The following is a 57,671-nucleotide window of genomic DNA, read 5'->3' on the forward strand; positions in this document are numbered from 1 at the left end:
GGTTGCGTTCCACCCAGGGTCGAGACGACGGAGTAGAGCCGATACGGTTTCGTTCGAGCTCCCACCGACTCGCGAAGCTACGTCGGTTCCACTTCGTCGGTGCAATCAAACCCTCCACGTTGGAGTAGTGGGAAACTCACTACTTCGTTGCACAGCCGTTCAGTATCATCGCACACGAGTCTACTCTAAACGCTTAAACCGGATACACATCCTGATACCGCACCATAGCGACACGCTATGTCTGTTAACGCCTCGAGTTACGGGTCCAGTGTACTCTGTGGCCGCGATAACCACCTAACTGACCCACATGAGCGTTGTTCGTCAATAATAGACACCTCCAGCCAGTATCCTGTTGTCAGTATGGGCGGATCTCGACAGCGCCAATCACCGTAATGGGAACTTGTTTAAAAACAATATCAATAACTGACGCTTATACGATTGTAGTATTACAACACTATGGCTGTAAACTTTCGTGATGGTAAATATATGGATTCCTGAATATCACCGTGCTACAGGCGCCAACGTGCGTTCGGTGATAGTGAACAACACTTTGCTATGTGTTACTCAACATCACTGAGACCACGGTACGGACTATCTATCTAGTAGTTGGGACCGTTGATGAGTTCAGTCCACAATCTAACTCAAGGTTCGTACCCGCTACACCGGCTGTAAAGATGGAGCGCGAAGTACGTCTCAGAGCGGAATATCGGGTAATATAACGACTCTACACAGAGCTGAGCGACCCACTTCGAACCTTACACTTCGATCGATGATCGGAACTCTTCGCGACCGCTGACGCCAATGTCAACCCGAAATAGACTACCAGCACCTTCACCTTCTACTTCGCGGCCTTCGATGCAGGCGGTTGTCACGTACGCATCGGTGTACGAATCACCTGCGAACGTAACTGACGAGACTTTCTTGGGTTCGAACATCACCGATTCTTCGCGTGTCCCATCGGGGGCAAACCGGACAATGGAGTTTCCGTTCCAGAACGCAGACCAGATGTGCCCCTCGGCATCTACGGTGAGTCCATCGGGCATTCCATCGAACTCGGTGGCGTCGATAACTACTTCGGGGTCACTGAGTTCACCTGTCGTACGGTCGTAATCGTACCGATACACGTACCCCGGCGACGAAGGGTCGTCCCCACCGGAGTCAGTGAAGTACATTCCGGATAGGTCGGGAGTGAACCCCATCCCGTTGGGTAACGCACACGCTTCGCGGACGAGTTCGAACGACCCGTCGTGGTCCAGTCGGTACAGTTGTCCGGGCAATCCTCTATCGGTGTCAGGCATCACACCGCAGAACACACGTCCTTCGGGATCTGCGATGACGTCGTTGAACCGCTCATCGAACTGATCGGGATTCTGCTCGGTTATCGTAGTCACGTGACCGTTCGACGGGTTGAGTCGATTGACCGACCCATACTCCTGAAACAACAGCAGAGACCCATCGTCTTGGATGGTGAAACCACCAATTGGTTGCTGGTCGTCTTCGTAGACGAGTTCGTGGGAATCTGTTTCTGGATCGTACGAGTACAGTCGTCCGTTTGGGATGTCGGTAAAGTACACTACCTCGTCCTCAGGGTGCCAGAGCGGTCCTTCGCCAGTCTCACACTCGAGGTCAACGACTCGTTGCGGAGTAATCGGCATGGAACGACTATCTCACGCTATCGATTTAAGCGTAAGTGTCCCGCTGAACGAACCTGTGGTCAGTCTCCATTCTCTGGGTTTAGTAAGTATAGTATGAGTTTGATTTCAAATATTTCAGAGAATTCCTAACGAACGTAGTCAGTAGTGAGCCATACGGACATCGGGCCAGAGTCACGATTATCCCACACGTAGTATGGTACTGCGGTCATGTAGACACGCTGGTCTGGCACCTCGTCGACAGGAAGATAGAGGTTGGTCCCCCAATCTGCAACTTTGGTGGCCGAGACTTCGCCTTCGATGGTCGTCACCCCGTCGAGCATATCGGGGTGATGAATCGCTTGGAGGGAGTCTGTCTCAGAGATGACGAGTTCTTGTGGCGAAACAGGGTTGTCTACGTCCTCTGCACAGTAGACGAGCGGTCCTCGACTGAGTGCGACCTTCCCAGCGTTGTTCCGCACTTCAGGGTGAGCGACCTGCTTTTCGACTTTCATCGGGAAACGGATATCCACCGAATCTCCATCCTGCCACGTTCGCTCGATTCGAGCGAACCCATCTTCGCTGTCCACTGCAACGTCTTCACCAGCAATACGAACTGTGGCGTTGGTGGCCCACTCGGGAATTCGCAAGGCGAGTTCGAACGTCGTCGGTTCGTCAACCGAAAATTCTACTCGAGCAGTGCCTTCCCACGGGAAGTCAGCCTGTTGGTTTAGTTCGACGGTGGCGTCGCCGACAGTCACCTGTGCACTGCTGCCGATGTACTGGTTGATGTAGAGAGTGTCTTTCGACTGTCCGTAGATATACTGACCGAGCGAAGCGAGTAACCGAGATGCATTTGGTGGACAACAGGCGACGTAGAACCACTCTTTACGGTGGTGGTCACCGTCGCTCTCGAGTGGGTTCACGTAGAAGAAGTGCGTCCCATCGTTGGAGATACCAGAGAGAAAGCCGTTGTACAGGGTTCGCTCGATAAGCGCTGGGTGCCGTGCGTCCTCGGTCAACTCGAACATCGCCTGGTTCCAGAAGATGCTTCCGACCGCTGCACACGTTTCCGCATAGGCCGTCCGGTTGGGCAAGTCGAAATCGTCGGTGAATCCCTCGTGCTCGTGTTCCGATCCGATACCACCGGTAATGTACATCCGACGCCCGGTCATGTTGTCCCAGAGTCGCTCCAGTGCCACACTGAGTTCGTCGTCTTCGTCGTCTGATTCAGTCAAGAGCATCGCAGCGCCTGCAAACAAGTACATTGCACGGACAGCGTGACCCTCCACGGTTTCCTGTTCGCGAAGCGGGAGGTGGTCTTGGGCATAGCTACCGTCGTATTCGCCATCTTCATTCAGGAAATGATTCCGTGAGATTTCTGCGGCATCGATATCGTGATGGTTGAAGTTGGCCCCACCGATCTCTTCTATCCTGTCGAGTTCGTCGGCGAGTGGTGACGGATCTCGGCCCCGGGCGTCGATGAAAAATCGAGCGAGGTCGAGGTACCGTTCAGTTCCGGTTTCACGGTACAATTTGACGAGTGCGAGTTCGATCTCTTCGTGGCCAGGAACGCCCTCGTCGTCTCCGGGGCCGAATCGGTCGTCGATATGGTCCGCAAATTTCGTTGCGACGTCGAGTAAGTCCGTTTCATCGGTTGCCTGGTGGTGAGCAACCGCGGCTTCGATTAAATGACCTGCACAGTAGAGTTCGTGCATCAGATTGCGGTTCGTCCACCGCATCTCCGGTGCTTCCAGCATGAAGTACGTGTGAAGATACCCGTCCTCAGCTTGTGCCCCTGCGACGAGCGACACGACTTCGTCGACGCGTGTCTTTAGCGACTGATCGCTCTCGGTCGCGAGGACGTAGCTCGCGCTTTCGAGCCACTTGTACGCGTCCGAATCCATGAACATCGGCCCCGTGAATCCGCCCCCTTCACCTTCAGAGACGAGTCGGAAATTGTCGAGACAACCGCTGGCTTCCAGTTGCTCGTACTGGTACTGAATCGTAACGTCACGATTAGTTTCGACCCGTGTATTCCAGAACTTGTCATCGATCTCGACTTGGTCTAACAATACCGGTGTAATATCTGTAGGGGACTCTAAAGACATACACAATATCATGTGTTAGCATTTCTATTAATACCACGGGTGGGGTGTTAGCATATCTCATACTAATACGGATAATGTGATACTACAGCGCTGTCCAAACCCGCGGTGTCGCGAGCAGATCGACACACAGCCCTCACCCCCCGTCTCGAGTCGGTGTGTTATCGGTTGCGTTTAGGCAAAAATACGACCTGTTACCTCTCTCTGGTGGCGAGTCAGTCGCTGTTTACGGGCTAAAAGAAGACGGCCCGTGGAGATGCCCGCGGTTGCTACGCCTATGTGGCGCACTATCTTGAGAAAGAAGCAGAAAACACACCCGTAAATCCGAGCTCAGAGTCAGACGCTCCGCCGAAGATTTCGAAGAGAGTACGCGTCTCACCATTGACCGCCATCGGTTGGTAGTTCCAGCACTCGAGTAATCATACTGTAGTGACACGTCAGTGTCTTCTAAAGGCGACTGTGTTGACCTGGGACCGCCAACGTAATCACATCTGGTTACTATTTTCTGTCACCCGAAATATACAGGAGTAGATTTATTACAGATATTGTGTAACTCGAATTCGTATGTCAGACGTAAGCATCGTCGATGTAGAGACTTACATCGTCGCAAACCCTTGGAAACCTTGGGTTTTCGTCCGTTTGGAGACTGACGCGGGTATCACAGGCCTCGCTGAAGCCACAACCCACGACAAACCTCGCACGGTTGCCGCCGCGATAGACGAGATGTCGAAGTATTTCATCGGGAAAGATCCATTCGACACGGAGGCAATCTGGCTCGAGATGTACCGTGACGAGTGGTTCTCGAAGAATATCGTCAACACGACCGTCTGTTCTGCAATCGACATGGCCTGTTGGGACATCAAAGGGAAGATTCTCGACAAGCCAGTTTACGAGTTACTCGGTGGAAGCGTCCACGGTAATCGGCTCCGTGCGTACGCAAACGGATGGTACACTGACACCGACAACGAACCCGAAGGCTTCGCCCGGGCCGCCGAGCAAGTTGTCGAAGATGGATACGATGCGATGAAGTTCGACCCCTTCGGCATCGCCTGGCAGCGCATGTCGAAGAAAGAACTCAATCATGCGGTAGACATCGTCGGAGCAGTCCGTGAAGCCGTCGGCCCTGACGTCGACTTGCTTATCGAAGGCCACGGCCGCTTCACTGCCGGTCAAGCAGTCGACGTCGCCAACAAACTCGACCAATTCGAACCGACCTGGTTCGAGGAGCCGTGCCCCCCGGACTCGATCAACAGTCTGGCAGAGGTCGCTGATAAATCGCCGATTCCGATTGCGACCGGTGAGCGTCACATGAGTAAGCACGACTTCTTCGAACTGGTTACTCGTACCGACGTGGACATCATCCAGCCAGACATCATGAACACAGGCGGCCCGACGGAAGCGAAGAAGATTGCCGCAATCGCCGAGGCAGACCACGTGAGTTTCGCACCACACAACCCACAAGGTCCTGTTGCAACTGCCATCAATGCTCACGTCGACACCACCATCCCGAACTTCTTCATCCAGGAAGTCTTCCAGACGTACGACGTCGATTGGGTCGATGACTTGCTGAAAGACCCCGTCGAAATCGTGAACGGCGAAGTCGTCATTCCGGATGGACCTGGCTACGGTATCGAACTCGACGATGCGGTCGTCGAAGAACACGCCTACACCGAAGAGAAAGTCCACACCATCAATCTCTTCGAGAAGGACTGGGAAAAGCGCGAAGTCGACCGGCGCTAGGCCCTCCTCTGACTCACACAACGGTATTTTTTCGAACAGTGTTTTCTTGCTCTGACGAACGACGCTGACTCCTTCAGTCAGCTGCGTGCGGAGGGACGTAGCCACAGTTTGCGCAGCGGATCGACCGGTTCGATTCAAGTGCCCGTTGCTCACAACGGGGGCAGTTAAATGTCATCAGCTGATGTATATTTTCGACACATAATAAAGATTGATACGACAATTGTCGAGTAGGGGCAGCCGACTACGACTCACTGTGTGCCACGAACACGAGTCAAATGAGAAACTGGAAGCCCACATCATGTGGATGTCGTTGGAAGCGTAGATGAGAAACGTCGTCTGGTCTTCTAATTTGAGATGCCGAAGGCGTTGAAACGTAGGAGGAATACTTATTTCGGCACAGTACAATGCCATTTGCAACCAATGCTCCCACTAACGGACTACGAGCGACAAGACTGGAAGACTGCGGCCGAAGGAACGGTGCGGTTCGCACTCATCGGCCTCGGATGGTGGACGACTGATCTTGCAATGCCGGCGATTGAAGCGGCTGAACACTGTGAGACCACCGTACTCGTGAGCAGTTCGTCGGAGAAAGCCGGCCGAATCGCCGACAACCACGACGTCCCCAATGCGATCACGTACGATGAGTACCACGAAGGTGCCGCAAGCGACGAGTACGACGCGGTTTACGTTTGCACTCCGAACGCGTTCCACCTCGATTACGCAGAGACTGCTGCCGAATTCGGTAAAGCCGTCCTCTGTGAGAAACCGATGGAAGCGACCGTTCAGCGTGCCGAGAGACTGGTAGACGCGTGCGAAGAGAACGACGTTCCTCTGATGGTCGCCTATCGCATGCACACGGACCCCGCAGTCAGGCGCGCACGCGAACTCATCAGGGATGGGTTCATCGGTGAACCGGTCTCTGTCTATGGAAACAACTCTCAACCCATCTTGGAGATGATTCCAGACCCGAACCAGTGGCGACTGAACCCCGACCTGACTGGATATGGCTCGTCGGTGATGGACCTCGGAATCTATTCGATTAACACCACGCGGTTCTTGCTGGATGCTGACCCTGTCGCGGTTCACGCACGGATGACGTCGTCTCACGAAGCGTTCAGTGACGTCCCGGACGAACGGTCGTCGGCAATGTTCAGGTTCGAAGACGACGTGCACATGACAACGACGTCGAGCCAGAACGCACAGGATGACACACACCTGAAAATCACGGGCACTGATGGGCAGATAGAACTCACACCCGCGTTCCACGGGACGTGTACGCTCCACCTTTCGCGCGGCGAACTCAACGTCACCGTCGAACACGATGGCATCGATGCGCAACGAGAGATGCGTGAGGAGTTCGAGTACTTCGCAAATAGGGTCCTCTCTGGTGAAGAGATATACGCTGACGGAGACCACGGGCTCACAGACATGCGGATACTCGCCGCGATGTACGAATCTGCCGAGCGTGACGAACTCGTCGAGTTGTAGCTAAACGACCACAGACGGGGTGAACACCCCAGAGTAATCCAGTTCGGTTGTTCAGTCGATACGTTCGGTGATATCGTCGTTGATCTCTGTTAGCCGTTCGGTGAAGAGAGCAACTTCCACACCGATATCGACGTACTGCACACCTGCATCGATCCATTTGCTCGCGGTGTTGACGTCATCAGCGAATGCACCAACGACCGTGTCTTGCTCGACTGCTTTGTCGCAGACTCTCCGCATCAGCTCTTCGACCCGCTCGTGAGTCACTTGCCCCGGAATCCCGAGGGATTGAGAGATGTCGTACGGGCCGAGGAAAATCACGTCGATTCCGTCGACTTCGAGAATTTCGTCGATGTTCTCGACGCCACGTTCACCTTCCACTTGAATGACGAGGAGTGTCTCGTCGTTCTGGTCCTCGGTGTACGTTGGGCTCCCAACGTAGTCTCCCGCGCGAACGTACTGCGAGAGTCCACGGCTACCGAGTGGGTCGAATCGAGCAGATTCGACTGCTGCCTCGGCGTCTTCTCGCGTTTCGACTTGCGGGACCTGGACGCCTGCGGAACCGATGTCGAGTGCACGTTGAATCTCTGACTCGGAGTTTTCTCGAACGCGAACGATTGGGGCGACTCCTGCATTTTGTGCCGCGGCACAGAGTGAAAGCGTCGTTTCCGCAGATAGTGGTCCGTGCTCTTGGTCGTAGATGACGAAGTCCATCCCGGCGACGCCAATCATCTCAGAGACCATCGCAGAATTCAGGATTTGCATGGTTCCAATCGCGGGTTCACCGTCGAGTAATCGCTCTCGTAAGGAATCTTGTGACATGGTCTAACGCACTAAGTGATAGTATATAATAATTCGGTCCAGTGAGACGAGAACAGCGGCCGCAAAACGGCGCTCGACCACAGGTCAGCGACGGAGAATAGCGGGGAGCGTCAGTTCGGTCTCGCCGTCGACCCCGGTTACTGACAGCGTTGGGAACTCGCCTGTGTCTGTGAGGACGTCGATGTCGTCTTCTGTCACCAGTATCGTCTCTTCGACCTTGGCTCCGTCGACAGTTGGGTTCCACCCAAACGCCATCGGGAGGGAGACAGATGCCTCGTTCGTGGGTGTGGCCGTCCACTCGCGCGATTTGTATCCGAGCGCACCGCCCTGGTGATGGCGCATCCACTCGTCGTCGTGGCCGAGTTCGTCGTACGCCGTCTGGATCGATTCGAACACGTCAGTTGCGGTTCCACCGGCCTCCCCAACTTCCTGGGTTGCGTTCACAGTCGTGGCTGCGACCCGCGCGACCGTCTCGTATCGCTCGTCCAACCAAGACGGTGCGTCATCAAATGCGACTGTTCGCGTTGCCGCAACGTTGAGTCCGTGGCTGACACCGACTACGGTCAAGATGGCGTACGAGCCGACAGCAACGTCCGTCGGTGTGAAGTGTCGATATCGTTGGACTCGGTCTGCACCACCGACCAACACGACTGGCGACTCGATGCCCCGTTCGTGCAGTCCGTGGTGCAGTCTCGCGGCCAGTTCGCGTTCGGTATCTCCTGGCGAGACGTCGCGAGCGACAGTCTCGAGGACAGTTGCAGTTTCACGACTCACCTCGCGGTAGCGCTCGACGTCACCTGCAGTCAACGGTTGCGTCAGTGCTGAACAGTCAACCTGGTCGAACCCAGGCCAGCTCACGTCAGTCGCTGCCGGGTGAGACGCCACTTCCTCGAGTGCCTCTCTGAGACTCTGTTCGTACCACTGATACTCGACGACTTCGACGTCGTCTGCGAGTTCCTCGTCGACGAGCCGTTCGCCTTCGATGTTAGTCGTGAGCACGGTTATCGTCTCGCCGTCGTAGCCAGCAGCGGCGATTCCTGACTCACCTTCACGCGCAACGAGATTGCTGCCGCCAGTTAACCACGAGAACAGTTGCGGTGTTGCGAACCAGGCAGATTCGAGGCTGTTTTCAGAGAGATACTCGTCGAGTCGGTGTAGTTTGGCCGTTTCGGTCATAGTAATGGTGTCGGGTATCCTAACCGATACCATGCCAGCTAAATAAACCTCTTCGTCAAAATCCTCACCCACACATCGAAGGTGGGTTCGAGTGGGGCCACTTCCACTCAGAACGCTACGTCCCCAGATTACGACGTGAGTTGGTTGATGAGGCGGTCACACACTGTCGTCGCAATGGGGTGGTCACCGTACGCATCGGTGACACGGAGTGTACAGACGGCAACTGGATTCTCACCCACCCGGGTGAGAGCAATCGCACCGGTGTTCTCCAGCCATCCCTCGGTGTACCCAATCGAGACCTGGTCTTCAGCCCGTGTCTCGGAGACGTACCCGTACGGGTACACGTCCTCGAACGCCCACCCCGGAACAATGTCGAGTTCCGGCAGGAGGTCCTGATAGATGAAGCTCGCACAGAGGTTCCAGCTATCGTTCTTGGCGAGCTCCGTGTACTCGAACTGCTCGGTCTCAGTGAGGTCGCCATTCCGGTCGGGAATTACGAGCGCTGCCCCCTCAACAGAGTCCGGGTCTGTGACTAACGAGACGTCTGCACTCGCACTGGTCTCGACCGTTTCGTAGCCGCGTTCGGACAGTGCGTCCCTCAGGTGGCTGTCTTCGGCGTAAACCGTGGCCTGAGGCCCTTGCTCGTCTCGCGGGGCGAGATAGACGGACTCGGAAGTGAACCATCGGTCGTCACCAACTGACGCATCGACTTCGACTTCGGTGACCTCGTCAACAGCCGGGGGCGTAAGGCGCACAGCGTCAGAGAGTCGCGTCGAACCAAAGCTCTCAACGCTCACGGAGATGTCGTTCGTGTATCCAACAGCAGGGCTCGTAACAGAGACCGTGGTGTCGATGGGGTCCGCAGTGTCGTTGACGACGACGAGGTCTGCAGTCACCTCGTCTCCACTCCATGCCACGTGAGCATCGAAATCCAGGTGTAGCATGACTGGGCCGTTGACCTGTGCGTATTCGTCGTAGAAGTTCTTCCCCTCACGGAGGTAGTTCAAGATGCCGTTGAACTCCCACTCGATGTCGGTGAATTCGGTGATGACATACCCTGACACCCCACTGTGAATTCGCATGTCCGCAATGATGGTCTTTATCGACTGGAACTCCCGCGTCTGCCACGCGTTCGCGAGGTCGTCGATCGAATCGAACACGGTCGACAGATTGCTGTCTTCGAACCGCTCTTGACAGCCACTCGGTCGAATCATCCCCTCGAGAAAGTCATGTGAGAACCAGTGGGGTTCACCATCGTAGTGTTCGAGTATTCGAGAGACTTCTGGGAGCCCCCACGTGCCGAACTCTGAGACGAGCAATGGTGCCTCAGACGGGTCAGTTCGTGGGTCGCCGTAGTTCCCCGCTGGCGATTCCACGATTTCATCGAGACGGTCTCGCCAGGCGTCGACACGGTCTGGGACGACGAAGTATTCGTGGTAATCATTGAGGTCGGTCGCGACGTGTGCCCACCCGGAATTATCACAGATGGGCCGCGTTGGGTCCCACTCCTGTGTTTCGTAGTAGAGCGATTCGAGATAGTCCTGTTTCTCAACGTCGGTCCAGAGCGGTTCTTCGTCGTCTGCCCATCCGATTCCCCACTCTTCGTTGTATATCGACCAGATGACGACGCTCGGGCTGTTGAAGTCTCGCTCGATGAGTTCCTGTAGTTGCGTCCGGAACCGACGTTTCGAATCCTCGGTGTATCGCTTTGGGTTGGCAGGTTCCTCCCAGACCAGCATTCCAAGTCGGTCAGCGAGCTCGATGAACTTCGGGTGCGCCGGTTTGATGTGTTTCCGCAGGAGGTTGAACCCGAGTTCTTTGGCCGCACGAATCTCTTGTTCGAAGGTTTCGAGGTCTGCTGGACGATAGTACGTGTCGGGATAGTAGGCCTGGTCGAGCGCACCGCGAATCGGGAGCGGTTCGCCGTTGAGGTACAGGTCCGTGCCATCATGAGACACAGTTCGGAGGCCGAAGTAACTCTCGTATCGGTCGAGAACGGCTCCATCAGTTTCGAGTGTGACTTCGTAGTCGTACAGGTTCGGATTCTCAGGCGTCCAGTAGTCTGCATCAGGAATCGCGACAGTCGCTGTCAATTCGCTCCCGGTCGTTCCATCTGCTTTCTCCTCGGCAACGATGGACCCGTCGCTGATGACGGATACGGTCACCTCGACGTCTTCGGTTTCGTCTTCGCTCGCGACAGAGACGTCGAACGTCGCCGTCTCGTCCGTGGTCGACGGAGTGACCTTGACGGAGTCGACACGCGTGTTCGGGACTGTAACGACGTCGATGGGTTGCCACGGGCCGCTGACTCGAGTGTACCATCGTTCACCTTGCTTCCCGTGAGGGATTTCAGAAAGGTCCGTTGGGTCGTACACTCGGAGTACGATGGTGTTATCCCCAGCACTCACTGCGTTCGTTGCATCGACGGTAAACGGGAGATACCCGCCTTCGTGCTCACCGACGTGGTCGCCGTTGACCCACACGTCCGTCTTGTAATCGACTGCGCCAAAGGACAACAACACCTGCTCGTTTGTGTTGGGCTCTTGGAGTTCGAACCCTCGTCGATACCAAGCGGCACCGGTGTACGTTTCGAGGTCGTCGTGTTCCTGCCACGAGTGTGGGACTGAGACTGAACGAGTATCTTCCCAGGCACAACGAGGCTCGTACCAGGCTTCGTCGACGCCATTGTCCGCTGGGTCTGTTGTAAACGCCCAGTCGCTGGTCAGTGAAATCACCGGCTCACGGCCTCTAATAGTGCTAGTCATAAACTAACACTCTCAAAACAGGTTCTTTACTGTTACCCTTCTGCTCAGATAATTGTGCAGCGGATTAATATGAAATGTCGGTCATAGCTGTGTCGTCGAGGCGTACAGTTCGCGCTGGCTACATCACAGTCACGCTCAGGTTGATACCTTCTGCAACACCTCGGGTGCTGCGAGGATGTTGACTCCATCGTCACGTCTGAACAGATGGATATCGTCCTCATCGAATTTGAGCGAGACCGTCTCGCCCTCTGTCGGTTTCTCGTTACCGGCGACGCGAACACGGCATTCGTTATCTCCAATCTCGAGGTACAGGTAGTTGTCAGACCCGACCGGTTCGAGAATGTCGAGATACGCCTGTACCGTGTTCTGGCCGGACGAATCGACCAGTTTGATGTCTTCGGGGCGGATGCCGAGTACGAGTTTGTCTCCGTCGTCGACGTGCTCGCGAACCTGCTTTCTCCGTTCGTCGGAGAGAGAATACGTGAACGACGAGCCAGTGAGCGTCGACCCGTCGATTTGGACGTCGAACATGTTCATCGCCGGACTGCCGACGAAGTCAGCGACAAACAGGTTCGTGGGTTCGTTGTAAATCTCGTCTGGAGTTCCGACTTGTTGGACGTCTCCCTCGTTCATCACGACGATTCGGTCACTCATCGTCATCGCCTCCTCCTGGTCGTGGGTGACGTAGATTGTCGTCGTTTGCAACTCTTCCTGGAGCCGTTGAATCTCGGTGCGCATATGCATCTTCAGCTTCGCGTCGAGATTCGACAGTGGCTCGTCCATCAGGAACACGTCGGGTTCGCGGACGATTGCGCGCCCGGTCGCGACGCGTTGTTGTTGGCCACCAGAAAGGTTCCCCGGTTTCTTGTCGAGTTGGTCTTCGATACCCATCATGGTGGCAGCATCGTTGACGCGCTTCTCGATTTCGTCGTCCGAGAGGTCCGTGGTGAGCTTGAGCCCGTACGACATGTTCTTTCGGGCAGTCATGTGGGGATACAGCGCGTAGTTCTGGAACACCATCGCAACACCACGGTCTTGCGGCTGGATGTTATTGACGACTCGATCGCCAATCCGGATCGTTCCATCTGTGATATCCTCCAGCCCAGCAATCATCCGCAGGAGTGTTGATTTCCCTGAGCCAGAAGGCCCGACGATAGTGACAAACTCACCATCGTGAATTTCTAAACTAATCTCATCCACTGCGAGGAGTCCGCCCTCCCCACCATAGATCTTCGTGACATCCTCAATGGTAACGTTACCCATACATAAAGGATTATTCATCAACATTAAATAAGCATTTCCCTGTTACAGGATAGTATTCGCATCAAATGCGGGCTAATAAAACAAAATCTGTAGCTATGCGTTCACGAAGGCCCCCTCGGTTCGGTTCTTCGAAACTCGAGATTCGGGGTGTATTCACCCGAGAGACGGACGCCATTAATGTAAGTGGATTGAACATATTGTGTCATCAGCGTGCCGAACCAGACTACAGAAGATTGAGACATTGTGTTTTGGCAGATGGTACCTCCTTGATCAATGTATCCGTGTCAAATTGTGACCCGCGACGATCACAGATACTCGTCTGGGTTGCTGGTCACCGCGCGTGACGCGTTCAACATATAGAATATGGGTCTGTTCCGTAGGAAAGTTTATTAACAATCTTTCTTAATAGGTTTGGTGTATGTCGGATGATAGCAAATTGCGAAAGAGGAATACACGTTCCCTTCGAACATCAACTCCGTCTCGACGGAGGTTCCTGCAAGCTGCAGGCGTAACTGGGACCGCCGGACTGGCCGGCTGTCTCGGTAGCCTCGGAGGCGGCGGCGGTGGCGGTGGGGGGAGCGGGAACCACACGATCAAGTTCTGGACACTCTTCGGTGGTGGCGACGGTGTCGTCATGAAGTCGATGGTCGACAAGTTCAACGAAGAGAAACCCCTCGGTGACGGAGTGACGATCGACCGTCAACGTCTCGAGTGGGACACGTACTACGACAAGCTGTTCACCTCGATGACAGGCGGACAGCCCCCGGACCTGGCAATCTCGCACATGGCGTATCTGAACCGATTCGGAGACGTCATCACGCCGTACAACGAGTACGTGGACGTGGACGCGATGAACAACGAGTTCCTCGACTCCCACATGAACGCGGTCACAATCGACGGTGAAGTCCGTTCGATGCCACTGGACTTCCACCCCATTGGCATCTATTACAACAAGGATGTCTTCGCCGATGCTGGTCTCGACCCAGAGAGCCCACCGAGCAACTGGGACGAGTTCAAAGCTGCCGGCGATGCGATCGTCAGCAACACCGACGCGTACGCGTTCGCCTCAACACCGTATATGGATGGCGTCGGGAACTTCCGAACGTGGAGTTCCTTCGTCAAACAGGCAGGCGGAAGTCTCTTCACGGACGACCTGTCACAGGCGAACTTCAACAACGAGGCTGGTCAACAAGTCACCGAGATGTGGTCCAAGATGACGAGTGACTGGGGATGGGCTGCTGCGACGTCCGAAGAGAACTGGGGCAACAAAACGTTCCAGAACGGTAATCTCGGGATGGTCGCGAACGGCACCTGGTACGTCAACGTCATGGCCGAACTCGAAGATTTCAACTGGGGATTCTTCAAGCCGTACGTTGGACCCGGGGACCAAAAGGCGACTTGGGCAGACGGTCACTCGCTCATCATGCCCCAGAACCCCAACCGTAACGATGAGAAGACGGAGGTTACGGCCCAGGTCGCAAATTGGCTGGCCTCCGAGAATCCCGAATGGGGGGCTGAAGCCGGTCACCTCCCGGCCTGTAACCGCTACTACGACGAAGGGCTGCTCGAAGAGTCACCGTACTGGGACAAGACGCTCAAAAAGTACCTCGAGATGGCAGAGAGCCAGGCGTACTTCCCACACCCGCAGGTCAACGGTGACCCCAACAGTGCAAGCTGGTGGAGCTGGCTGGTCGACGTCTGGGCACAGAACTCAGAGCCGCAGGCGGCGATCCAGTCTGGCATCGAACGCATCAATAGCGACCTGTCAGAGTAACCCATGTCGTTAGCAGATAGAATCCCGTCAGTACGAAAAGGGCCCGCCCAGCAAACGATTGCTGGGATCGAGCGGGAGTCTCTCGAGGGGGTCCTGTGGGCACTTCCGTACCTGGCGGTGTTCTCTGTGTTCCTCCTGTGGCCCCTCATCAAAGGGCTCTACATGAGTTTCCACGATTGGGATCCACTGACTCCAGCCAATTCAACGTGGATTGGCATGGAGAACTACGTCCAGCTGTTCGGAGACCCGTTCTTCTGGAACAGTCTCGGTAATACCATCTTCTTCGTGGCTCTGACGGTGCCGGCCATCGTGGTTGTTGGATTAGCGCTGGCGTTAGGTGTGAACCGTGCTAGGTTCGGTAAGGGAACACTCCGCACCATCTACTTCAGCCCGTACATCCTGACCGTCTCAGTGGTCGCTATCGTCTGGCTGGAAGTGCTCGCCGGCGACTTCGGCCCACTCAACTACTATCTCGGGGCGATAATCGACGATCCCCCGAACTATCTGGGCTCTCAATTCTGGGCGATGCCTGCGCTCTCGATGACCACTGTCTGGTGGGGAATCGGGTTCAACTTCATCATCTTCTTGGCAGCACGCCAAAACGTTCCAGAGCGGCTCTACGAAGCCGCTCGACTCGACGGCGCGACCAGTTGGCGAGCGTTTCGCGACATCACGCTTCCGCAGATGCGCAACGCGCTGCTGTTCGTCGTCATCATTCAGTTCATCCTGCAGTTCCAGGTGTTCGCGCAACCGTACGTCATGACTTCTGGTGGTCCATCGAGGGCGACAGAAACGCTGGTCATGTATCTCTACGAGAGCGCGTTCAACCAGCGTGCATACGGGTACGCAGCAGCCATGGGGTACGTGTTGTTCATCGTCCTCATCGGTGTTTCAATGGTGAACTACTACGTCCTCGGAGGTGATGTCAATGAGTGAAGAAAGCGCATCCAACTCGTCACTGTTCGACCGCGCGACAGGTTCCATGTCGATCGAGGAACTCGCGTCACACAGCTACCTGTTTGTGGCGGCATTCCTGTTCGTCCTTCCTTACCTGTACATGGTCGTCGTATCGTTCCAACCACGGAGTTTGGCTATCCAGCCAAAACCGTACTGGATTCCGCCAGAGGTTACGTTCGAACACTATCAGTTCCTCCTCACGGAGTCTCTGATTGTTGAGTGGACGATCAACACGTTTGTCATCGCAGGAATCACGACGCTGCTCGTGCTCGTGGTAGACTCGATGATTGCCTTCTCGCTCGCCAGACTCGACTGGCCGGGACAGGCGGCCGTGTTGAGCATCATCGTGGCGAGTTTCATGGTTCCTTACTACCTGAACATCGTCCCACTGTTCACGCTCGTTGCGAACCTCGGGTTGGTGAACAGCCTCTGGGGCGTCATCTTGCCGGCGACAGCCGGTCCGATTGGCGTCTTCATGCTGTACCAGTTCTTCAAGGACATCCCTGGAGAGTACGAAGAAGCTGCACGGCTCGATGGCTTCTCGAACTTCCAAGTCTACAGGCACATCATCCTGCCGCTCTCGCGGCCAATTCTGACCGCACTCGGCCTGTTCATATTCGTGTGGAACTGGAACCAGTTCCTGTGGCCACTCATCGTGCTACAGGACAACGCAGCGTTCACGTTGCCCATCGGGCTCGTCTCGCTCCTCGACGGAACGATCTATCGGCCAGGCCGAATCATGGCCGCTGCCGTGCTCGCATCGATCCCACTCTTCGTGATATTCCTCTGGCTGCAGCAGCACTTGGTGCGTGCAGTCGAGTTACAGGGGGTCACGGAATAATGAGCCACACCTCCCCAACTCTGTCCATCCACCGTTCGCTTCGAGCAGCGGTCAGGTTCGTGTACGAACACAGTTTCCCCCTCGTTGGGCTCAGTCTCGTCTGGGTCCTTGCTTCGCTCCCGATTATCACCGCGGGGCCAGCAACGTTGGGCGCGTACGCGGCAATCTGCTCACTGCGTGAGAAGGGATGGATCGACGTTGGGGAGGTGTTCAGTATCGTCCGGAGGCAGGCGATTCATGCGGTACTCATCACGACTGCAGTCTCGATAATCGCCGTGATGGGGCTACTATACACCCATCAGTACCTCATGACAGGGTCGACCCTCGCTGCTGTCCTGGGTGTGCTCGCACTCTACGTGACTGCACACCTGTCACTCGTTGTCCCAACTGCACTACTTGGGCTTTCGCGAGGCCACCCTGCGAGCGACGCGCTCGAAACCGGTTACCGGTGGACTATCCAGCATCCGATTACAGCAGTGATGATGGGTTCGGCGAGTCTCCTGTTACTGGTCACTTCCGCGTTGTTGACGGTTGCTGTCGTTCTCGTCTTCCCGGCGGTGCTGTTCAGCTTCCACGTACTCCTTCTCGACGACACGTTCGACCCTGTGGGCGACCTCAAGATGAGCCCTCAGTGATTTTTTAAGGACACCACGGCGTTATTCCGGCTGAACTCCGGGTACTGACAACCGAAGAGATGGCTCATAGTTGCTATTCATCCAGAATCATTCGGTTCTCAACAGCGGCTAGTGAGCAGTTGATACTAGACTGAATTTCGTTCGAGAACCTGTACACTCCCGGCGTGGTGTACCTCTTCCGTCCGAAAATACGCTTCCGAACGCGACTCAGACGAACGATGGACCAGCGATGTGTTCGTCTTCGGCGTCGCGCCAGGAATGAGTAGGTTCCCAACCGAGAACTGTTCGAGCTTTCTCGGTCGAGAACGCCGATTCCTCTCCGGACAGCTCACACGTTTCTGGAAGCGAACCGAATCCCGCTTCGATTGCATCAGCAGTTGGGACACCGAGGAAGTTGTCGGGTCCGAACGCGTTGAACACTTCGTGGCCTGTGAAATCACTCTCCAGGGCGGCGGTTACGACTCCGACGATATCTCGGATGTCGATGTAAGACCAGAAGTTTCCGAATCGAGATGCGGTCTCGAAGCTAAACTGCTCTCGGAACGGCGTTACTACGTAATCACCGGGATACTGAATCCAGGAAGGCCGAATCGATGCGACCGGGACGTTGTATTTGTTCGAAACTCGTTCAGCGGCCGCTTCGCCGGACAGTTTCGACGTTTCGTAGCCGTTCCACGGGGCAACTGGATGTTCCTCGTCGAGTGGGAGATACTCGGGGAGTTTCGGTTCGGGCCAGTGTGTCCCGTAGACAGTTTCGCTCGATGCCCAAACGACTTTGGCCCCCGCACGCCCCGCCGCTTCGAGCGTATGGAACGTCCCCATCGTGTTGTTCTCGTAGACGTGGCCTCCCGCATGGTCTTCTTCGTGTGGAATATTCCCGAAGTGAACGACTGCGGTCGGGTCGGCATCCAGGATTGTCTCAAACACCTGTCCCTGTTCGGTGAGGTCCACCGCCCGAAAGTCCACTCCTTCGACGTCCTGGTCTTCTGGGAGTGTCAAATCGACTGCCACGACATCGGCGTCGTGCCTGAGGTGGTCGACTATCCAACTGCCAGAACCACCAAGCGCACCGGTGACTACAATTGTTTCTTTCATGAAAGGACCTTCACCGAACCACCTTAAAAAAGTCGTGCTTGCGGTGACGGAGTCTCCCGGTTCTACGTTCGCTTGAGAAATTGCCTGCAGTGGCAATTCAGAGCGAACCGCGGGGTCTGCTAGACCTGCTACGGTGCGCGTAGCCAGACGTTCATCTTGCCCGGGTCTCGGTTGTCCCACGCGTAATATGGAATCAGCTCCAACTTCGCTGCCTCACGCGAGGTCTCCTCATCCGGGCGGTAAAGCGCACTGTCCCACCCATCAGACGTAGAAACCTCAGAGTCGACTGTGAGTGTCGTCACACCACTCAGGAGGTCCTTCTGGTGTGATGCTTTGATATCGGTCTCGGTCGACACAGCATACCGGTGCAGTTGGTTCTCCGCGTCGATGGACTCGGCGCAGTAGACTAACGGTCCGCGGGTGACTGCAACCCGCCCTGCGTCACTCTCGACTGCAGGGTGTGCGCGAAGCTGCTGAATTTGCTGCTCCAGTTCGACCGAGACGCTGTCACCTGCACTGACTGCGACGTCGACGTACTTCTCACCGTTGTGGTCAATCGACGCACCGTCCTTCGAGATCGTGACGTTGTCGGCCCATTCGGGGATACGCACGTGGAGCGAAACACCGTCGTTCGGTGCTTCGGTGACATCGATGTTCACCTTCCCCGCCCACGGCAACGAGCTGGTTTGTTCGAGTGCTACGGACTCCTCGCCGACCGAGGTCTCTACGCTGCTGCCGATGTACTGGTTGACATACACCCCGTCATCACTTTTCGTGTAAACGTACTGCCCCAACGAGGCAAACAGACGGGCAGCGTTCGGTGGACAACATGCACAGGTAAACCAACCCTTCCGGTGATGGTCTCCCGAACTTGCGAGCGGATTTTCGTAGAAGAAGTGGGTCCCGTTCATCCCAACTCCCGCGAGGAAGCCGTTGTAGAGGGTTCGTTCGACGAGGTCGTGGTACTTTGCTTCGCCGAAAAGCTCGAACAGCCGTTGATTCCAGAAAATGTTTCCGACCGCTGCACACGTCTCGGTGTACGCAGTTTCGTTCGGTAAGTCGTAATCCTCGGTGAAGCCCTCGTGGGCTGCTTCAGAGCCAATGCCACCAGTCACGTACATTCGTCTGGTCGTCATGTTCTCCCAGAGCGCCTCGAGTGCTTCGCGGAGGTCTTGGTCCTCGGTCTCTTTGACAAGGTCTGTGACTGCCGCATAGAGATACATCGCCCGAACGGAGTGGCCTTCGACTGTCTCTTGGTCCACGACAGGAACGTGTGCCTGCGCGTAACTCCCGTCGTACTCTCCGGTATCGTCTAAAAACAGGTCCTTGCCAGCGTCGAGCAGTGACCCCTCCCACGAATCGGAATCGAAGGCTGCACCTCCAAGTTCGTCCATGTGGTCGAACTCCCACGCGAGGCGGTCATCCCGGCCACGCTTCTCGATGAAGTACTCCGCCAGGTCGAGGTACCGCTGTTCATCAGTAGTGTGGTACAGACGAATCAGCGCAAGTTCGATTTCCTCGTGCCCCGGGACGCCATCGACTTCCGCGGGGAACACGTCGTCGACGTGGTCTGCTGCCTTACGGACGACCGCGAGTAGCCGGTCGTCTCCAGTTGCTTCGTGGTGAGCGACCCCCGCCTCGATGAGATGGCCCAGACAGTATAACTCGTGCATGAGATGGAGATTCGTCCACTTCATATCGGGTTCGACGAGTTGGAAGTACGTATTCAGATAGCCCGAGTCAGCTTGCGCTTCCTCGATGAGACCGACCACTTCATCGACCTTGGAACGAAGTTCAGTGTCGTCGTCGCTGGCGAGGACATAACTAGCCGCTTCGAGCCACTTGTACGCGTCACTATCTTGGAACCACATCCCCTGGAACCCACCATTCTCGCCGTCTCCCACTCGACGGAAGTTTTCCAGTGACCCCGATTCCTGTAACTGGTCGTACTGATATTCGATTGTGACGTCCCGGTTCCGAGAGATCCACGGCGACCAGAACTCATCGTCGATTTCTACATCGGCGACGCCGACTCTCTCGGTTCTCTCTAATGTAGACATGCTATAACGAGATGGCGAGTGTGCGATAAATAAGTACGGGTGGCAGTGGCTCGTCACGGCAGCGTGCTGCCCCCCACACGGGCGATGTGCCCGCTCTCGATGTCGTCACCTGCACGGAATCTATTAAGTAGTCTGTGTGGTTGATGAGAGTACATGCCACCCCACACCTCGAGACATACACGGCAGCTGCCGCTCTCAGACGTGCAGATAGATGACGATTTTTGGAATCCTCGACTCGAAACCAACCGAGAAGTGACACTCGCTCACCAGTACGAACAGTTGGATCAGAGTGGGTGTCTCGAAAACTTCCGTCGAGTCGCGGCGGGAAAACGCAACGGGTTCGACGGACCGATGTTCATCGATTCGGACGCCTACAAATGGCTCGAAGCAGCCAGCTACGTACTCTCGGGGGACGGTGAGAACGACGAACTCCGAAATCGAGTGACTGACGTTATCGACCTCATCGCGGAGACGCAAGCCGAAGACGGGTACCTCCACACGTACTTCATGTTGGAAGAACCGAATGGTCGATGGGAAAACCTGAACAGAATGCATGAATTGTACTGTGCAGGCCACCTCATCGAAGCCGCGGTCGCGCATCATCGTGCCTTGGGTGATGACAGTCTCCTCGATGTTGCGGTCTCGTTCGCAGACCAGATCGACCGGCAATTCGGTCCAGCTGAACAAGATGGAGTTCCAGGTCACGAGGAAATCGAACTCGCACTCGTCAAACTCTATCGAGCGACTGGAACGAGGCGATATCTTCGACTCGCGTCGTACTTTATCGATGCTCGTGGAAATGCACCCTCCCGGTTAGAGCGAGAACTGGAACAGATCGACGCAATCGCAGGTTCGACCTTCATCCATCACGGCCAGTTATCCGCAGACCGGTCGCGAGAACAGTTCCTCACCGACGAGGGCGAGTACGATGGACGATACGCACAGGACCACCTTCCTGTTCGGCAGCAAGACACCGTAGAAGGACACGCTGTTCGGGCGATGTATCTCTTTACGGGCGTAACATCCCTTCTCTTGGAGGAATACGACGAGGAGTTGTGGGACGCGATGAACCGACTGTGGGAGAACATGACGACCAGACGGATGTACGTGACCGGCGGGATAGGGTCGACAGCCACGCATGAGGGGTTCACCGAGGATTACGACTTACCGAACGAAACCGCGTACGCCGAGACGTGCGCGGCTGTTGGGAGCATCTTCTGGAACCGACGGCTATTCGAACTTACTGGTGATGCACAGTATCACGACCTCGTCGAACGAACCCTCTACAACGGCTTCCTCGCGAGTATCTCGACGGAAGGTGGTCGGTATTTCTACGTCAACCCACTGGAGTCAGCAGGCGACCATCACCGAAAAGAGTGGTTCTACGTTGCCTGCTGTCCACCGAACGCGGCACGGTTACTGGCGTCTCTTGAGCGGTACATCTATGCCACAACTCCGAGCGAAAACGTCCTGTACGTTACCCAGTTCATCGGAAGCACCGTGCATACAGAATTCGATGGGAACAGTGTCTCGATAATTCAGCAGTCAGCGTTCCCGTGGAATCCGGAAGTGAGCTTCAAATTCACTCATCAGGGCACCGTCGCTCTGGATTTCCGGGTTCGAATTCCAGAGTGGGCCAGGTCCGTCGACGTTCGCGTCAACGGTGATGCGACTACACCATCGCAGTCGAACGGATACCTCAATCTCGACCGGACGTGGCAAACGGGGGACGAGGTGAGCGTCTCGTTTTCCGCAGCTGTCGAAGCACTCCAAGCACATCCGAACGTCCGACACGATACGGGCCGCGTGGCGTTGCGTCGCGGCCCACTCATCTACTGTCTGGAAGACGCCGACCACTCGGTTCCTGTCCAGAACATCGAACTCCACTCTCTCGATTCGTTCGAAGCCGTTTCCGACCACGACACAGTTGACCGAATGACGGTGTTACGAGGGACAGGGTCCGTGCCAGAGACAGGGACGTGGGATGAAACCCTCTATCGTCCAGACGCAGCTATCGAACGAGTAGACACAGCTGTCGTCGCCGTTCCGTACTTCGCGTGGGACAATCGTGAACCTGGGTCGATGCGGGTCTGGATTCCGATGGCTTGAGCCATACCCTAGAACTGACTGACCGACACCTGCTAACCGCACGGAGATATGTGAGTGAAGGGCATGCTACCGCAATACTAAATTATTAATTACTGGAGTGTGAGCCACTTATTATGGATAGCGAGCTATTCATCCGAAGACATGATCCTATCGACCAAATCTCACCGGATATCTACGGTCATTTCGCTGAGCATCTTGGTCGGTGTATATACGGTGGTGTTTGGGTGGGTGACGACGGCCAGGTAGAAACAAATGACGGCATCCGAGAGGACACCGTCTCCTTGCTACGGGAACTCGACATGCCGGTGCTGCGGTGGCCTGGTGGCTGTTTCGCAGACGACTATCACTGGGAAGATGGCGTCGGAGCACGCGAAGACCGACCACAGCGCCGAAACCTCCACTGGGCACAGGGGCGTGAAGAAGTCTTCGAGGAATCCAACGACTTCGGTACCGACGAGTTCGTTCGGCTGTGTGAGTCGCTCGGTACAGAACCGTACTTCGCCGCGAACGTCGGAACCGGAAGCCCGGACGAGGCGACGAACTGGGTCGAGTACTGTAACTACGACGGCGACACCGAACTCGCGAACCGCCGCCGAGAGAACGACCAGACTGGGAATGGCGAGGACGGCTACGACGTCCGGTTCTGGGGCGTCGGCAACGAGAACTGGGGCTGTGGTGGACGATTCAGCCCAGAAGAATACGCGAAAGAGTTCCGTCGGTACGCGAACTATCTCCGAACGTACGACCGGACGATGTCGAACACCGATCTGGAACTGATTGCGGTCGGCCACATCAACGACGACTGGAACCGTCGCTTCCTCGACCAACTGGAACAAGGAATCGACTGGGTCGACGGCTCGCCACACAACCTCATGGACCACCTCGCCGTTCACCGCTACTACAAGGCGGGTGGCGAAACTGAGTTCACTGAAGAACAGTACTACAAACTGTTCGCACGGGCACGAAAGGTTGCTGCTGACGTCGACGACGCCATTGAAGCACTCGACGTTTTCGCACCCCACGCGGACATCGGCGTGATCGTCGACGAGTGGGGCGTCTGGCACCCGGAAGCCGTCAGCGACAACGGACTCGAACAAGAGAATACGGTTCGTGACGCGGTCTCCGCTGCTGGCGTTCTCGACGACCTCAACGCACGCGCAGACGTCGTGACCATGGCAAACATCGCACAGACAGTGAACGTCCTTCAGTGTCTGGTCCAGACGAACGAGAGTGAAGCGTGGACGACACCGACCTACCACGTGTTCGACCTCTACAAGAAGCACATGGGTGGGACGGCACTTCGTACTGTAGTGGACACCGACGTCCTTGAGATTGAAGACGAAGAGTTCGACGTTCCGATGGTCAGCGCGTCTGCGTCTGAATCGGACGGGAACGTGTTCGCAACGGTCTCGAACCGTGACCTGAACGAGAGTCGAACTGTCCGTGTCGATACGGACATGGACGAGCTGAGCACGGTCGAAGCAGAAGTTCTCTTCGAGGACCTCGAAGCGGACGAGTTCTCATCTCCGGACAACGCCGACGACTTCGCAGCAGATACACTCGAAGTCGAAGAGATCGAAGACGGCATCTGCGTCGTCGAACTCCCACCGAACACGGTCGCCAGTATCACGCTCTCTGAATAAGACGAGGTACGTCAGGTCCCGCAGTCACCCGAATGGGTGACAAACGGACTATTACTATCACTCGATTTTTGGCTGGATGGCCACCGTCCCCTCTGTTCCGATATCGTCGAGTGGGGACAGTGAACTCAAGAGAGCCAACAGAGGCGCGCCCCAACTCGCGGTGGACGTAGACTACCTCCACCGACAGTTTCTAACGATGACCCGATATATTAGGACTGCTCATGGATAATTCGCTCCCCCCACGACTACGGTCAGTACCGACCGAGACGAAACTCGTCATCGGTCTCGTGAGTGGGGCAGAGCTGGTAAACCACATGTATCTGGTGTTGTTTCCGCCCATTCTCGGAGTCCTCGCATCGGACTTCGAAGTGAGTCTCTTCCTCCTGGGGCTTGCGATGGGTGCCCAGGGAGTGACCAACACCGTATTTCAACTCCCATTCGGCTATCTTTCGGATAACTACAGTCGGACGTTGACACTGGGGCTCTCGCTCGGCTTTGGAACACTTGGAGTCTTCATCGTGGCGGTAGCACCGTCGTATCCTGTGCTGGTCGCTGGACAGTTACTACTCGGACTCGGTGTCGCCGGCCATCATCCGACACATTTCCCGCTTCTGTCTGAAGCGACGCCCCCTGAACTCCGCGGACGCGCGTTCAGCATGCGCGGATTTGCAGGGAACATTGGCTTTGCCATCCCTCCAGCGTTCATCACTGCTGCCATCGGGCTTGGCGGCCTATCGTGGCGCCACGCAGTCGGGCTCATCGGGATTGCCGGGGCAGTGTACACGATTGTTACGCTGTTTGTATTCGTTCGGTACGTTGGTCCCGGGGTGACCAGACCTGACCGGGACGACACGACCGACACGCACACGACACGACCGCTGTCACAGCGGATTCTCGCAGAACTTCGGTCACTTGCTGCCGCACCAGCAATCCTCGCCCTGACATTCCTCGCATTCATTGCAGCGATGTCTGGTTGGGGGGTTACGACGTACACCGTCATTCTCCTGACCGATGGATACGGAGTCGGACTCGACACAGCCAATCTCACACTCACTGCGATGTTCCTCGCTGGGGCAGTCATGGTACTGGTTGGTGGTGACCTCGCCGACAGACTCGAACCAGGTCCGGTTATCGTCGCGACGTTCGCCGTCGTGGGACTACTCGTGACACTGTTCGGGTCGTTAGCGATTCCGCCGGTTTTTGCGATCGTGGTCGCACTTCTCATCGGCGGCATCAGGAGCCTCGCAGGTCCGGCACGGTCGAAACTAACCGACTCGTTCTCTGGAAGACAAGCACTCGGAATGAACTTCGCAACGATCACTGTCGGGACGATGGTTGGAGGTGCACTGGCTCCAGCCCTGTTCGGAGCACTCATCGATTACGTCGCAATCCAAGTCGCCTTCTTCGCTATCGCCGGTTTCACGTTCCTCGCCTTGTTCGTGACTGTTGCAATCGTGTACAGCTACGACGAGAGTACGTCCTCCGAAGGTGTCTCCACAGATTGAGACGGCTGACGGTATCTCAACAACAGACGGGTCTCAGTAAATCCACCCAACGGGGAACGCAATGTGTTTTCAGAAAGCCCCGATAGGGACCGCTCAGGAGCAGACGCAATCTCGAAGCTTTTCCAGCCGCTACTCAAGGAATTATATAGGAACGTTGAGTAGAATTTGTATGGAGTACACGCAATTAGGTTCGACTGGGACGAGAGTCTCCGAAATTTGTTTTGGGACCTGGCGGTTTGGGATGAAATCGGGAGATGTCCTCGAGACCGACCGCTCGCTCGCACACGACCTGCTCGACACGTTCTGGGAGGGAGGAGGAAACTACATCGACACCGCAAATGTCTACGGAACTACCTCGGGAACGAGCGAGGAGTACATCGGTGACTGGCTCACTGACCACGACCGAGAAGACTTCGTCATCGCCTCGAAGGTGTACTTCCCCTTCGACGAAGACAATCCAAACGGTCGAGGTCTCTCGCGGACGCACATCCGCAACCAGATCGAGGGCACACTCGACCGCCTCGGAACGGATTATCTCGACGTCTACTACATTCACCGCTGGGACGAAAACACACCGATTAGCGAAACGCTGCAGGCGTTGAATGGCCTCGTCGAAGAGGGGAAGGTCAACTATCTTGGTGCGTCGACGATGGCGGCGTGGCAATTAACCAAAGCACTCTGGACAAGTGACGTCGAGGGGCTAGAGCGGTTCGAGGTGACCCAACCGATGTACCACGCAGCGTACCAAGAAGTCGACAACTATCTCGACGTATGCGCCGACCAGGACCTCGCAGTCTGTCCGTATTCGCCCCTTGCAGGCGGATTCCTTACCGGAAAATACGAACGCGACGACGACGGCCATGCGGTCGGTCCAGACGGGTCACGCGCCGACCTCGTCGGATATTTCCAGGACGAGTACGTCTCTGAAACGAGTTGGCGCGTCGTCGATACCATCGAGTCCATCGCAAACGACATCGATGCTTCACCCGCACAGGTCGCGCTCCGTTATCTCATGGACATTGAACGGTTCCAGTGCATTCCGATCGTCGGCGCCCGAACGGTCGGGCAGATGAAAGAGAACCTCAGCGCAACGGACGTCTCTCTCTCGGCTGACCACCGCAATCGTATCGCTGCGGCGCGCGAAGGATCGGATATCTGAGCGTCAAAGGGGTCGTCAAACACCTCCAAGACACATAGATAGTGTCTCAGATTGCTTCAGACTGCTGGACAGGGCTCAATCGATTGTAACCGATTCACCTCGTTCAGCACTCTCGTAGAGTGCGTCGATGATACGCATAACCGCAACTGATTCGGTTCGGTCGACACGTGGGGTTTCTCCCGACGATACGCAGTCGGCGAAGTGTTCGACTTCACTCCGGTAATCATCGACCGGGTCGAATGTCTCAGTCACCTCACGGCCGTCAGCAGTGTACGTGAGTTCGACTCGCTCAGACCGGTCGACTGCGAACGTCGGTTCTGCCTTCAGCCATCCGTCAGTCGTCTGAATCCGGTAGTACTGTGTCTTCGGTGTATCGAACGAGGATTCGAGTCGGGCGACAGGCCCCGAATCGTAGGTTAGAACAGCTGCCATTCTCGTGTCGACCCCGCTGTTCCTCGTGTCTTTCGTCGTTGCGTACACGCGGTCCGGAGTCCCGAGGAACAGTCGTGTTGCACTGACAGTATAACAGCCAACGTCCATTATGCTCCCACCTTCGAGTTCAGGGTCGAGGCGGATATCTTCCGCACCAGCAGGCATTCTGAAGGAAAACGAGGCAGTCATCGAGACAACGTCACCGAGTTCTTCGTCGACAATCTCCTTCGCCCGCTCGGTACGAGGGTGGAATCGATACATGAACGCCTCCATCAACACAACATCACGTTCTGCACAGTAGTCGAACACTGCCGCCGTCTCCTCGGCGCTTCCAGTCAGTGGTTTCTCACATAGTACGTGCAGTCCAGCATCGGCAGCCTTCCGAATCCACTCTGCGTGCAATCCATTCGGTAACGGGATGTAGACCGCGTCGAGAGAATCATCGGCCAACAGGTCCTCGTACCTGCCGTAGGATCTCTCGATTCCACATTCATCGGCGACAGTCCTCGCACGACTATCATCGCGAGAGGCGATTGCGGCGACTGTGTGTTCACTTGCCTGTATAGCGGGAATCACCGCATTAACGCCAATGTCTGCAGTGCTGAGTACACCAAAGCGCATACGTGTTCCTTTGTAACGACCGTAATAAGATTGCGGGAATGCGGGCGAGTCACTGTGAGACAGTCGAATCGGTCTCCAGTTGGTGACCCAGCGGTGGGTGTCAATAGATGGCAAAGTCGAAACATTTATCATGAGGTAGGTTAGTAATTAGCATGGCCCAGTATAGGGCAAACTGCGATACCAGAATAGTCAGTCAGATGGACTGCTGATCGGATATCGTCGAAGGCGATTCGCCATCGTATCTTCGGATACTTTCAGCATCCAGATGACAGTAGCAACTGTCCCAAGCCTGACGGAAGCGAAATACCATTCAGGGGGTACGTTTGTCCCCCCTCATTTTCGAACCACACCACCTCGATAACATCCAGAGCAGACTTCTTGCCGTCGACTTGCTACGGACAGGTATTATCGAAGGTCGAAAAGCCACAACAGTACGACTTCGTTCGATATCTGGAGTAGGAGGCTCTCCGGTTTTAGCTGCAACCAGTTTTCAAGTACTATTGGGTCTCGTGAGAGACGAAGTATCTCGCCCTCTCAAAAATGTACCCTTCAGAAACACCTGTGCGACGATAACGAACAGTGCCTCTGAATTGACCTTCCTCACCCCCCGAATACTTACAAACATAGGTTTGTAATGCGAAAACGATGTTACTGCTTCACATGCGACGTATTGCCAAATATCGGCAAGGTCCGCTCTTGTTCATCATCACCGAACACACATTCGCTGAGGAAGCACGAGTTGCGATACGACAGCAACCAACTCCGAGCGAACCAGTATAATGAAAGATGAAGGTGTTTATTCACTAGACAACGTGCGACAATATCGAACTCACTGTCCGGTATGAAACTTCCCGCAACTATTTGTGCCTGCTTGTAGAAACCGTCACTATGAATCATAGTAAAGGACCGTTGCTAAGTCTCAATGTGGGTGACCGAGAGGCAACGAAGGTAGATGTCGACACAGAACTCGAAGCATTCGTCGGCGGTCGGGGTCTCTGTACGAAGCTCGCACACGACCGAATTCCGTTCGATGCCGATCCATTCGGTCCGGAAAACTGCGTCTACTTCGGAACTGGGCCACTGCAGCAATCGGGCATGTCGTTCACTGGCCGAATGAACTGTACAGGACTGTCCCCATTGACCGGGGGACTCCTTTCAGCTAACGCCGGTGGCTATCTCTCGCGGAACTTCGTCGGAACGGGGTACCCGGCAGTCGAGATTACCGGTGCATCTGACGAACTGCTCGCAATCCACGTGACAGACGAAGGTGTCGAGTTTGAAGAAGTCCCAGAACTCGAAGGTGCGACAGTCCCCGAAGTGACGGGATATGCACAGCGAGAACACGACCTCGACGCCGAAAACATCGTCTGTATCGGTCCTGCCGGTGAGAATCTCGTCCGGTACGCCTGTGTGATGACGTACGAGAGTCGTGCCTTCGGTCGCGGTGGCCTGGGTGCTGTTCTCGGGTCGAAAAACGTGAAGATGCTCACCTTCGAGGGTGACTCAGTACCCGAAGTCGACCTGCCTGAAGACGTCCAGATGAAAGTCCATCAAGCGGCTGCAACCTCTGACGACTTGATGCGCCGACAGGGGACGACCGGAGGGACAGAGTTCATCAACGATAACTTCTCGTTACCAACTCGGTACTTCGAAGAGTATCATTTCGAGCACGCCGATCAAATCGGTGGGGACGCAGTCGAAGCGAAGAAACACAAGAAAGCATCCTGTTCGATGTGTGCGTTCGCCTGTAAACTCCCCACCCGTGACGAAGAGACCGGCCTCGAAACCGAAGGTCCAGAGTTCGAAACGGTGTTCTCTTTCGGGAGCAATCTCGGTGTCGGAGATCTCGTCGACGTAATGCAGTCGAACGAGCTCTGTGACATCTTCGGCCTCGATACCATCAGTTGTGGGAACGCCGTCGCAGCGTATCTCAAGTCCGAAGACGAATTCGGCAACGCCGAATTGGTTCACGACACTGTCGAGAAGATTGCCTACCGGGAGGGAATCGGAGACCTCCTCGCAGAGGGTGTCTCACGCGCGGCAGGCGAACTTGGCGTCCGAAATTACACCGTGAAAGACATGGAGTTCGCTGCGCACGACGGTCGTGTTCTCCACGGGCAGGGACTGAGCTACGCAGTTGCAAACCGTGGTGGCGACCACATGTACTCGACCACGCTCCGAAACGAGTACAACGGCGAAGTTGACCCAGAAACGCTCGATGGAAAACCAGAACTCGTCATTCGAAACGAAAACCACGCCGCCTTCCGCGACTCGGGCGTCGTCTGCGCCTTCGCTGGTGGCACTGGACACGTGACAGAGGAGACGCTCGAAGCCCTGTTCGACTGTGATTACGAAGAACTGCAGGCAGTCGGGGCTCGTACCGTCGAACTCGAACGTCACTTCAACAACAAGCGAGGAATGGACCGCTCCGACGACTCACTCCCCTACGACCTCCCCGGTATGGAATCGGCATTAGACGAGTACTACGAGCTCCGCGGTTGGAACGATGACGGTACAATTTCGGATTCCAAAGTCGCTGAGTACGCGACTGCGGACGACTGAACACTCGTTCGCCGATTTTTACCCACCGACAACGGGCGGTGCTAACCGAACGACCGCTCCGTCAGTCAGCGTCGTCTCGATTCCGTCGAGTTGCCTGATGTTCCGACCGTCGACTGTGACAGTCACGCCGTCAGTTCGCGAACCGTCCGGACCGAGGTGAGATTCGAGTTCCGGAAACGAATCGCAGAGTGCCGAGAAGCCGTCCCTGATAGATACATCGTCGTCGAAAGATTCGGTGACGCGCTTTTTTCCCACGACATCTCGTATCGGTCCGAACAGGTCGAAAGCGACTTCGATGGTCATAGTCGGTGGTCAACTGGAACTCCCTTGAAGTTGACTCTCCCGACCGCTCCTCCGCCAACCGATAGTCAACGGCACACGGCTACAACACTGAACGGAATACGACCATTTTTGTGTCGCTTTCTTCATCGTCTCGTATGAACGTGGAAATCGCCTGCTATGGTGAGGTTGCAATCGCCGTTGGGACGAAATCCCTCTCCAGGGACGTTGCCGAGGGGGCGACGCTCGGAGACCTTCTGAAGAGCCTCGAAGCGGAGTTTTCGACGTTCGACCGCGAGACACTCTCCGGTGGTCTCGTTGCCCTCGTCGACGGCTCGCACGCACACGCTGAAGATGTCTTGTCCGAGGGATGTCGCGTCTCCCTCTCTCAGTCACCGGTCCCCGATAAGTGAGGACGTCGTATCCGCCCCAAGTCGTCGCCGAGTTCGCCCAGCGAGTCGGCAGCAAAGTGGTGCAAGACTAGACGTTCAGTCTCGATGGAAACAGCGTGCCGTGGGAAGATATAATTCGCCGTAACGAAAATGAAGAGCAATGCCAAAAAGTGTCGCAGTTCGGTTCGAGGGCGTCCACTGCCCGCTCGTCACGCCGTTCGATGGGGAACACGTCGACGAAGACGCACTCGGTAATCTCGTTGAATACGTCCTCGATGGGGGCGTAGATGGACTCGTTCCGACAGGGACGACTGGCGAGTTCGCCAGCCTCTCAGACGCCGAGTACCAGACCGTTCTCGAAACGACAATCGAACATGCCAACGGTGCACCGGTAATGGCTGGGACGGCCGATACAAGCGTGGCTGGGACGCTCTCTAAAATCGAGACGGCGGCCGACCTCGGAGCGGATGCAGCACTCATCACACTGCCGTACTTCCACGGGTCGAACGACCCGACGGGCGATACGACGTTCATTCGACGAGTTGCCGACGAGAGTACGCTGCCGGTATATCTGTACAATCTCCCGAGTTGTGTCGGTCGCGCCATCGAAACCGAGACGCTTCTCGATGTCGCTGACCACGACCACGTGTACGGGCTCAAAGACTCAAGCGGGGATTTCAACGCCGTCTCGGAGACTCTTCGTCGAACTCCAAACTCGTTCCAACTGTTCCAGGGGTTCGATAGCCATCTCGTCCCAAGTCTCCTGTTCGGAGCGACTGGTGGAATCAATGCACTATCGAACGTACTTCCGGGGGCTTTCGCAGAAGCATTCGAGGCGGTGGAACGCGGTGACGTTTCCGTCGCCCGAGAGATCCACGAGAACCGGATTGCACCGCTGTTCCAGCAGTGCATTGCGCACGGATTTGCGCCTGCAACGAAAGCTGCGCTTCAGGCTCGCGGTGTTATCGATAATGACGACGTTCGACCGCCGCTTACGACACTCGACAGCGACGCACGAACAAACATCGCGAGTGTAGTCGACTCGGTGTCCAACGCGTAGTACCTAGCAAAGACGGACACCGAGACAGCGAAAGTCGTTGCACACGGGAACAACTCGAAGGTCGTTCGCTCAATTCGTTCCAGCGACAGCACTCGGTCCCGTCTCGAGACTCTCGACCAACGTGAATGCGACGAGACCAGCCCCGACAACTGCGAATAGACTCCCGACGAGGAACGCCGTCTCAAACGTGCTCACAGCAGCGATACTGCCGATAACGATGGGGCCAAGGACGCCACCGATGCCACGGGCGGTAGAACGGAAGCCGATGAGTTCTGACTCGCGGTCGGGTGGGGCGATATCGCCGATGAACGAGACGGCACCGACACGAAGCCCTGAGAATGCTGCTGCGAGGACGGCAAAGGCGAGGGCAACGATAGCGATTCGGGCGACAGTAGAGTCAGGATATCCAGAGACCGCCATCAGTGCTGAAAATCCGGCACTGCCGGCCATACCGATGGTGATGAGCGGCTTTCGACCGAAGCGGTCGGTCACATACCCAACAAGGTACATGAAGACGACCTGCCCAATCGGGTTGATTGCGAGAAGCGCACCCATCATCGCCTCGGTGAGGCCAAGCTGGGTGATGATGTACACTGGCAAGAGGCTTGATGTACCGATAACCGTCGCGTTCCGGAGAAAGACGGCAATATAGAGCCATTTGAGCCCGTTCGTATGAATGTGAGCGCGACCTGCTTTCGACGGGAAGAGGCGACGACGGACCTCCGCGGAAACCTCGTTAACTGACAACGACGTCGACGAGTCTGGGGTTGGGTCGTCGATGAACCACGCAGCCACGAAGACAACGGCAGTGACAGCCGTCACGACGAGATACATACTCCACGGAACGAGGAGACCAAGGAGGACACCCGCAGACAACTGTGCAGCCGAGAATCCCATGGCTTCTACGCTGCTAAACAGACCGATAGACCGGCCACGACTATTCGAGCCACCCTGTGCGCTGACGATCGTGAGGAGAATTGGCAGGTGACCCGCAGAGAACAACGCGAACGCGGTTCGGACGGCGAGCGTGTCCCACACACCTTCGACGACCAGCAGCGGGAACGTCGAGACCGTCGCAAGCCCCGCAGTGACGAGGAGGACTTCACGCCGTTTCCCAGTGATGTCAGCGAGTGAACCCCATATCGGAGCGAAGACAGTCCATCCGAAGAAGTACGTCGTGAGAACGAGACCGACGGTGAGCGGTGAGCCACCGGCACGCCCGATGTAGACTGCCATCACAGTCCCCATGAGTGCCGGACTTCCCTTACTTGCTGCAGCGGCAAGGATGAGCGCAATTCGCTGACTGCGACTCGACTGGGGCTCGGTGTTTGAATGTGACGCCAGTGTTCATCGACCCCCTATGTGACGAAGGAATGGAACGACGAGATGTCGGGTTTGGGGAGTCATTGGCGATATTCAGCCATGCAAGTGGGTTAAAGATACTGTTTGCGACGATTCAGACAGGCAGATGTGATCGTCGAAGTTGGTCGGCGGGTCTGTCGAAGCGGCCACAGTGGAACCACTATCGAGCGTTCACGTGAACATCGTCCCTGGGTCGGTGAGATGTTCGGTTGCCACACCCCGTGTCCAAGTCGATACCGAGTCGAGCGTTTCTGGCACCTCGATGAGGCAGTCAGAGTCGGTCACGGAGGTCAGCGACGACAGCAGACGTCCGTGCATCGCCACCGAGGTCAGGCGTTCGTGGTGCGTCACTGTCGGCCAACTGCGTTTCCACGGCATCCCAGAGTGTCGAAGCAGCCGCTGTTTCGCCAAGATGGTCGTACAGCATGGATATCGAGAGAACCGTCGCGAGCGGGTTTGCGATGCCATCTCCCGCGATATCGGGGGCGCTCCCGTGGACAGGTTCGAACATCGAGGGGTACTCACCTTCGACGTTGATATTGGCAGATGGTGCGAGCCCCATGCTTCCGCTGACGATCGCCCCGATGTCTGTGAGAATGTCTCCAAAGAGGTTCGAGGCGACGATGACATCGAACTCGTCGGGCCGACGGACGAGGTCCATCGACGCGGCATCGACAAGCAACCGCTCGACTTCGACGCCGGGATAGTCTGCTGCGATTTCGTCGACGATTTCGTCCCAGAACACCATCCCGTAGGCCTGTGCATTCGATTTCGTAACGTTCGTGAGTTTCCCGTCGCGCTCCGTTGCCTCCTCGAAGGCCGCGCGGACGATGTCCTCTGTGCCTTTCCGTGTGAATACTGCAGTCTGCACCGCGACTTCGTGACCGAACCCGTGGTGTTCGTGACCACCGATGTCTGCGTACTCTCCCTCTGTGTTTTCCCGGTACACGACGAAGTCGATATCATCGCCATCGTAGCCACGAAGCGGGCTTTCGACACCGTCGAAGAGCACGGACGGTCGCTTACAGACCTGCTGGTTGAACGTCTTCCTGATCGGGAGCATCATCCCACGGAGTGTCACGTGGTCTGGGATGTCTGGGTGACCAACTGCGCCGAGAAGGATGGCGTCGTACCCTTCGAGGATATCTGTCGCGTCGTCGGGCATCATTGCACCTTCCTCGAGGTAGCGTTGGCTTCCCCAGTCGTACCGCTCCGTCTCGACCGAAAACCCATGTGTGTCCGCCACGTCTTCGAGGAGTGGAAGCGTCTCGTCGATAACTTCGACACCGATACCGTCGCCTGGGAGGAGTGCGAGAGAGTATGTCACACGAATACATGGAGTAGTGGCACGAAAAACGTTCTCGTGAACGCAATCACTGACTAGTGAAACAAATAGAGACGCACATCAGCTGTCGAAGGCGTGTGCAGCGAACCCGTCGTCGATTGTGAGCACCGAACCGGTGGTGTAACTCGCAGCATCGCTCGCGAGATAAATCGCCGCACCGGTGATTTCGTCAGGGCGACCAAGCCGTCCGTGGACGGTTCGGGCTGATATCTCCTCGTATCGTGGACTTCCTTCGTCGTACGTCCCGTCTGTTTGGTCAGTACGGATGAACCCTGGGCGAATCGCGTTCACACGAATATTCGGCCCGAGTTCCTTTGCGGAAACTCGAGTGAGCGACTCGATTCCACCTTTCGCAGCCGAGTAGGGGACGAGATTTGGGATCGCGATTCTCGCAGAGAGCGAGCTAATATTGATGATGCTTCCGTTGTCCATCTCGGCAGCAAACACCTGTGTCGACCGATACGTCCCATCGAGTTGGACCGCAAAGACGTCATTCCAGTCGCTGTCGCTTGCATCTGCGAGTGAGGTTCGACTCACAAAGCTCGGTGAATTGACGAGGATATCGACCTGTCCAAGTTCGTCGTGGACGCGGTCTCGAAGGGCGACGAGACTCTCACGGTCGGTGACGTTGCAGGTCTGTTCGAGGGTTTTCGCACCGGTGCTTCGGAGTTCTGCGGCCGTCTTCTCCACGTTCTCTCGTGTTCGACTCGACGCGACAACGTCTGCCCCATCTTCGGCGAATCCGAGTGCGATTGCCCGGCCGATTCCGCTCGTGCCGCCGATAACGACGGCAGTCTTTCCACGAACAGTGACCGGACTGTGTCGGTACTCGGTTGGCATGCACCATACTGTGATTGAGGTCAGCTTATAGCTTCGGCTGGACAGGTTAGTATTCGAAAATCCATCTCGCAGACTCAGAGTGAACGAGGGTACGTATCCGGATACCGTCTCATGGGGACCATCAGTAATTTCAGGAAGGCATCGTTGAAATGACACCCGGTCTGGGGGTTCACCGAACGGGGCGACACGGGCAACCGAGTTGCGGAATCGTCATTCGATAGGCGATTCGTCGATCAAGGTCGGCTAGAGAGGCGTGTCGGCCTCCACTCACCGACTCGAGTACGTCATGTTTAGCTCGATGACGTTTGCGGCGCTTTGCACACGCTCTGGAATCTCTGATTCGAACGCCTCGCCTTTCATCCGACTCGTTGGGCCGGCCACGCTGACTGCGCCAATCGCGATGCCATCAGCGTTCTTGATGGGTGCCGAGACACAGCGAAGTCCAGAGAGACGTTCCTCGTTGTCGTATGCGAACCCCTGGTCACGAATTGTGGCGAGTTCTTCTTCGAGTTCCTCTCTACTCGTAACCGTATTCGGTGTGCGAGCAGGGAGTCCGCGGTGCTCGATTATCTCATCGACTCGTTCTTCCGGCAGGTACGCCAAGACGGCTTTTCCCAGCGACGTACAGTGCATGTTCACACGCATTCCTGCGTGTGTGTCGAGATTGACTGCCTGTTCTCCCTTCGAACGATAAAGGTAGACACCCTCTCCATGCTCTTCAACCAAGAGATTGGCGAGTTCACCAGTCTCTTCGGCGAGTGCTTCCACCTCGGGCTTGGCGACTTCGAAAAGGCGCATTCGTGTCCGGCCATGCTCACCGTAATCGAGGAATTTCAGGCCGATGCAGTAATCGTCGCCCTTGCGGACGACGTACTCGTGTTCGAGCAGCGTGCGCAGGTGGCTATAGACCGTACTCTTCGGCAGGTCGAGCTCTTTCGATAGTTCTGTCACCCCAGCAGAACCCTTGGCTTTCAGCGATTCGAGGATTCGAATCGATGTTGCCAGCGCCCCAATCGTGTTGTCCCCTTGTGTTTTCATGCCAAATGTCGATTCATCGTACCTATACAAAACATTTGTTCATAATGACCGAACAACTGTCGCATGATAGTAAGTAGTGGCTCGTCAAAAACTACTGAGGAGCGTGAGAAAAAACTGAGAAGATTCAGTAGTTGTCGTAGACAGTCTTCTCGATGGTGTAGAAGTCGATTCCGGCGTCTCCCTGTTCCCGCCACGTTTCGGAAGACGACCGCTTGAATCCACCGAATGGGACATGAAGTTCGAGCCCAGTCGTCTTTTCGTTGACCTTCACGACGCCGGCCTCGATGTCGTCGATGAAGCGATTCGCCTCGGAGTGGTCATTGGTGACGATGCTTGCTGAGAGCCCGAAGTCGACGCCGTTAGCAACTTCAACCCCTTCCTCGTAAGAATCGACCTTGAGTACGGCGATGACCGGGCCGAAGACTTCCTCCTGGGCGATTCGCATCTCGGGGTCGACATCAGTGAACACGGTCGGTTCGACGAAGTACCCATCTTCTGCCCACTCACCCTCTGGGACGCCACCGCCGGTGGCGAGTGTCGCACCCTCAGTCGTGGCGATGTCGATATATTCGAGCGTGGACGACAGTTCTGCCTCGTTGGCTTGTGGTCCCATCTCGTGGTCGATGCCAGGACCGACGTCAATCGACTCCGCCCTGTCGACCAGTTCTGCGACGAAGTCGTCGTAGACGTCTTCGTGGACAATCGCACGTGAGCACGCGGTACACGACTGTCCGGTCGTTCCGAAGCCACCTGTGGCGACAATACCGGCGGCTTCCGCAGGGTCAGCCGACGCTGTGACGAGCGTTGGGTTCTTCCCCCCAAGTTCGGTTTGGACACGCTTTCCAGCGTTGGTCGCCTGGTCATACACCATCTCACCGACGCCACAACTCCCGGTGAAAGAGACAAGGTCGGTGTCGTCACTATGAATGAACTCGTCACCGACAGAACTCCCCGGACCGGTTACGACGTTAAGTACTCCGCTGGGGAGACCAGCCTCGTCGAGGGCCTTCGCTAGTTCGAGGACAACCCCCGGTGCATCCGATGCAGGCTTGAGGACGACAGTGTTTCCAGTTGCGAGTGCGGGAGCGAGTTTCCACGCCGGAATTGCGATGGGATAGTTCCAGGGCGTGATGAGAGCTGCAACACCAACGGGTTCCTTACGCGTGTACAGGTTCGTATTTTGTCCGCTTGCTCCTTTCTTCGTCCCACCGAGGTCTGCAGATTTGGCCGAGAAGTAATGGAAGATGTCGATTGCGCGTTGTACCTCACCGGCAGCCTCGGGACGGGCTTTTCCTTCTTCAGCGATGAGCATCTCAGTCAGCTCGTCTTTGCGCTGAGAGAGTATCGTACCCGCCTCTCTGAGGATTCGTCCACGCTCTGGACCTGGCGTGTTTCGCCACTGCTCTTTCGCTGCAACGGCTGCCTCAACGGCGTTGGCAGCGTCTGCCTCGTTTGACTGTTGGTAGGTTGCGACGACCTCGTTTGGGTTCGCAGGATTCAGTACGTCCATGGTCTCGCCAGTTTCGGAACGTATCCACTCACCGTTCACGAAGTTCAGGCATGTATTTGCCATCGATACTTGATTCAACGTCCAGCCATACCATTCTTACGGACGCGTCAGTGAGTGCCAGTCTGGTCTGTCGCCAGTTCTCCAGTCTCAATTGTGCACCATGCCAACAGTTATATATCACGATTCTGTACGCTATTCGTATGCAGTACTATACCCTCACGGGTGCTAAGCGACAAGCAATCGCTGTGCATGACGGGGAGACCGCGTACGACCTCACCAGTGCAGTCGATGCCATAGAGTCGTTTCGGGACCTCGCACATGCAGCACATATCGCCGATACAACTATCGATGATATCGCACGTTCTCTCTTCGACAGGGCGACAGAACTATCCGTAGACGAACTCCAAGAGCGAGCAGCCTGCCCAACGACTCCAAATGAAGTGTGGGCGGCCGGCGTGACCTACCATATCAGCGAGAAAGCTCGCGAAGCAGAGAGTGGAATGCCCGACGTGTATCTCGACGTGTACGAGGGTGAGCGACCTGAAATATTCTTCAAGGCAACTCCGAGCAGAACGGTCGGCCCCAACGACGCAATCGGCGTCCGTGAGGACTCGTCGTGGGACGTTCCAGAACCTGAACTCGGTATCGTCCTATACCGAGGGAACATCGTCGGATACACCGTCGGAAACGACGTGAGTAGTCGGTCGATTGAGGGAGAAAACCCACTCTACCTCCCACAAGCGAAGATCTACGATCGCTGCTGTGCAATCGGTCCGTGTATCGCGACTCCAGACACTGTCGAGGACCCTCACGAACTGGAGATGCAGATGACCATCATGCGTGATGAAGAGATACTCTTCGAAGGGTCGGCCTCGACCTCGGAGATGGTGAAAACGTGCGAGGACCTCGTCTCGTACTACACCCGTCACAACGCAGTTCCGGAGATGGCGGTACTTCTCACTGGAACAGCGCTCGTACCTGACGATAGCTTCAGCCTGCAACCGGGCGATAACGTCGATATCACTATCGAAGATATCGGAACCCTTCAGAACTCAGTCACCCTTGTCTGATAGCCCCCAATCGAGACGCTCACCTCTCTACGTAGCCATTTTGCTTCCAGTCGGGCGGTGAGACAGTAAGCGGTGAGAGGTCGGTATTTGTAGAATACGAAGGTTCGAGGGAATTCGCGACGTGAGATAGTTGTCTACCATTACCGCACAAATTCGTCGACCTGGGTATCTTCTTCAGTGTCTCATCTAGTTGGAAACTGCCACAGTATGTGCCAAAGTCATTCAACGCACTCCTGTTAGGAGTCCGTATAGAATTCTGAGTTGTGTGACGATACTGGAAACACTGTACTGATGATGGACCGAAACAGCCCAAAAGCAGTCTTTGAAACCACAAGAGACGGCTCGTTCAGTACCGAACCGACAGAAAGACTATGAATTCGAATATCCAAGTTCGCAAACGAAATCGATTATGAACAAAATTGTTGACTACGAACTCTTCGAAGTACCACCACGGTGGTTGTTCCTGCGAGTCGAAACTGCGGATGGGACCATCGGGTGGGGAGAACCAGTTGTCGAGGGTCGATCCCACACAGTCCGTGCTGCCGTCGAAGAATTGATGGAGAACTATCTGCTCGGAGAACCGGTGGACCCAATCGAAGACCACTGGCAAACGATGTATCGCGGTGGCTTTTACCGGGGAGGACCAATTTTGATGTCAGCAATCGCGGGTATCGATCAGGCGCTATGGGATATCAAAGGCAAAACACTCGGGACACCAATATACAATCTTCTCGGTGGGGCAGCACGAGACTCTATTCGGGTATACCAATGGATTGGGGGTGATCGACCGGCTGACGTAGCAGCGGAAGCAAAGCAGAAGGTCGATGCAGGGTTCTCTGCGCTGAAGATGAACGCCACAGAGGAGTTAAGACGGGTAGACAACCCGGCAGCAATCGCTGATGCAGTAGACCGATTGCGAGAGGTGCGAAATGCAGTCGGTGAGGACATCGACATCGGCGTCGATTTCCACGGTCGAGTGACGAAACCGATGGCAAAACGACTGGCGAAGGCATTAGAACCGTACAATCCGATGTTTATCGAAGAGCCGGTCTTGCCCGAGCACAACGACGCGCTTCCAGACATCGCCGCGCACACCACGATTCCGATAGCCACTGGCGAGCGTATGTACTCCCGGTGGGATTTCAAAGCACTCTTCGAAAGCGGTGCCGTGGACGTGATTCAGCCCGACCTCTCGCACGCAGGTGGAATCACAGAGGTGAAGAAGATTGCAAGTATGGCTGAAGCGTACGACGTCGCGCTTGCCCCCCACTGCCCACTTGGACCAATCGCCCTCGCATCGTGTGTGCAAGTCGACGCCTGTACGCCGAACGCGCTGATCCAAGAACAGAGTCTCGATATCCATTACAACGAGACGTCAGACGTGCTCGATTACCTCGAAGACCCAAGCGTCTTCGAGTACGAAAACGGGTACGTGTCAATCCCAGACGCGCCCGGTCTCGGAATCGAAATCGACGAGCAGTTCGTCCGCGAGCAAGCAGAAAAACCGGTCAACTGGCACAATCCCGTCTGGCGAAACGACGACGGGAGCGTCACGGAGTGGTAGTAACCCACGCTTGTGTCATATCCACGGTTGGCAATGATTTGAGTTTGTTTACCTCGGCTCACGAGGTGTACAAGTAGGCCGTCAGAGGTAGTTGGTAATAGACTGTCGGAGAGAGATACCCCGGCAAAGTCAAGTGCTACCACAATCTCGAAAACAACGTTTCGCGTCAGTCATAACGCTTAACCACACCTCTGTCATTCAACGAGGTACAAATAGGGAGCGACTAATGGTATCACTACTCACATTTGGGGAGACGATGTTACGTTTGTCCCCACCAGAAGGCGAACGGATAGAAACAGCACGAGAGTTAGACTTTCGTTCCGCGGGGGCAGAAAGTAACGTCGCGGTGACGGCCTCACGACTCGAGACAGATGCCTGTTGGATGTCAAAACTCCCCGACTCCCCACTTGGTCGAAGAGCAGTCCGAGACGTTGCTGCGAACAGTGTCGAAACAGAGATCTCGTGGAGTTCGGACGGGAGGATGGGGACGTACTATATCGAACAGGGGAGAAAGCCGCGTGGGACATCAGTCATCTATGACCGGGACGATGCTGCTATCAGGACCGCATCGATAGACGAGTTCCCCGTCGACGAGTTATTTGCGTCCGCGAAAGCATTCTACACGAGCGGTATCACACCGGCACTCTCTCCAACCCTTCGCGAAACGACGAACGAACTCCTTCGACGAGCGACTCGCAACGGTCTCACAACGTACTTCGACGTGAACTACCGTGCAAAGTTGTGGACGCCAGAAGAAGCGCGGAATTGTTTGACAGATATCTTTGCGAACGTCGACGTACTCATTGTCGCCGAACGAGACGCAGAGCAGATTCTAAACCAACACGGTTCCGCGAAATCTATCGCCGAAACCCTCAGAACCGAGCACCAATGCGAGGTCGTAATCGTAACCCGCGGGTCGGACGGTGCAGTTGCTGCTACCGAGACGGGGGTACTCGAACAACGAGCCTTCGTCGCTGATACACTCGATCCGATCGGAACAGGAGATGCATTCGTCGGCGCGTTCATCGCGTCGCAACTCGCTGGGGACTCAGTAACGGATTCCCTCGAAACCGGAGCGGCAACTGCAGCGGTAAAGCGAACCCTCGAAGGCGACCTTGCCCTCGTAACACCTGAGGAGATCGACCGAGTAAAGAAAGAACAGACGGACGAAATCGACCGGTAAAGAGCGAATGAATTTGCTCGGCGAACTGTAGGTAAAACGTACGTCCAGTACTACCCGTCTGGCATAAACTGAGGACGGTTATGAGCAAGTAAGACCATCATCGATTACCCCCTCTAGTCCGTATTCCGAGCCGATTCCACGGCGTCAACGAATGTCGCGGCCTGCGAATACACCCCCTCCATGTCGTCGTCTTCAATTGCATCGTAATTGACGAGTCCGGACCCGGCACCGACGGCGATGGCACCGGCTTCGAAGTAGTCGTCAACGTTCTCTGCCGAGACGCCACCGGTCGGCATTATCGGGATATCACCGAGCGGCCCCTGCAACGCGCTAACGTGACCTGGGCCAACCGTCGATGCTGGGAACAGTTTCAGGATGTCTGCACCAGCGTTCATCGCCTCGACAGCCTCGGTGGGCGTCATGATTCCTGGGACACAGACGACACCCTCACGGTTGCAGACCTCGATGACTTCTTCGTTGAAATCGGGTGCAAGGAGGAATTCGGCTCCGGCACTGATTGCGGTGGCCGCGGTTTCGGCATCCATGACTGTTCCTGCACCGACGACAGCGTCCGTTCCTCGAAGCGCCTCGTCAACTGCGGCAATCATCTCAGCGTACTGCTTGTTGTCGGCAGTAATTTCGAGCGCAGTAACGCCACCTCGATGGATCGCTTTTGCAACGTCAACGATCTTCTCTTCCGGAATACCACGGAGAACGGCGACGACACCACTGTCGACGAGCTGTTGGTGAATATCTTCCTTCCGCGTCATATCTCGATGTTCGACAGGTGTTGCCAAAAAGATGCACAGTCGTCTGCTATTCCATAGAACTGGACAGTGGTCAACTCACCAATCGGATGTGCAGAACAGGTTGCATCAGTTGAGACACGAATGGAAACTGCCCCCACTAGTTACCTAAAGCGTTCATCATTTGGATTCATGAACGCATTCATGAATAATGTTCATTGATTTTGTTCACTGGTTTTGTTCATAATGGTGAGTCAGCCGAAGAGTTCATCGATTTTGTTCATCAGAAGACTTTGTAATCAGAAGAGTCGGTATCCGTTCGAGAACCCCTTTGAGAAGGCGTTGACTCCGGTTTGGCGTGCATTAGAGACGTCCTTGTGTGAGTTGTTGATTGCCACCCTCTCCGTTCATCGAATGTATTCATCGGATATGTTCACTAAGTGTGTTCACTGAATGTGTTCACTATGTTAATTCATTGGGTACATTCATGAATAGACAAAACTAATGAAAACCATGAAGACATTCGCAGAAGATTCAAGGTGAAGGTAATTCATGAACACAGTATGCTCACGTATTCAACCTACAGCGAGGCAGGTGGGGTCGGTAAAACGACCACCGCAGCAAATCTTGCGGTCGCACACGCACGTGCAGGATTAAAACCACTCGTCGTCCCACTCGACCCACAAGACGGAGACCTCTCGCGGCTCTTTGGTGTCGACGACCTGCGAACTGATTCAGTCGATAACGTAGTGCGGCACATGATTCGACGTCCTAACGGGGAATTTGAAGATCTAATTCGGACTGTAGAGGGCGTCGATATCGTTCCTGAGCACAATATGCTCTCAGACCTGGCCGAGTTTTTACAACGTGAGAAAGACCAAGCCGAGGCCATGGGGGAAGCATTCGGAATGCACGCCCAGTTGCTTCGTGTGCTCCGCGAGGCAGGCGTTCCAGACAAATACGACGTTCTCATCTGTGACCCACCAGCGACAGAAGGCCCACACCTCTACAACGCAATCCACGCAACCCGGTCCCTCGTGATTCCCGTCGAGCCGAGCGCAAAAGGCCGTGCAGCGGTTGAAGGTCTCGAAGCGCTCGTCGCAGGGTTCGAAGAACAGCTCGGTATCGATGTCGGGGTCCTCGCCGCGGTCCCGACTGGCTTCAAGAACACCCGTGACCAGCGAAAAATCTTAGATGAGATCAACTACCCAATCCCAGAGATAATCAGCGAACGTGCGTCTCTCATGGAGGGATGTTGGATGGAGCAATGCTCGGCGTTTAGCTACGTTCGCGACCATCGCTCTCGTCGACGCGACTACGAGATTGAGACGCTTGCTCAGTTCGACCGCATCGCGAGACATCTAGAAGAACAGGTTGGTATCGAAGCACCAAACCCACCAGAACCTGGTGACGTTGACCACGAGGTGCTGACCGTATGACTGGGATGAAGAAAGGAGCCGGGGAAGACCCATTCGCAAACGACTCGCCAGTAGAGTCAACATCGACATCACCCGAATCAACTCAAGAAGACCCATCTAAACGTGAAGGGACTAGCTCACAACAAGCGGATGAACGCGATACACAACAGCCTCAGCAGCAACTCCAGATTCCATACAAATTCCGTCGTGATGGAGTCCAAGACGGTCGTGACCGAGTTCCGCTGTTCTTACAGAAAGAGACAAAAGTCGCAGAGCGGGACGCACTCCACGAACTCGAAGATAGATTCGAAGAAAACGTCTCACTGACCGACCTTCGTGAAGCGTTAGTAAAAGTGGGATTGCAGCATCTCGACGAAGCGGAAGAGTGCCTCGAAGATTGGGGATACGGAATGACGTTTGACTAGCGACGGAATCAGTCTTAATCGGACTTGTTCACCGGGCCTTTGTACTTGGATTTGATCTTGTCTCCTTCTCTCCACTGCCAGTAGTAGTATCGGTTGTCGTTGATTTCCTTGACCGTAATCGTGGCCTTCGTGGGGACGTCAGCTGGTAGGTCGTCTGGCCGGTCAACAGCATCATGATTTGAGCGCTCTTTCTCATTGATGCGTTGCTCACGTTCTCGGTGTTCCGCTAGTTGTTCCGCATATTTGGCTACGTGGCGGAGTGTTTCTGAAGAGAGGCCATCGAGGGCTTCGACAGTTCGAGTTGGAATATTTTGGTTCGGGCTTGGTTTCTCGAAGGACATGGCATCACGACTCAGACTTAACCAACGTAAGAACTGCAGTGGCAAAGAATTGTTGGTTAAAATCAGTCGGAATTAGGATTCTGCTCGAGAGTGGCTCTACGGTATACTGAGGCCCAAGGCCCATTTCATACGAAATACGAGTCAGAGCCCTGGTGAATGTCAAAGAAAAAGACGGTGCAGCTCTGTTAACGGTAAATGGACGACGAGGACCTGTGCATCGCTGGATCACACTTGAAGATGCAGAAGACCTATTGGACGACCTTGAGGCTGCAATCGAGACAGCAAAAGAAGAATAGGTAGAATCGATCCCCCTTGCTACATCGCAGCAAAGTCTTCACCGGAGTCGGGAAGATATTCAGTGATACTTCTGTGTGCCCCGAACTCGCTGATAATCGTTTGAAGCGCGTCAACGACGGTTGCGATATCTCGGTTGAGTTCGTGTTCGCGATATGTCCCTCCGTCCTGGCCACGGTGTTCCATGTGCGAGAGTGTAAGGTTGAGAATCTCGAAATCAGAGAGGAAGCTACGCATTCGACGAGCCGTCCGAGGGTCTCGACCCTGGAACTCGCAGAGTTCTTTGTAGCGCTGATAGACAATCCGCGACCGGGCAGGAGTTGCGTCCTCAGCAGCGAGCGTGGTCAGCGCGTAAAGTGTGAGTTGCTCGTGTTCGGTGAGATCACGCATGATGTCCATGCTCTGTTGTGCCTCGAGTTTTTCCTGGGCACGTTCGACGTGGTCTGTTGTGACGGTTTCTGCATTCTCCGTTCTGGCCAGGTCACCGGCCTTCCGGAGAAGTGTGATCGCTCGCCGGGCGTCACCCCCATCTTGTCGACCGAGTGCAGCACATAGCGAAATAACACCCTCCTCAATTGCATTTTGGTGGAACGCGATATCGGCACGCTGCTCGAGAACCTTTTGAAGTTCCTCGGTACCATACGGTGGGAACGATATCTCAGTTTCACAGAGAGACGACTGTACTTTCGCGTCGAGCTGCTCTCGGAACGTCGAATCGTTACTGATGCCGATGAGTCCGAGTTGGATATTGTCAATGTACCCGTTGTTGTCGGCACGAGTAATCTGGTAGAGGAACGTATCGTCCGTGATATGGTCTATCTCGTCGAGGACGATAACTACGGTTCCAGAGAGTTTGTTGAGTTCGTCCCAGAGGAGACGGTATACCTTGGACTGAGGGTGTCCGGTTTCAGCGATGTGGTGTTCTGGTTCTCGAAGGTTGTTGATGAGACTAATCGCGGCCTGATAACTCGTGCTGAGACCATCGCAGTTTAGAGAGATTACGGAGAGATCGACCTCGAAGTGTTCAGCCGATTCCTGTAATTCGTTGAGTAAAAAGTTCGTGACTGCGGTCTTGCCGACACCAGTTTTCCCGTAAATGAAGATATTGTCTGGGTACTCTCCGTTGATGATCGGCTGAAGAGCTGCCTCGTACTCCTCGATCTCGTTGTCTCGTCCAACGATGTCGTCTGGGACGTACTCAACCTTGAGCGTATTTCGTCGTTTATACAGGGTATCGTCCGGCTGGAACCGCGGCGTCATGGTTTGGTCAGATGACTCGGTCGTGTTTGATAATTGTTTCGACCACCGTTTCCGCTATTTCCAGTATAACCACCAGTACCCACGGGTTCCACTAATCAAACTCGACCCCGTGGTTTCCAGTGATTGAACAGAAAGTCACGGAAACTAAATAACAGTGAATCTCGGAGGCACGCCTTTTGGAGTATACACATACACCACCATTTCCAGTAAATGAATACGACAGAGTAAGGCGATTTAACCCCAGTATTTCCAGTAAAACTCGTGTACTCGACGGTAGATTACCACGGGGAGAGGATACCACCCACTTCCAGTATTTCCAGTAAATGCTCCAGTCCGACACCGCGATTTCCAGTAAAGAACACGATAGTAGAGAATCAGCAGACAGAGTAGATGTATAACCACGAAGGAAGCCGCAACACACCCTCCCCACCATTTCCAGTAAAGAGCCACGAAAGAGTCGAGGGTTACTAGAATAAACATTGAACTAAAGAAAAGTTTTATATCCTTAAGCTACGGACTAGTCCGCAGACTAGTCAAGTAATACTTTGATTGAGTTTGTTCTATAGTGGAACGAACTCATTTGGGTATTGCCTCTACGTCTTCATCGAGTTTTACTGGAAACAGTGGGGGGAGGGTTCCCGAGTCAAATTGGTGCATCGACTTCTTGTCAACCTAATAGTGGAAATGGTGGGGTATAACGTCCGTCAGACGGCCACCTCTATACAGTTCGAGCCACCTTAACCAACAATAGTCCACCAAACCGTGTGGCGTTGGTTAAGTCCAAACCTCTTCCGAGAACACGACAGAATCACTACGCGAGCAATAGTCAGTCCAACTGGAAACAATTCAGTACTGTAGCGTCAGCAAGCGTACCAGCAATGACCATTCTGCCATGCAATCTCCTTGACCGGTTACGATCTACGAGAGTGGGGTATCAATGGTGAAACACTCAGTACCGTAGTAATCTGCCAAGAAAATGTGTGTTCAACTCTGATAGCCATCAGTATAGTTTGGTTAAATGTGACTAAACGACCGATACACCCATGGCTACATTTGGGTATATTCTACACCCCTGAATCCAAGGGTGCACCGGGTTTAAAGCTCTATAACGCCGGTTTTCAGGGGTCTACACCCATGAAAGTTCCCCGCAAGTAAGCACCAACTATTTGACCGAACAAAGGGGAAGTCGGCCTAATCTCACATCGAGATCGTCTGTGTATTGTTCTGGTGAAATGCTCGAATACCGGTTCTAGAGGGCCTGAAACAGGACATCAGAAACTGGTGATGAGTAGTGTAAACGGCGATATGTGGCCTTTATTTGAGTTGGGTTTAATCTGTTTGAAACCCCAATTATCCGGTACACCCCCTCGTTGGTGGGGTGTATCGGCTATATTCAGATTCAGACGAAGGGTGTTTTTGGCTTCGTCAACGAAAATTCGAATTTGGAATAGCAACACAGTACGCTCGTTCGTGACGAGAGACTACACAACTTGAACGAATCCTTGAAACCGGCACTCAACTCTGGGGAAATCCAGCAGACGTCAACTACTGAGAGAGCAGAACCCCAAGCACGACTAGTACCAATCCCAGTTGTTCACGCACTCTCGCTCTCAAATATATGAAAAATACAAAGATATATTGAAACCAAACGCCTACAGCAACGTATGACTGAATTCGACCCTTCACCTGACTCTGATTCCTCTCGGCGAAGGTGGCAGGAGGGAACAGACACGTTCGGCCGTGTCTATGATGTCGCGTTGGGTGTTACGTCGCCCACTCCATACACTGAAATCGCAGAGCTTGCGGACTGCTCACCCAACGCTGCGAAAAAACATCTTGATCGGCTCGCTGAGATGGGTATCGTTCGAACAGGCAGCGACAGTCGACCGGCCCAGTATGAGCGGAATGAGGGATATCTGGAGTGGCAAGACGCCAGTCGAATCGCGAGTGACCTCTCTGTCGAAGAGATTATTGAGCGCGTGAAGGCACTCGAAGAGCAACGACGGGAGTACGAGACACGATTCGAGACCACAGACCCCAAAGAGGTCTCAGTGTTCGACGACGACGACCACGACACGATTCACGACCGCATGACTGCGGTTAGCGAATGGCAGGGAGTGATTCGTGATATTCGACTCTACGAACTCGCTCGCCAGCTCTCCCAGAACGACGGGCATCTCATTCCAGCGTAAATGTGCCCACAACCTGAAGACTCAACACCTCATTCAACTGGGCCTCCAGACCGCCAGATCTTACGATTGCTTGAGCGGCATCTTGCGTCGGATTCGCTCGTGGCCGAGACAGAGTTCGACCCGGACTCCTACGAACCGCGGCTCCTCCACGCATTACTTGATGCTGGCCGATACCCCGAATCGATAGAAACGGCACGACTCGACATTCGCTGGTTTACAACAGGCAACTTCTCGATTCATTACGTAGAAGAACATGACGATGAGATGCTGTGGGAGTGCCGCTGGGACCGCCACCCCAACAACCACAACTCACGGTTGCATTTTCATCAGCCTCCGGATGCAACGGACGTTACTGACCTCACTTTCTCTTCACTCCACCCTCTCGAAGTATACTCTACTGTTCTCACAGCAGTTGACCAGCGACTTGAGACTCTGTGGTCGAATCAGTAAATCCCATCAGGAAAAATCATCTGTCGATTAGAGACAAACGGATATCTCAGGCCTTCGCGCTATCATCAACTGGTTCTGTATCAGTGATCGCAACCGGGAGTTCGATATTGATATCATCGTACCACACCGTCGGCTTCTTCGAGCGACACTTCCAATACGATCCTCGATGTCCATCTCTGAAACAAAGTGGTGCCCTCTTGGGGGGCACTAGATTCGTCATAACAGTTTACCATCTATAGAGTTCACCAGTATGAAATGAACCTTGGAGACCCAATGTGGACTGCCAAGATAACTGAAAAAGACCTCGCGCAGGATCCACTCGCGATGGATCGGGTCAGAAATAGGTTGGTGTCAGATCTCCTCCCTGGAATAACGACTATCTCGCCACGCCCTCGCTACTACGCCCACCACCTGTGGGCGGTCATGGATATCGCCCGCCGAGATGACCCATCCACACGAGCCGAATTTAACCGAGGGATGTACCGCCGTGAGCGCCTTCTCATGCTTGCCGCAGTTGCACACTCGATGGAGACGCACATCTCTCCGAGGAATCATGACCAGATCGTCGGTATCCGGAGCGGTTCCAAGCAACTTCGCAACGGCAATGATGCTATTCCCCTCGATTTCCGATTCGTTGATCATCGTGGTGGCAGCTACGGTCGTGATTACAGAGCATCACTGCGGACGATGGGTCTCGTGTATCGTCCTGACGGAGACCCGTGTGACCGGCTATCCGAACGAGGAAAACCAATTGCATCAGCATACGATCAGCTTGCCCGTGAACTCTCATTGCACGAACTCGCAGCTGAAGAATCGATCTCGGTAGCAGAGATCGAAGGGCTGGCAGATGATCTCTGTCTTTGTGCCGTATGTGCAGACAACGCCCCCGATAGGGCACCTCTCCGAGACGCCTTTTTCGGGTGGGAAACTGCCAGTGAGAGCGGAAATCCAGCCCAACGACGTGCACAGTCCCTGCAATTGATATTGCAGTTTGCGCAGTATATCGAACAGGAGGATGGTGACTCGCTGTCTCCCTCCGAATTCCTCGATTTCTGCTATTATCGCACTCTCACTACTGAGAGCGGCCAGATATCAGTCGATATTCCAGAGAAACTGAGCCAGCAACAGGCCCGGTGGAAGGTTCTCCGGGCACATGATTACTTCGCGTATGCAACTGAGGTCGTCTTGGTGGGGTGGCTGGAATACTTAGAGCGGAAGTCACCAGAACCCGGTACTGTCGCTACATACATCGATGAGGTACGTTCGCCATCAGTCATGGCCCAACTTGGTGCTGTATTAGATCGTCCATCATTGGACGAAACGACACCGCTCGAATCTATGCTCACCGACTTGTGGTCGAGAGAGGCTGTAACCTGGCTTATCGAGGGAGCCGAGATATCACCGACGGTTCCGTTTTCGCATACGACCAGAGAACATGTCCTAGATCGGGAACTCACGGCGGCCCTGTCCGCTGGCAACTGGGTCAATGTACACTCACTGTGGCCTTGTATCCTTCTGGCCGTTGTACTACGGTTCGGGAACCCAACCGGCCAAACTGAATCTGCCTGGCAGTGGTTGGCCAGCCGTACGAGGAGTGATCTGAGTCCGGCCAGACTCCGAATAGACATCAAAGAACACCTCCGAAATGATTCCACAATCGGCGACTTCCTCGAATGGTTCATCAAACAGTATGTTATCAGACAAGCAGAGGAGGTCCGACGCGACAAGGCCAAAGCTGCTACCCAATTCAAAGGATGGTTTGAGCAAGAAGGCACTGGATGGGTACAAACCCGAACCCATAGTGCCCGGCACTGGTCAGCTCGATTTGATAGCGCGGTCAGTGTTCTCCGAGACCTGTCGTTGCTTGATCCAGATCCGACCATCGTCAGTGTCACAGCAGCTGGTGCCGCTGCTATTGCACATCCCACTACGGAGGACAAGTGATGGCAGAACCCATCGATCTCTTGTCGACGCTCAAAGACGGACATACCTACTCGAGTGCGCTTCTGGGAACGTACCAATTCGATGGCGCCTTCTTTGAAGGTCAGGTGCTGCCAGCGATTCGGCGACACGACGTCACGAACACGATTGTCCTCGCAGATACGCTGGCGTATGACGGTACGAGTAACATTCGTCACGCCGGCGAACGCTACTCCCTCGATCACGTGCGGTGCCCCGGAATCTTTCATCCAAAGTTTACGATCCTCCTGGGCCATCGCTGTGGGTTCGCGATGATTGGGAGCGCGAATTTGACCGAGAACGGATGGCGGAGCAATGGCGAACTAGTGGCGACGTTTAGCTACGATGCCACGGATCCGGACCCAGACGTCGCTCAGGTGTTTGCCCAACTCCAGGTGTTCGTTGAAAACCTCTGTACAGAGCAGATGCTTCCCAGTGAGACGACTAAGACTGCCATAGCCGAGGCGTTTGCAGATGCTCCCTGGATACCGGAGCCAGAGACACGCTCACCCAACACGGGACTCTCTCTCGTACACAACCTCGAAGAGCCAATCCTTGACCAGATATTGGACCGAACCAATGAAGGAGACCTTCACACAGTTGAACTCGTTTCACCGTTTTTCAGCGGTTCGGACGGGAGCGTGATTGAATCGCTCTGGGAGGCGGGCCCTGACGAACTCGTTGTCAACGTCCAACCGGACACGGTGGCTGGCTTCCAATCTGACACGCTTACCCAGGGCGTATTAGCCGACGCGACGATTCGTATACAGTCGCTCTCACTCGTGGACGACCCGGGTAGGTACCTACATGCAAAAGCGATAATCCTTACCGAGTCGGATGGTGCTTGGGCCGTCTATGGCAGTCCAAACCTCACGACACCCGCGCTTCTGACACCGGCAACCGCCGGGAATGTGGAACTGGCGGTGCTTCGATACGACACTAATCCCTCTCACTTCGAGTACCTACTTGATCCATCGCTAGTCACCACAGAAGAGATCGACTCCACAGATGTCGTCTACAGAGGTCGATCACACGAGACGACTGATGAGATAGGTCAGTTTCACCTTTCGGAGGCCACTATCGATTCGGAGGGCCGGTTGCAAATCACATTCGACCCGGTCGGGGCAACTTCCGGGACGATTCAGTTGGGTCATGGTGACGAACTTGTGGGACTTGACTACGTTGTTAGTGACATCGGTGAGGGCGAGATCACCGTCTCAGATGGCGGTATCAAACAGTTCTGTCAGCGAGCCACACACGTCTCACTAACTGTAGAGACACCAGACGGAATCCGTGAGTCTGCACGCCGGTGGGTGTCACTCCCTGTGCTTTATAATTCGCCTCGCCCGAGTGAACTGGAATCAATTAACGATTCGCACGGTCGTCATGGACTGCTTGAAATGCTAAACCGGCTTGAAGACTGGGGTTCGCTGTATGTATTTCTTGAGAATCTCAATTTTGGGGAAATGATAGACGGTAACCGAGGAATCGCAACGGTAAATACCCTCGTTGACTCCAATGCCGCCGAGATGGACGACGAAAATGACGGCCTCCAAGCTCGTAATACAACGGCCATGGGCGACCTGATTGAAACCAAAATCAAGTCGTTCGAGAATTCAGTTCATGAACGGTCGCTCCGGTCAATGCAGCACGAAACGTGGGAGGAACGACTCGAAACGGTGAGTGACGTCTATATCAGTGGCAGCAAATTGACGCTGTGGTGGGCAGAGCGTGAGCACGAAGCGATAACGCTGATTCGACACATTCGGACCAGCACTCGGTCGATAGTGGAGCTGGTGGAAGAACTGCGTGTGACGATCGACACCGACGCAGCAACCCGACTCGAGACCGAGTGTCAACTATTAGAACACGTCGCCATCATCTCGTACCTGATCGACGCGATCCAGGTCCGAGCAGGATTCTCGAACGGGCCAAATAAAGGGGTTTACAACGTCTTTCGAAAAACGAGCCGTACCGCACTGGAAACGCTCGGCGACCAGCGCGGTGGCCCGATTCCATCACCTGACTCAATCGTGGACTGCCTCTCAGAGTATGCTGGACTCCGGACGCAACCCGCCAACGCACGAGAGGTGCGAGAGTATTGTCGCGAATTGTGTGAATGACGGATATGAACCTAGAAGGGCTGAATTCGCTCGGCCGAACAGGCTGGGTCGGGTGTTTGAATTCTGTATTCACCGCCTTAAAGGCATTTGAGACTCTCGATTGTTCGACGCGTAACGTGGTCGCACTTGAACGAGCAGAGAATCGCGGATTGACGCGAACACCTGGGCAAACGGGGAGTACGTCGTCGTTGACGACGACTAGCAGTCATCTGACCGCGTTGCGCTCGCCCCTGAAGGACTGGATGAGTACGACGCCAATTTGCCGACCACAAGGATGTCTCACTGCACGAGTTTGCTGGCTGAACGTGAACAATTCGCTCGTCGAGGAACACTCGGGCCGGACACAGTGAGTCGGAATGGACAATTGAGGCGCTTTTTACCTGCCTTCCTTCCTTGTCCGTTGGAACCAACTGACATCAAGACCAGCAATATCTGATGAATAGTTACTCCTCAACGCGGGAATCGGTCGATAATCTCGTGGCCACTTAGTCGGTCTGTCGTCGTGCCTGTACGGACGTGGAAGGTTCCGCTTGTATCAACAGGGGCTGTTGTCGCCCGTTGAACGTTAACAATGAGAATGTCCGCACCGTTGACTCTCGCTTTCTTCACGTTCCGGACAACGCTCGTGAGTCCGCTGCTCAGAACTCCTGAGACGCGTTCTTCGGTCGACTGAATATCATCAAGTCCGACTGGATTACCTTCGTCATCAACACCAATGAGGATCGCACCCCCTTCGTGGTTTGCAAGTGCAGCCACTTCCTTACGGAGCGTATCAAGATGACTTGGGAGCGTTGCTTTAAATTCCAGAACATCACTCTCTTGACGAGCAAGCACCGACTCAATGCTATCGGGCGAGACCTGATATTCTCCCTTGAATCGATGCTCAATCGCCTCTGCCAGCGTGTGAACAAACGATGAGTAGTGCAGTTCGTCGTCGGGTGAAATAAGATTCGAGACTAACTCTGTCTCCTCAGGTGCGTTCGGCTCATACCAAATTGGCACGATTGCAAGTGCGTCCAAATTCTGTGCGAGCGAGCCGCTTGCGAAATCGAATTCCCGATAGCTATCGATTATTTCATCTGGGTCACGGTCAAGGTCCGCGAGGTTTAGTACAAGAATACATCCTGTCGCTGCGAGCGGAGCGATATCATACACCCCCAGATAGAACGAGTGGATGTCTTTACCACGGTTCTTCCAATTCTTACTAACAGAGGAAACGAGTGATTCGACGTTCAGTGCAAACCAGACGTCATCCACCTTCTGAGTCGGAAATGTCTGTGGAGATGAAAGAGATTGTTGTGAAGATCCGTTTGGTGTCCCGACGACAAAATCGACGTCCTGATAGAATCGATGTCCTGGTGGTGAGTAGCTGCGCTCAGCAACGAGCTCTCCTCGCTCTGCTGCATCGGCGAGCACTTGACTTTCTGTCAAGAGATCATTGCTGACCGATTCACAGATTAAATCAATTTGCTTTCTGCCGCGTTTCGAATAGTCCCCTCGTTGGAACAACGAAAGAAGACGGACAGGAAGAGACGCCTCAGAGTTAGTTGAGTGATTCACACGCACTCATTCTATCAGTACCTCTTTGATTTTTTCGACGACACTTCGTCATTCGGAGTTCGTCTCAAGCATAGTTTGTTTGTGCGTACCGAAGTGAGCGGGGACTGGCAGCTCTTCAAGTACGCGGGATTGCAGTCGCAAATAGCCGCTATGTGCTCGTTGACAGTTTGCGTGCAGCCAGCGAGCTACTTCTGGTGAGTTCAGATACGTTCGAAGTTCCGTGATGTCGATGCCGTTCTTTGGGAGAATGTAGTACACGGAATGCCGCGGGACGATGGTTCCAGCGTCATCGAGCCAAAACTGTGGTGTCGAAGCAATATCCCTAAAGAGAATCTTCTGCTGAAGCAGATCTTGCATTGGTGGGTTCTCGTGCCAGGCATACCAGCGACGGTGCCCCTTCTTGTAGCAGGACCGCTCTTCAAGACTACTCCGATGTACTTTTTCGAGCCAGTTGCCGAACTCTCCGAGCTCGGACTCAGGAACGAGATTGCCGCGGTCGTCGTACGGGCAGAGGAACACGGATGATGAGGTGACTGGGGTGTCCACTGAGTGCTGCTTTAACTCATTCCCTGATACTGTTGGAACACTCCATGACTCCAGCTCCGTCGGCAGCTCTGCCTCATCGAAGACGAATACTGAATCTGCACCTGTGGCCATCCCTGGACTAATTCGCTGTGTTATCTCCCCAAGTGTCACCCCGGATGCTTCGATGCCGGTGTCAATATCTCGAATGTGGGCTGTCCATCGCGTGCCATCAGTCGGAAGAACGGTCTCGTGTACTGCTTCATCTCGAGATACTACGGTCGTCTTTGTGCCGTCACCAGTAGCAACTACAGAGATTGTCGGATAGGTGATGTGGTTCTTAAAAGTAGCGTCGTCTAGGTGCTCTAATCGCTCAAGTTGATACGTTTCTAGGAGCTGACGGAGGGGGCGTGCAGTCTCGGTATATTCAAATTTCTCAGGTGTGAGGAGCGTGAGCCGTCCATTGTTTGCGAGGAGATTCAATGCTCGTTCAAAAAACAACAGATAAAGATCAAATCGACCAGTCGCTGTTTGGTAGACCTTTCGGTACTTCTGTTTGTTCTGCTCATCGATTTCTGTGATTGGAACGTACGGTGGGTTCCCGATGATATACTCGAACGACCCACAGTCGTGTTCTGTATCGAGGAAATCAACCTGTACAAACTCAACTGGCAACTCTTCAAATCTCGACTGTGCTGTTACGAGTCGCTCTTGATGGGTATCGCAGGCGTATCCCGCCGGGAACGGATACTCATTTGTCTCACAATAGTGGTAGACAGCTTCGACAAATGGTCCCTCACCGACGCCGGGAAATAGAATCCGATCACCCTCCGACGGGGGATGATCGTCGAATAGCAACTCCACCATTCGATTTGCCACCTCTGGTGGCGTTGCAACGAAGCCCTTCATAATGTAGACTACCCACCCATTATTATATAAAGGTACATATATCTCGAGGCAAGGCACATTCGTTAGTTCGTCACTGGAAGACACCAAACGAATACAGAGTAGCCACAGCCGATAAATTCACTCCAACCGGTTCGGAAGTGTTGATCTGAGTGGGTGAATCAGATTCTAGTCCAGACGTGTTGTATTGCACACCGAACCTGTCGAATCAAGGACGTCATCTGGCAGAGATTGGTGCTTGGGGAGGGTCGGTGTCTTCTAATTTAAATTCCTCACGATTTGATACCGAACCCAGAGCGTCAGTTTGCCGTATCTTCGAGGACGTGCCCCAAGAGATAGCAGAGTAGAACTTGCTTCTCGCTCCCATGTCGGGAGCTTAGGTCACAGTGAGAATCTATGGATGTCGCTTTCGACCGCGCCCTCAAGCGAATATGGATGTACTTCAAAGACAAGGCGTGTTTACAATGCAGTCCGGGCTGAATACTCTGAAGAGGTAGAACAGATCTTCTGTAGGCCTAGAAACCGAGTCAAATCGTCTTCCAAACCTCCGGCACTTCCTCCGGACTAGTGATCGAAACAACGCGATAGTTCATCCTGAGTAGCTTGTTACGCTTGTCTTCATCACCCTTTTTTACGTGGTCTTTCTCGTGGTCGGGGCCGTCGACGAAGACGGCGATGGGTTGGCTCCGACCGTTCCCCGTCTCGAAGAAGAAGTCCGCCTCTGCAATGGGAACGTCACCGTCGTAGATCCGACGCTGGGCATCATCCGGGAGCGGGAGACCCTCCTTATGGACGGCCTCCAGCACTTCACGTTCGAGACTGGACTCACACATCCCGAGCAACTCCTGGTACCGCTCCTCGGACTCTTTCGACTCTATACGGGTGAGCGACATGGTCTGGGCGCCGTAGAGCCACGGCATCACGAGGGTCCGGTCGAACATGGAGTGCTCGCGCTGATTGTAAAACGACATCAGACACTCGTAACACGCCCGTTCACAGCCATCGGCATCGTTGGCGTGCAGGACGTCAAGCGCCTCAGTAATCGCGCGTTGGAAGCGATCCTTCTTGGGGTCGGTGAGGTCGTGGAGCGCACCTGCGCCGCCCTCACTGGTTTCATGAACCACGACAGTCATCTGGTCGGGCGAAGTCGGCGACGGCTTGAGGAACGTAGAGAGCTCCTGTTCGTCGAGATCGAACTCAACCAGGATACCCTGGTAGAGTGCCTCTTTGAGCGTGTGGTAGAAGTGGAGCTGCTCTTCAAGTTCGAGTTCCTCCGGGACAGGCGGAGTAATCGTTACCGTGTCGTGGTTGCCCTCAGTGTAGAGCTCGATCCCCTCTCGGATATCCTCGCGGTCGGCGCCAGCGTAACAGCCGTCGTCTTTCACGTGCTTTTCGATCATGTTGTAACTCGTAAGCCAGCGCTTACACTCGTTACAGAGCGCAAAGCCC

43 protein-coding genes and 1 pseudogene (1 of these 44 only partly in view) are annotated in these 57,671 nt (G+C 54.8%); 22 read left to right on the plus strand and 22 right to left on the minus strand.

Features of this window, described 5'->3' with window-relative positions; all coding sequences use genetic code 11:
• Positions 1 to 755: 755 nt before the first annotated feature.
• Both ACK3SC_RS18720 and ACK3SC_RS18725 read right to left on the minus strand, forming a co-directional pair.
• Positions 756 to 1,655 carry an SMP-30/gluconolactonase/LRE family protein gene (locus tag ACK3SC_RS18720; protein ID WP_416841772.1) on the minus strand — a complete coding sequence of 300 codons (900 nt, stop codon included), beginning with the start codon at positions 1,653 to 1,655 and terminating at the stop codon, positions 756 to 758.
• 125 nt (positions 1,656 to 1,780) lie between these two features.
• Positions 1,781 to 3,706: a glycoside hydrolase family 127 protein gene (locus ACK3SC_RS18725; RefSeq protein ID WP_416841773.1), complete on the minus strand. Its 1,926-nt coding sequence runs from the start codon at positions 3,704 to 3,706 to the stop codon at positions 1,781 to 1,783.
• A 597-nt stretch (positions 3,707 to 4,303) separates the two neighbouring features.
• Between ACK3SC_RS18725 and ACK3SC_RS18730 the strand changes: the two genes are divergently transcribed.
• A complete protein-coding gene (locus ACK3SC_RS18730; protein WP_416841775.1) occupies positions 4,304 to 5,479 on the plus strand; it encodes a mandelate racemase/muconate lactonizing enzyme family protein in 1,176 nt (391 codons plus the stop codon).
• 420 nt (positions 5,480 to 5,899) lie between these two features.
• Complete coding sequence (gene gfo6, locus ACK3SC_RS18735) at positions 5,900 to 6,967, plus strand: D-xylose 1-dehydrogenase Gfo6 (protein ID WP_416841776.1); 1,068 nt, start codon at positions 5,900 to 5,902, stop codon at positions 6,965 to 6,967.
• A gap of 51 nt (positions 6,968 to 7,018) precedes the next feature.
• On the opposite strand, the gene ACK3SC_RS18740 is transcribed toward gfo6, so the two are convergent.
• The 4 genes from ACK3SC_RS18740 to ACK3SC_RS18755 all read right to left on the minus strand — a co-directional run bounded on the left by ACK3SC_RS18740 (position 7,019) and on the right by ACK3SC_RS18755 (position 12,990).
• Complete coding sequence (locus tag ACK3SC_RS18740; protein WP_416841777.1) at positions 7,019 to 7,786, minus strand: HpcH/HpaI aldolase family protein; 768 nt, start codon at positions 7,784 to 7,786, stop codon at positions 7,019 to 7,021.
• 84 nt (positions 7,787 to 7,870) lie between these two features.
• Positions 7,871 to 8,962, minus strand: a complete 1,092-nt coding sequence (locus ACK3SC_RS18745; protein WP_416841778.1) for a M24 family metallopeptidase — start codon at positions 8,960 to 8,962, stop codon at positions 7,871 to 7,873.
• A gap of 128 nt (positions 8,963 to 9,090) precedes the next feature.
• Positions 9,091 to 11,727, minus strand: a complete 2,637-nt coding sequence (locus tag ACK3SC_RS18750; RefSeq protein ID WP_416841779.1) for a glycoside hydrolase family 2 protein — start codon at positions 11,725 to 11,727, stop codon at positions 9,091 to 9,093.
• 135 nt (positions 11,728 to 11,862) lie between these two features.
• The gene (locus ACK3SC_RS18755; protein ID WP_416841780.1) at positions 11,863 to 12,990 is read right to left on the minus strand and encodes an ABC transporter ATP-binding protein; all 1,128 of its coding nucleotides are present in this window, start codon (positions 12,988 to 12,990) and stop codon (positions 11,863 to 11,865) included.
• Positions 12,991 to 13,408: 418 nt separating this feature from the next.
• Between ACK3SC_RS18755 and ACK3SC_RS18760 the strand changes: the two genes are divergently transcribed.
• The 4 genes from ACK3SC_RS18760 to ACK3SC_RS18775 are packed head-to-tail and all read left to right on the plus strand — an operon-like array spanning position 13,409 to position 17,197.
• Positions 13,409 to 14,764: an ABC transporter substrate-binding protein gene (locus tag ACK3SC_RS18760; RefSeq protein WP_416841781.1), complete on the plus strand. Its 1,356-nt coding sequence runs from the start codon at positions 13,409 to 13,411 to the stop codon at positions 14,762 to 14,764.
• 3 nt (positions 14,765 to 14,767) lie between these two features.
• A complete protein-coding gene (locus ACK3SC_RS18765; protein ID WP_416841782.1) occupies positions 14,768 to 15,700 on the plus strand; it encodes a carbohydrate ABC transporter permease in 933 nt (310 codons plus the stop codon).
• Positions 15,693 to 16,562, plus strand: a complete 870-nt coding sequence (locus ACK3SC_RS18770; protein WP_416841783.1) for a carbohydrate ABC transporter permease — start codon at positions 15,693 to 15,695, stop codon at positions 16,560 to 16,562. Before ACK3SC_RS18765 ends, ACK3SC_RS18770 begins: the two co-directional genes overlap by 8 nt.
• Positions 16,562 to 17,197 carry a hypothetical protein gene (locus ACK3SC_RS18775; RefSeq protein WP_416841784.1) on the plus strand — a complete coding sequence of 212 codons (636 nt, stop codon included), beginning with the start codon at positions 16,562 to 16,564 and terminating at the stop codon, positions 17,195 to 17,197. The genes ACK3SC_RS18770 and ACK3SC_RS18775 overlap by 1 nt, the downstream gene beginning before the upstream one ends.
• 207 nt (positions 17,198 to 17,404) lie before the next feature.
• Here ACK3SC_RS18775 and ACK3SC_RS18780 read toward each other — a convergent pair whose 3' ends face one another.
• Positions 17,405 to 18,292 carry an NAD-dependent epimerase/dehydratase family protein gene (locus tag ACK3SC_RS18780; protein ID WP_416841785.1) on the minus strand — a complete coding sequence of 296 codons (888 nt, stop codon included), beginning with the start codon at positions 18,290 to 18,292 and terminating at the stop codon, positions 17,405 to 17,407.
• A 128-nt stretch (positions 18,293 to 18,420) separates the two neighbouring features.
• Positions 18,421 to 20,352, minus strand: a complete 1,932-nt coding sequence (locus tag ACK3SC_RS18785; RefSeq protein WP_416841786.1) for a glycoside hydrolase family 127 protein — start codon at positions 20,350 to 20,352, stop codon at positions 18,421 to 18,423.
• 153 nt (positions 20,353 to 20,505) lie between these two features.
• Between ACK3SC_RS18785 and ACK3SC_RS18790 the strand changes: the two genes are divergently transcribed.
• The 4 genes from ACK3SC_RS18790 to ACK3SC_RS18805 all read left to right on the plus strand — a co-directional run bounded on the left by ACK3SC_RS18790 (position 20,506) and on the right by ACK3SC_RS18805 (position 26,768).
• Positions 20,506 to 22,461 carry a glycoside hydrolase family 127 protein gene (locus tag ACK3SC_RS18790; protein WP_416841787.1) on the plus strand — a complete coding sequence of 652 codons (1,956 nt, stop codon included), beginning with the start codon at positions 20,506 to 20,508 and terminating at the stop codon, positions 22,459 to 22,461.
• Positions 22,462 to 22,574: 113 nt separating this feature from the next.
• A complete protein-coding gene (locus ACK3SC_RS18795) occupies positions 22,575 to 24,104 on the plus strand; it encodes an alpha-N-arabinofuranosidase (RefSeq protein WP_416841788.1) in 1,530 nt (509 codons plus the stop codon).
• A 221-nt stretch (positions 24,105 to 24,325) separates the two neighbouring features.
• Entirely contained in the window at positions 24,326 to 25,609 is a 1,284-nt protein-coding gene (locus ACK3SC_RS18800; protein ID WP_416841789.1) for an MFS transporter, read from the plus strand.
• Positions 25,610 to 25,778: 169 nt separating this feature from the next.
• Positions 25,779 to 26,768, plus strand: coding sequence for an aldo/keto reductase (locus tag ACK3SC_RS18805; RefSeq protein WP_416841790.1), 990 nt, complete (start codon positions 25,779 to 25,781; stop codon positions 26,766 to 26,768).
• A gap of 75 nt (positions 26,769 to 26,843) precedes the next feature.
• On the opposite strand, the gene ACK3SC_RS18810 is transcribed toward ACK3SC_RS18805, so the two are convergent.
• Positions 26,844 to 27,821: a Gfo/Idh/MocA family protein gene (locus ACK3SC_RS18810; RefSeq protein ID WP_416841791.1), complete on the minus strand. Its 978-nt coding sequence runs from the start codon at positions 27,819 to 27,821 to the stop codon at positions 26,844 to 26,846.
• 888 nt (positions 27,822 to 28,709) lie between these two features.
• Between ACK3SC_RS18810 and ACK3SC_RS18815 the strand changes: the two genes are divergently transcribed.
• Entirely contained in the window at positions 28,710 to 30,383 is a 1,674-nt protein-coding gene (locus tag ACK3SC_RS18815; RefSeq protein WP_416841792.1) for an aldehyde ferredoxin oxidoreductase family protein, read from the plus strand.
• Between the two features lie 18 nt (positions 30,384 to 30,401).
• Here ACK3SC_RS18815 and ACK3SC_RS18820 read toward each other — a convergent pair whose 3' ends face one another.
• Positions 30,402 to 30,686 (minus strand): ubiquitin-like small modifier protein 1, encoded by a 285-nt coding sequence (locus ACK3SC_RS18820; RefSeq protein WP_416841793.1) that lies wholly within the window; start codon positions 30,684 to 30,686, stop codon positions 30,402 to 30,404.
• A 134-nt stretch (positions 30,687 to 30,820) separates the two neighbouring features.
• Here ACK3SC_RS18820 and ACK3SC_RS18825 point away from each other — a divergent pair, with 134 nt between their 5' ends.
• Positions 30,821 to 31,075, plus strand: coding sequence for a MoaD/ThiS family protein (locus tag ACK3SC_RS18825; protein WP_416841794.1), 255 nt, complete (start codon positions 30,821 to 30,823; stop codon positions 31,073 to 31,075).
• Between the two features lie 139 nt (positions 31,076 to 31,214).
• On the plus strand, positions 31,215 to 32,114 hold the full coding sequence (locus ACK3SC_RS18830; RefSeq protein ID WP_416841795.1) for a dihydrodipicolinate synthase family protein: 900 nt from the start codon (positions 31,215 to 31,217) through the stop codon (positions 32,112 to 32,114).
• 69 nt (positions 32,115 to 32,183) lie between these two features.
• Here the strand turns inward: ACK3SC_RS18830 and ACK3SC_RS18835 are convergent, their stop codons facing one another.
• The 5 genes from ACK3SC_RS18835 to ACK3SC_RS18855 form a co-directional block, all read right to left on the minus strand.
• Positions 32,184 to 33,362 carry an MFS transporter gene (locus ACK3SC_RS18835; protein ID WP_416841796.1) on the minus strand — a complete coding sequence of 393 codons (1,179 nt, stop codon included), beginning with the start codon at positions 33,360 to 33,362 and terminating at the stop codon, positions 32,184 to 32,186.
• Between the two features lie 385 nt (positions 33,363 to 33,747).
• Positions 33,748 to 34,803 (minus strand): isocitrate/isopropylmalate dehydrogenase family protein, encoded by a 1,056-nt coding sequence (locus ACK3SC_RS18840; protein ID WP_416841797.1) that lies wholly within the window; start codon positions 34,801 to 34,803, stop codon positions 33,748 to 33,750.
• Between the two features lie 78 nt (positions 34,804 to 34,881).
• A complete protein-coding gene (locus ACK3SC_RS18845; RefSeq protein WP_416841798.1) occupies positions 34,882 to 35,661 on the minus strand; it encodes an SDR family NAD(P)-dependent oxidoreductase in 780 nt (259 codons plus the stop codon).
• Between the two features lie 267 nt (positions 35,662 to 35,928).
• Entirely contained in the window at positions 35,929 to 36,699 is a 771-nt protein-coding gene (locus ACK3SC_RS18850) for an IclR family transcriptional regulator (RefSeq protein WP_416841799.1), read from the minus strand.
• Positions 36,700 to 36,823: 124 nt separating this feature from the next.
• Complete coding sequence (locus ACK3SC_RS18855; RefSeq protein WP_416841800.1) at positions 36,824 to 38,272, minus strand: aldehyde dehydrogenase family protein; 1,449 nt, start codon at positions 38,270 to 38,272, stop codon at positions 36,824 to 36,826.
• 137 nt (positions 38,273 to 38,409) lie between these two features.
• Here ACK3SC_RS18855 and ACK3SC_RS18860 point away from each other — a divergent pair, with 137 nt between their 5' ends.
• The 3 genes from ACK3SC_RS18860 (at position 38,410) to kdgK1 (ending at position 42,026) form a co-directional block, all read left to right on the plus strand.
• A complete protein-coding gene (locus ACK3SC_RS18860) occupies positions 38,410 to 39,279 on the plus strand; it encodes a fumarylacetoacetate hydrolase family protein (RefSeq protein WP_416841801.1) in 870 nt (289 codons plus the stop codon).
• A gap of 409 nt (positions 39,280 to 39,688) precedes the next feature.
• Positions 39,689 to 40,843: a galactonate dehydratase gene (gene dgoD / locus ACK3SC_RS18865; protein WP_416841802.1), complete on the plus strand. Its 1,155-nt coding sequence runs from the start codon at positions 39,689 to 39,691 to the stop codon at positions 40,841 to 40,843.
• Between the two features lie 226 nt (positions 40,844 to 41,069).
• Entirely contained in the window at positions 41,070 to 42,026 is a 957-nt protein-coding gene (gene kdgK1 / locus ACK3SC_RS18870; RefSeq protein ID WP_416841803.1) for a bifunctional 2-dehydro-3-deoxygluconokinase/2-dehydro-3-deoxygalactonokinase, read from the plus strand.
• 113 nt (positions 42,027 to 42,139) lie between these two features.
• Here the strand turns inward: kdgK1 and ACK3SC_RS18875 are convergent, their stop codons facing one another.
• Positions 42,140 to 42,796 carry a bifunctional 4-hydroxy-2-oxoglutarate aldolase/2-dehydro-3-deoxy-phosphogluconate aldolase gene (locus tag ACK3SC_RS18875; protein WP_416841804.1) on the minus strand — a complete coding sequence of 219 codons (657 nt, stop codon included), beginning with the start codon at positions 42,794 to 42,796 and terminating at the stop codon, positions 42,140 to 42,142.
• A 539-nt stretch (positions 42,797 to 43,335) separates the two neighbouring features.
• Here ACK3SC_RS18875 and ACK3SC_RS18880 point away from each other — a divergent pair.
• Together ACK3SC_RS18880 and ACK3SC_RS18885 are read left to right on the plus strand one after the other, a co-directional pair.
• Positions 43,336 to 44,211 (plus strand): ParA family protein, encoded by an 876-nt coding sequence (locus ACK3SC_RS18880; protein WP_416841805.1) that lies wholly within the window; start codon positions 43,336 to 43,338, stop codon positions 44,209 to 44,211.
• Positions 44,208 to 44,615, plus strand: a complete 408-nt coding sequence (locus ACK3SC_RS18885) for a hypothetical protein (RefSeq protein WP_416841806.1) — start codon at positions 44,208 to 44,210, stop codon at positions 44,613 to 44,615. Before ACK3SC_RS18880 ends, ACK3SC_RS18885 begins: the two co-directional genes overlap by 4 nt.
• Before the next feature lie 14 nt (positions 44,616 to 44,629).
• Here ACK3SC_RS18885 and ACK3SC_RS18890 read toward each other — a convergent pair whose 3' ends face one another.
• A complete protein-coding gene (locus ACK3SC_RS18890) occupies positions 44,630 to 44,956 on the minus strand; it encodes a hypothetical protein (protein ID WP_416841807.1) in 327 nt (108 codons plus the stop codon).
• A 315-nt stretch (positions 44,957 to 45,271) separates the two neighbouring features.
• Entirely contained in the window at positions 45,272 to 46,510 is a 1,239-nt protein-coding gene (locus ACK3SC_RS18895; protein ID WP_416841808.1) for an orc1/cdc6 family replication initiation protein, read from the minus strand.
• Positions 46,511 to 48,174: 1,664 nt separating this feature from the next.
• Here ACK3SC_RS18895 and ACK3SC_RS18900 point away from each other — a divergent pair.
• The 4 genes from ACK3SC_RS18900 to ACK3SC_RS18915 all read left to right on the plus strand — a co-directional run bounded on the left by ACK3SC_RS18900 (position 48,175) and on the right by ACK3SC_RS18915 (position 53,234).
• Entirely contained in the window at positions 48,175 to 48,702 is a 528-nt protein-coding gene (locus tag ACK3SC_RS18900) for a sugar-specific transcriptional regulator TrmB (RefSeq protein WP_416841809.1), read from the plus strand.
• Positions 48,703 to 49,152 carry a hypothetical protein gene (locus ACK3SC_RS18905; protein WP_416841810.1) on the plus strand — a complete coding sequence of 150 codons (450 nt, stop codon included), beginning with the start codon at positions 48,703 to 48,705 and terminating at the stop codon, positions 49,150 to 49,152.
• Between the two features lie 255 nt (positions 49,153 to 49,407).
• A complete protein-coding gene (locus ACK3SC_RS18910) occupies positions 49,408 to 51,096 on the plus strand; it encodes a hypothetical protein (protein ID WP_416841811.1) in 1,689 nt (562 codons plus the stop codon).
• Complete coding sequence (locus ACK3SC_RS18915) at positions 51,096 to 53,234, plus strand: hypothetical protein (RefSeq protein WP_416841812.1); 2,139 nt, start codon at positions 51,096 to 51,098, stop codon at positions 53,232 to 53,234. Before ACK3SC_RS18910 ends, ACK3SC_RS18915 begins: the two co-directional genes overlap by 1 nt.
• 16 nt (positions 53,235 to 53,250) lie before the next feature.
• Here ACK3SC_RS18915 and ACK3SC_RS18920 read toward each other — a convergent pair.
• From ACK3SC_RS18920 to ACK3SC_RS18935, 4 genes and pseudogenes are all read right to left on the minus strand, one after another.
• Positions 53,251 to 53,346: pseudogene (locus tag ACK3SC_RS18920) on the minus strand (transcription initiation factor IIB family protein); the annotation flags it as partial.
• A gap of 338 nt (positions 53,347 to 53,684) precedes the next feature.
• Positions 53,685 to 54,794, minus strand: a complete 1,110-nt coding sequence (locus tag ACK3SC_RS18925; protein WP_416841813.1) for a helix-turn-helix domain-containing protein — start codon at positions 54,792 to 54,794, stop codon at positions 53,685 to 53,687.
• 48 nt (positions 54,795 to 54,842) lie between these two features.
• Complete coding sequence (locus ACK3SC_RS18930; protein ID WP_416841814.1) at positions 54,843 to 56,225, minus strand: Eco57I restriction-modification methylase domain-containing protein; 1,383 nt, start codon at positions 56,223 to 56,225, stop codon at positions 54,843 to 54,845.
• A gap of 524 nt (positions 56,226 to 56,749) precedes the next feature.
• On the minus strand, positions 56,750 to 57,671 hold the 3' portion of the coding sequence (locus tag ACK3SC_RS18935; RefSeq protein ID WP_416841815.1) for a DEAD/DEAH box helicase. The gene runs 4,379 nt beyond the window's last position; 922 of the gene's 5,301 nt are visible here — the last part of the coding sequence; its start codon lies off the right edge, out of view; it ends in the stop codon at positions 56,750 to 56,752.

Origin of the sequence: Haloferax sp. DFSO52 (assembly GCF_048158745.1) — an archaeon.
Taxonomy (GTDB): Archaea; Halobacteriota; Halobacteria; order Halobacteriales; family Haloferacaceae; genus Haloferax.

Coding starts and splice junctions, on each gene's coding strand:
- ACK3SC_RS18755 (WP_416841780.1), bottom strand. CDS start 12,990: ATGGGTAACGTTACCATTGAGGATGTCACGAAGATCTATGGTGGGGAG.
- ACK3SC_RS18810 (WP_416841791.1), bottom strand. CDS start 27,821: ATGCGCTTTGGTGTACTCAGCACTGCAGACATTGGCGTTAATGCGGTG.
- kdgK1 (WP_416841803.1), top strand. CDS start 41,070: ATGGTATCACTACTCACATTTGGGGAGACGATGTTACGTTTGTCCCCA.
- ACK3SC_RS18880 (WP_416841805.1), top strand. CDS start 43,336: ATGCTCACGTATTCAACCTACAGCGAGGCAGGTGGGGTCGGTAAAACG.
- ACK3SC_RS18730 (WP_416841775.1), top strand. CDS start 4,304: ATGTCAGACGTAAGCATCGTCGATGTAGAGACTTACATCGTCGCAAAC.
- ACK3SC_RS18900 (WP_416841809.1), top strand. CDS start 48,175: ATGACTGAATTCGACCCTTCACCTGACTCTGATTCCTCTCGGCGAAGG.
- ACK3SC_RS18750 (WP_416841779.1), bottom strand. CDS start 11,727: ATGACTAGCACTATTAGAGGCCGTGAGCCGGTGATTTCACTGACCAGC.
- ACK3SC_RS18835 (WP_416841796.1), bottom strand. CDS start 33,362: ATGGGGACTGTGATGGCAGTCTACATCGGGCGTGCCGGTGGCTCACCG.
- ACK3SC_RS18850 (WP_416841799.1), bottom strand. CDS start 36,699: ATGAAAACACAAGGGGACAACACGATTGGGGCGCTGGCAACATCGATT.
- ACK3SC_RS18720 (WP_416841772.1), bottom strand. CDS start 1,655: ATGCCGATTACTCCGCAACGAGTCGTTGACCTCGAGTGTGAGACTGGC.
- ACK3SC_RS18745 (WP_416841778.1), bottom strand. CDS start 8,962: ATGACCGAAACGGCCAAACTACACCGACTCGACGAGTATCTCTCTGAA.
- ACK3SC_RS18820 (WP_416841793.1), bottom strand. CDS start 30,686: ATGACCATCGAAGTCGCTTTCGACCTGTTCGGACCGATACGAGATGTC.
- ACK3SC_RS18760 (WP_416841781.1), top strand. CDS start 13,409: ATGTCGGATGATAGCAAATTGCGAAAGAGGAATACACGTTCCCTTCGA.
- ACK3SC_RS18785 (WP_416841786.1), bottom strand. CDS start 20,352: ATGTCTACATTAGAGAGAACCGAGAGAGTCGGCGTCGCCGATGTAGAA.
- ACK3SC_RS18740 (WP_416841777.1), bottom strand. CDS start 7,786: ATGTCACAAGATTCCTTACGAGAGCGATTACTCGACGGTGAACCCGCG.
- ACK3SC_RS18905 (WP_416841810.1), top strand. CDS start 48,703: ATGTGCCCACAACCTGAAGACTCAACACCTCATTCAACTGGGCCTCCA.
- ACK3SC_RS18805 (WP_416841790.1), top strand. CDS start 25,779: ATGGAGTACACGCAATTAGGTTCGACTGGGACGAGAGTCTCCGAAATT.
- ACK3SC_RS18800 (WP_416841789.1), top strand. CDS start 24,326: ATGGATAATTCGCTCCCCCCACGACTACGGTCAGTACCGACCGAGACG.
- ACK3SC_RS18915 (WP_416841812.1), top strand. CDS start 51,096: ATGGCAGAACCCATCGATCTCTTGTCGACGCTCAAAGACGGACATACC.
- ACK3SC_RS18795 (WP_416841788.1), top strand. CDS start 22,575: ATGGATAGCGAGCTATTCATCCGAAGACATGATCCTATCGACCAAATC.
- gfo6 (WP_416841776.1), top strand. CDS start 5,900: ATGCTCCCACTAACGGACTACGAGCGACAAGACTGGAAGACTGCGGCC.
- ACK3SC_RS18775 (WP_416841784.1), top strand. CDS start 16,562: ATGAGCCACACCTCCCCAACTCTGTCCATCCACCGTTCGCTTCGAGCA.
- ACK3SC_RS18895 (WP_416841808.1), bottom strand. CDS start 46,510: ATGACGCCGCGGTTCCAGCCGGACGATACCCTGTATAAACGACGAAAT.
- ACK3SC_RS18790 (WP_416841787.1), top strand. CDS start 20,506: ATGCCACCCCACACCTCGAGACATACACGGCAGCTGCCGCTCTCAGAC.
- ACK3SC_RS18890 (WP_416841807.1), bottom strand. CDS start 44,956: ATGTCCTTCGAGAAACCAAGCCCGAACCAAAATATTCCAACTCGAACT.
- ACK3SC_RS18815 (WP_416841792.1), top strand. CDS start 28,710: ATGAATCATAGTAAAGGACCGTTGCTAAGTCTCAATGTGGGTGACCGA.
- ACK3SC_RS18825 (WP_416841794.1), top strand. CDS start 30,821: ATGAACGTGGAAATCGCCTGCTATGGTGAGGTTGCAATCGCCGTTGGG.
- ACK3SC_RS18860 (WP_416841801.1), top strand. CDS start 38,410: ATGCAGTACTATACCCTCACGGGTGCTAAGCGACAAGCAATCGCTGTG.
- dgoD (WP_416841802.1), top strand. CDS start 39,689: ATGAACAAAATTGTTGACTACGAACTCTTCGAAGTACCACCACGGTGG.
- ACK3SC_RS18855 (WP_416841800.1), bottom strand. CDS start 38,272: ATGGCAAATACATGCCTGAACTTCGTGAACGGTGAGTGGATACGTTCC.
- ACK3SC_RS18780 (WP_416841785.1), bottom strand. CDS start 18,292: ATGAAAGAAACAATTGTAGTCACCGGTGCGCTTGGTGGTTCTGGCAGT.
- ACK3SC_RS18930 (WP_416841814.1), bottom strand. CDS start 56,225: ATGAAGGGCTTCGTTGCAACGCCACCAGAGGTGGCAAATCGAATGGTG.
- ACK3SC_RS18765 (WP_416841782.1), top strand. CDS start 14,768: ATGTCGTTAGCAGATAGAATCCCGTCAGTACGAAAAGGGCCCGCCCAG.
- ACK3SC_RS18910 (WP_416841811.1), top strand. CDS start 49,408: ATGAACCTTGGAGACCCAATGTGGACTGCCAAGATAACTGAAAAAGAC.
- ACK3SC_RS18830 (WP_416841795.1), top strand. CDS start 31,215: ATGCCAAAAAGTGTCGCAGTTCGGTTCGAGGGCGTCCACTGCCCGCTC.
- ACK3SC_RS18885 (WP_416841806.1), top strand. CDS start 44,208: ATGACTGGGATGAAGAAAGGAGCCGGGGAAGACCCATTCGCAAACGAC.
- ACK3SC_RS18845 (WP_416841798.1), bottom strand. CDS start 35,661: ATGCCAACCGAGTACCGACACAGTCCGGTCACTGTTCGTGGAAAGACT.
- ACK3SC_RS18770 (WP_416841783.1), top strand. CDS start 15,693: ATGAGTGAAGAAAGCGCATCCAACTCGTCACTGTTCGACCGCGCGACA.
- ACK3SC_RS18875 (WP_416841804.1), bottom strand. CDS start 42,796: ATGACGCGGAAGGAAGATATTCACCAACAGCTCGTCGACAGTGGTGTC.